The organism is Leucobacter allii, from assembly GCF_022919155.1.
GTDB lineage: Bacteria > Actinomycetota > Actinomycetes > Actinomycetales > Microbacteriaceae > Leucobacter > Leucobacter allii.
Genome location: NZ_CP095045.1, coordinates 2,603,309 through 2,659,944, shown reverse-complemented (window position 1 = coordinate 2,659,944; position 56,636 = coordinate 2,603,309). Strand labels below are relative to the sequence as shown.

The 56,636-nt window shown below is 70.7% G+C and carries 51 protein-coding genes and 1 tRNA gene (2 of these 52 running past the window's edge); 35 read left to right on the top strand and 17 right to left on the bottom strand.

Annotation, left to right across the window (positions count from 1 at the left end):
* The 5 genes from MUN78_RS12325 to MUN78_RS12310 form a co-directional block, all read left to right on the top strand.
* Positions 1-390, top strand: the 3' portion of a protein-coding gene (locus MUN78_RS12325; protein ID WP_244690270.1) for a metallopeptidase family protein. 51 nt of this gene lie to the left of the window's left edge; only the last 390 of its 441 coding nucleotides appear in the window; its start codon lies off the left edge, out of view; its stop codon occupies positions 388-390.
* 102 nt (positions 391-492) lie between these two features.
* On the top strand, positions 493-1,176 hold the full coding sequence (gene mtrA / locus MUN78_RS12320; RefSeq protein WP_244726784.1) for an MtrAB system response regulator MtrA: 684 nt from the start codon (positions 493-495) through the stop codon (positions 1,174-1,176).
* A 9-nt stretch (positions 1,177-1,185) separates the two neighbouring features.
* On the top strand, positions 1,186-2,763 hold the full coding sequence (gene mtrB / locus MUN78_RS12315) for an MtrAB system histidine kinase MtrB (RefSeq protein ID WP_244726782.1): 1,578 nt from the start codon (positions 1,186-1,188) through the stop codon (positions 2,761-2,763).
* Positions 2,760-2,885 (top strand): hypothetical protein, encoded by a 126-nt coding sequence (locus MUN78_RS16705; RefSeq protein ID WP_255821008.1) that lies wholly within the window; start codon positions 2,760-2,762, stop codon positions 2,883-2,885. Before mtrB ends, MUN78_RS16705 begins: the two co-directional genes overlap by 4 nt.
* Positions 2,882-4,585 carry an LpqB family beta-propeller domain-containing protein gene (locus MUN78_RS12310; RefSeq protein WP_244726780.1) on the top strand — a complete coding sequence of 568 codons (1,704 nt, stop codon included), beginning with the start codon at positions 2,882-2,884 and terminating at the stop codon, positions 4,583-4,585. Before MUN78_RS16705 ends, MUN78_RS12310 begins: the two co-directional genes overlap by 4 nt.
* A gap of 4 nt (positions 4,586-4,589) precedes the next feature.
* Here the strand turns inward: MUN78_RS12310 and MUN78_RS12305 are convergent, their stop codons facing one another.
* Both MUN78_RS12305 and MUN78_RS12300 read right to left on the bottom strand, forming a co-directional pair.
* Positions 4,590-5,327, bottom strand: a complete 738-nt coding sequence (locus MUN78_RS12305) for an IclR family transcriptional regulator (protein ID WP_244726778.1) — start codon at positions 5,325-5,327, stop codon at positions 4,590-4,592.
* Between the two features lie 78 nt (positions 5,328-5,405).
* On the bottom strand, positions 5,406-6,245 hold the full coding sequence (locus MUN78_RS12300; protein WP_244726776.1) for an enoyl-CoA hydratase-related protein: 840 nt from the start codon (positions 6,243-6,245) through the stop codon (positions 5,406-5,408).
* A 183-nt stretch (positions 6,246-6,428) separates the two neighbouring features.
* Between MUN78_RS12300 and MUN78_RS12295 the strand changes: the two genes are divergently transcribed.
* The 15 genes from MUN78_RS12295 (at position 6,429) to hpf (ending at position 22,646) form a co-directional block, all read left to right on the top strand.
* Positions 6,429-8,483, top strand: a complete 2,055-nt coding sequence (locus tag MUN78_RS12295; protein ID WP_244726774.1) for a hydantoinase/oxoprolinase family protein — start codon at positions 6,429-6,431, stop codon at positions 8,481-8,483.
* The gene (locus MUN78_RS12290) at positions 8,480-10,249 is read left to right on the top strand and encodes a hydantoinase B/oxoprolinase family protein (protein ID WP_244690257.1); all 1,770 of its coding nucleotides are present in this window, start codon (positions 8,480-8,482) and stop codon (positions 10,247-10,249) included. The genes MUN78_RS12295 and MUN78_RS12290 overlap by 4 nt, the downstream gene beginning before the upstream one ends.
* Positions 10,246-11,550, top strand: a complete 1,305-nt coding sequence (locus MUN78_RS12285) for an aspartate aminotransferase family protein (RefSeq protein WP_244726772.1) — start codon at positions 10,246-10,248, stop codon at positions 11,548-11,550. Before MUN78_RS12290 ends, MUN78_RS12285 begins: the two co-directional genes overlap by 4 nt.
* A 25-nt stretch (positions 11,551-11,575) precedes the next feature.
* A complete protein-coding gene (locus MUN78_RS12280; protein ID WP_244726770.1) occupies positions 11,576-12,508 on the top strand; it encodes a beta-keto acid cleavage family enzyme in 933 nt (310 codons plus the stop codon).
* The gene (fabG, locus tag MUN78_RS12275; RefSeq protein WP_244726768.1) at positions 12,505-13,260 is read left to right on the top strand and encodes a 3-oxoacyl-ACP reductase FabG; all 756 of its coding nucleotides are present in this window, start codon (positions 12,505-12,507) and stop codon (positions 13,258-13,260) included. The genes MUN78_RS12280 and fabG overlap by 4 nt, the downstream gene beginning before the upstream one ends.
* An 11-nt stretch (positions 13,261-13,271) precedes the next feature.
* Positions 13,272-13,715: a MaoC/PaaZ C-terminal domain-containing protein gene (locus tag MUN78_RS12270; RefSeq protein ID WP_244726767.1), complete on the top strand. Its 444-nt coding sequence runs from the start codon at positions 13,272-13,274 to the stop codon at positions 13,713-13,715.
* 50 nt (positions 13,716-13,765) lie between these two features.
* Positions 13,766-14,941: an acyl-CoA dehydrogenase family protein gene (locus MUN78_RS12265; protein WP_244726765.1), complete on the top strand. Its 1,176-nt coding sequence runs from the start codon at positions 13,766-13,768 to the stop codon at positions 14,939-14,941.
* Positions 14,938-15,366 (top strand): acyl-CoA thioesterase, encoded by a 429-nt coding sequence (locus MUN78_RS12260; RefSeq protein WP_244690245.1) that lies wholly within the window; start codon positions 14,938-14,940, stop codon positions 15,364-15,366. The genes MUN78_RS12265 and MUN78_RS12260 overlap by 4 nt, the downstream gene beginning before the upstream one ends.
* A gap of 125 nt (positions 15,367-15,491) precedes the next feature.
* Positions 15,492-17,138, top strand: coding sequence for an AMP-dependent synthetase/ligase (locus tag MUN78_RS12255; RefSeq protein ID WP_244690244.1), 1,647 nt, complete (start codon positions 15,492-15,494; stop codon positions 17,136-17,138).
* Between the two features lie 3 nt (positions 17,139-17,141).
* Positions 17,142-18,434, top strand: a complete 1,293-nt coding sequence (locus tag MUN78_RS12250) for an ABC transporter substrate-binding protein (RefSeq protein WP_244726763.1) — start codon at positions 17,142-17,144, stop codon at positions 18,432-18,434.
* Positions 18,431-19,291, top strand: coding sequence for an ABC transporter permease (locus MUN78_RS12245; RefSeq protein WP_244726761.1), 861 nt, complete (start codon positions 18,431-18,433; stop codon positions 19,289-19,291). The genes MUN78_RS12250 and MUN78_RS12245 overlap by 4 nt, the downstream gene beginning before the upstream one ends.
* Positions 19,292-19,324: 33 nt before the next feature.
* Complete coding sequence (locus MUN78_RS12240; RefSeq protein ID WP_244690238.1) at positions 19,325-20,125, top strand: ABC transporter ATP-binding protein; 801 nt, start codon at positions 19,325-19,327, stop codon at positions 20,123-20,125.
* The gene (locus MUN78_RS12235; RefSeq protein WP_244690236.1) at positions 20,122-21,018 is read left to right on the top strand and encodes an ABC transporter permease; all 897 of its coding nucleotides are present in this window, start codon (positions 20,122-20,124) and stop codon (positions 21,016-21,018) included. Before MUN78_RS12240 ends, MUN78_RS12235 begins: the two co-directional genes overlap by 4 nt.
* A 107-nt stretch (positions 21,019-21,125) precedes the next feature.
* Complete coding sequence (locus tag MUN78_RS12230) at positions 21,126-21,893, top strand: ComF family protein (protein ID WP_244726760.1); 768 nt, start codon at positions 21,126-21,128, stop codon at positions 21,891-21,893.
* A 120-nt stretch (positions 21,894-22,013) separates the two neighbouring features.
* A complete protein-coding gene (gene hpf, locus MUN78_RS12225; protein WP_244690232.1) occupies positions 22,014-22,646 on the top strand; it encodes a ribosome hibernation-promoting factor, HPF/YfiA family in 633 nt (210 codons plus the stop codon).
* On the opposite strand, the gene MUN78_RS12220 is transcribed toward hpf, so the two are convergent.
* Positions 22,616-23,389: a polyprenol monophosphomannose synthase gene (locus tag MUN78_RS12220; RefSeq protein ID WP_244726758.1), complete on the bottom strand. Its 774-nt coding sequence runs from the start codon at positions 23,387-23,389 to the stop codon at positions 22,616-22,618. The two genes, hpf and MUN78_RS12220, sit on opposite strands and share 31 nt — an antisense overlap.
* A gap of 170 nt (positions 23,390-23,559) precedes the next feature.
* Here MUN78_RS12220 and secA point away from each other — a divergent pair, with 170 nt between their 5' ends.
* The 4 genes from secA (at position 23,560) to MUN78_RS12200 (ending at position 28,472) form a co-directional block, all read left to right on the top strand.
* The gene (secA, locus tag MUN78_RS12215) at positions 23,560-26,337 is read left to right on the top strand and encodes a preprotein translocase subunit SecA (protein ID WP_244690228.1); all 2,778 of its coding nucleotides are present in this window, start codon (positions 23,560-23,562) and stop codon (positions 26,335-26,337) included.
* Between the two features lie 66 nt (positions 26,338-26,403).
* Positions 26,404-27,396: a DsbA family protein gene (locus MUN78_RS12210; protein WP_244690226.1), complete on the top strand. Its 993-nt coding sequence runs from the start codon at positions 26,404-26,406 to the stop codon at positions 27,394-27,396.
* Between the two features lie 45 nt (positions 27,397-27,441).
* A tRNA-Thr gene (locus MUN78_RS12205) sits at positions 27,442-27,517 on the top strand.
* A gap of 22 nt (positions 27,518-27,539) precedes the next feature.
* The gene (locus tag MUN78_RS12200; RefSeq protein WP_244726756.1) at positions 27,540-28,472 is read left to right on the top strand and encodes a DMT family transporter; all 933 of its coding nucleotides are present in this window, start codon (positions 27,540-27,542) and stop codon (positions 28,470-28,472) included.
* Positions 28,473-28,492: 20 nt separating this feature from the next.
* Here MUN78_RS12200 and MUN78_RS12195 read toward each other — a convergent pair whose 3' ends face one another.
* A complete protein-coding gene (locus tag MUN78_RS12195) occupies positions 28,493-29,062 on the bottom strand; it encodes a nitroreductase family protein (protein WP_244726754.1) in 570 nt (189 codons plus the stop codon).
* A gap of 238 nt (positions 29,063-29,300) precedes the next feature.
* Between MUN78_RS12195 and MUN78_RS12190 the strand changes: the two genes are divergently transcribed.
* The 3 genes from MUN78_RS12190 to MUN78_RS12180 all read left to right on the top strand — a co-directional run bounded on the left by MUN78_RS12190 (position 29,301) and on the right by MUN78_RS12180 (position 36,110).
* On the top strand, positions 29,301-31,514 hold the full coding sequence (locus MUN78_RS12190) for an HtaA domain-containing protein (protein ID WP_244726752.1): 2,214 nt from the start codon (positions 29,301-29,303) through the stop codon (positions 31,512-31,514).
* Between the two features lie 267 nt (positions 31,515-31,781).
* A complete protein-coding gene (locus MUN78_RS12185; RefSeq protein WP_244726751.1) occupies positions 31,782-35,099 on the top strand; it encodes an HtaA domain-containing protein in 3,318 nt (1,105 codons plus the stop codon).
* A gap of 87 nt (positions 35,100-35,186) precedes the next feature.
* Positions 35,187-36,110, top strand: a complete 924-nt coding sequence (locus MUN78_RS12180) for an HtaA domain-containing protein (RefSeq protein ID WP_244726749.1) — start codon at positions 35,187-35,189, stop codon at positions 36,108-36,110.
* 100 nt (positions 36,111-36,210) lie between these two features.
* On the opposite strand, the gene MUN78_RS12175 is transcribed toward MUN78_RS12180, so the two are convergent.
* Together MUN78_RS12175 and MUN78_RS12170 are read right to left on the bottom strand one after the other, a co-directional pair.
* Positions 36,211-37,026, bottom strand: a complete 816-nt coding sequence (locus MUN78_RS12175; RefSeq protein WP_346730443.1) for a heme ABC transporter ATP-binding protein — start codon at positions 37,024-37,026, stop codon at positions 36,211-36,213.
* Positions 37,026-38,144, bottom strand: coding sequence for a FecCD family ABC transporter permease (locus MUN78_RS12170; protein WP_244726747.1), 1,119 nt, complete (start codon positions 38,142-38,144; stop codon positions 37,026-37,028). Before MUN78_RS12170 ends, MUN78_RS12175 begins: the two co-directional genes overlap by 1 nt.
* A 149-nt stretch (positions 38,145-38,293) precedes the next feature.
* Between MUN78_RS12170 and MUN78_RS12165 the strand changes: the two genes are divergently transcribed.
* The 4 genes from MUN78_RS12165 to groL all read left to right on the top strand — a co-directional run bounded on the left by MUN78_RS12165 (position 38,294) and on the right by groL (position 42,167).
* On the top strand, positions 38,294-39,172 hold the full coding sequence (locus MUN78_RS12165; RefSeq protein WP_244726745.1) for an ABC transporter substrate-binding protein: 879 nt from the start codon (positions 38,294-38,296) through the stop codon (positions 39,170-39,172).
* A complete protein-coding gene (locus tag MUN78_RS12160; RefSeq protein ID WP_244730086.1) occupies positions 39,067-39,414 on the top strand; it encodes an ABC transporter substrate-binding protein in 348 nt (115 codons plus the stop codon). The genes MUN78_RS12165 and MUN78_RS12160 overlap by 106 nt, the downstream gene beginning before the upstream one ends.
* 103 nt (positions 39,415-39,517) lie before the next feature.
* The gene (locus tag MUN78_RS12155) at positions 39,518-40,333 is read left to right on the top strand and encodes a LytR C-terminal domain-containing protein (RefSeq protein WP_244726743.1); all 816 of its coding nucleotides are present in this window, start codon (positions 39,518-39,520) and stop codon (positions 40,331-40,333) included.
* Between the two features lie 211 nt (positions 40,334-40,544).
* Positions 40,545-42,167: a chaperonin GroEL gene (gene groL / locus MUN78_RS12150; protein ID WP_244690208.1), complete on the top strand. Its 1,623-nt coding sequence runs from the start codon at positions 40,545-40,547 to the stop codon at positions 42,165-42,167.
* 94 nt (positions 42,168-42,261) lie between these two features.
* Here the strand turns inward: groL and MUN78_RS12145 are convergent, their stop codons facing one another.
* The 5 genes from MUN78_RS12145 to MUN78_RS12125 all read right to left on the bottom strand — a co-directional run bounded on the left by MUN78_RS12145 (position 42,262) and on the right by MUN78_RS12125 (position 45,177).
* On the bottom strand, positions 42,262-43,044 hold the full coding sequence (locus tag MUN78_RS12145) for an ABC transporter permease (RefSeq protein WP_244726742.1): 783 nt from the start codon (positions 43,042-43,044) through the stop codon (positions 42,262-42,264).
* Positions 43,041-43,847 (bottom strand): ABC transporter ATP-binding protein, encoded by an 807-nt coding sequence (locus MUN78_RS12140; protein WP_244726740.1) that lies wholly within the window; start codon positions 43,845-43,847, stop codon positions 43,041-43,043. The genes MUN78_RS12145 and MUN78_RS12140 overlap by 4 nt, the downstream gene beginning before the upstream one ends.
* On the bottom strand, positions 43,844-44,221 hold the full coding sequence (locus MUN78_RS12135) for a DUF1048 domain-containing protein (RefSeq protein ID WP_244726738.1): 378 nt from the start codon (positions 44,219-44,221) through the stop codon (positions 43,844-43,846). Before MUN78_RS12135 ends, MUN78_RS12140 begins: the two co-directional genes overlap by 4 nt.
* 1 nt (position 44,222) lies before the next feature.
* The gene (locus MUN78_RS12130) at positions 44,223-44,579 is read right to left on the bottom strand and encodes a PadR family transcriptional regulator (protein WP_244726736.1); all 357 of its coding nucleotides are present in this window, start codon (positions 44,577-44,579) and stop codon (positions 44,223-44,225) included.
* A gap of 109 nt (positions 44,580-44,688) precedes the next feature.
* Entirely contained in the window at positions 44,689-45,177 is a 489-nt protein-coding gene (locus tag MUN78_RS12125; protein ID WP_244726734.1) for an Lrp/AsnC family transcriptional regulator, read from the bottom strand.
* 153 nt (positions 45,178-45,330) lie between these two features.
* On the opposite strand from MUN78_RS12125, the gene MUN78_RS12120 reads away from it, so the two are divergent.
* Together MUN78_RS12120 and MUN78_RS12115 are read left to right on the top strand one after the other, a co-directional pair.
* Complete coding sequence (locus MUN78_RS12120; protein WP_244726732.1) at positions 45,331-46,641, top strand: metal-dependent hydrolase family protein; 1,311 nt, start codon at positions 45,331-45,333, stop codon at positions 46,639-46,641.
* The gene (locus MUN78_RS12115; RefSeq protein WP_244726730.1) at positions 46,638-48,119 is read left to right on the top strand and encodes an APC family permease; all 1,482 of its coding nucleotides are present in this window, start codon (positions 46,638-46,640) and stop codon (positions 48,117-48,119) included. The genes MUN78_RS12120 and MUN78_RS12115 overlap by 4 nt, the downstream gene beginning before the upstream one ends.
* A 52-nt stretch (positions 48,120-48,171) precedes the next feature.
* Here MUN78_RS12115 and MUN78_RS12110 read toward each other — a convergent pair whose 3' ends face one another.
* The 5 genes from MUN78_RS12110 to MUN78_RS12090 all read right to left on the bottom strand — a co-directional run bounded on the left by MUN78_RS12110 (position 48,172) and on the right by MUN78_RS12090 (position 54,448).
* A complete protein-coding gene (locus MUN78_RS12110) occupies positions 48,172-49,668 on the bottom strand; it encodes a sensor histidine kinase (protein ID WP_244690198.1) in 1,497 nt (498 codons plus the stop codon).
* 1 nt (position 49,669) lies between these two features.
* Positions 49,670-50,371, bottom strand: coding sequence for a response regulator transcription factor (locus MUN78_RS12105; protein ID WP_244690197.1), 702 nt, complete (start codon positions 50,369-50,371; stop codon positions 49,670-49,672).
* 63 nt (positions 50,372-50,434) lie between these two features.
* On the bottom strand, positions 50,435-52,111 hold the full coding sequence (locus MUN78_RS12100; RefSeq protein ID WP_244726728.1) for a DNA repair helicase XPB: 1,677 nt from the start codon (positions 52,109-52,111) through the stop codon (positions 50,435-50,437).
* An 84-nt stretch (positions 52,112-52,195) separates the two neighbouring features.
* Positions 52,196-53,008, bottom strand: coding sequence for a helicase-associated domain-containing protein (locus MUN78_RS12095; RefSeq protein WP_244726726.1), 813 nt, complete (start codon positions 53,006-53,008; stop codon positions 52,196-52,198).
* Positions 53,009-54,181: 1,173 nt separating this feature from the next.
* Positions 54,182-54,448 carry a hypothetical protein gene (locus MUN78_RS12090; RefSeq protein WP_244690191.1) on the bottom strand — a complete coding sequence of 89 codons (267 nt, stop codon included), beginning with the start codon at positions 54,446-54,448 and terminating at the stop codon, positions 54,182-54,184.
* A 148-nt stretch (positions 54,449-54,596) separates the two neighbouring features.
* On the opposite strand from MUN78_RS12090, the gene MUN78_RS12085 reads away from it, so the two are divergent.
* Together MUN78_RS12085 and MUN78_RS12080 are read left to right on the top strand one after the other, a co-directional pair.
* Positions 54,597-54,974, top strand: coding sequence for a cold-shock protein (locus MUN78_RS12085; RefSeq protein WP_244690189.1), 378 nt, complete (start codon positions 54,597-54,599; stop codon positions 54,972-54,974).
* 19 nt (positions 54,975-54,993) lie between these two features.
* Entirely contained in the window at positions 54,994-55,644 is a 651-nt protein-coding gene (locus MUN78_RS12080; RefSeq protein WP_244726725.1) for a DUF3027 domain-containing protein, read from the top strand.
* 283 nt (positions 55,645-55,927) lie between these two features.
* On the opposite strand, the gene serC is transcribed toward MUN78_RS12080, so the two are convergent.
* On the bottom strand, positions 55,928-56,636 hold the 3' portion of the coding sequence (gene serC, locus MUN78_RS12075; protein ID WP_244726723.1) for a phosphoserine transaminase. The gene runs 407 nt beyond the window's last position; the window shows 709 of its 1,116 coding nt (coding positions 408-1,116); its start codon lies off the right edge, out of view — the gene reads right to left on this strand; it ends in the stop codon at positions 55,928-55,930.

Genomic DNA, 56,636 nt, shown 5'->3' with positions numbered 1-56,636 from the left:
CGGCACGGGCGGCGGCCGATCCGCTCCTCGGTCACGGGCGCGAGTCTGCCCGACCCCGCCGGCCGCTTCCCCCGCTTCGAAGCGGATGCGCGCGGCGCCGTCGAGGTGCTGCAGTCGCACTTCCCCGACGAGCTCCGCGGCGTGCGGATCGGCTTCCAGACCGCGCCGAGCGGTGCGGGGGACAGCCGCTTCCCGCTCCTCTACGCCGTCGACCGGCGCGCGCGCAGCATTGTGCTGTTCCGCATGCCGATCCAGCGAGCCCGCGGTCTGCACGTCAACGACGAGGAGCACCGGCGCTACTTCGTGGAGCACTGCGTCTACCTCGCCGTCTGCGAGTACCTCGGGCGGGAGCCCTGGGACCTGCTGCCCGGCCGCTTCGACCACTACTGAGCGCGCGAGCGGGAACGCATCCCTCGGCGGATCCTGGGAGAGTGCGGAGGACACCGTGGCGCCTCGCTGGGGATCTCCTGAATTGCGTCCATAATGGGTCACATGAGCGCTCGCATCTTGGTGGTTGACGATGACAGGGCCCTGGCCGAGATGCTCGCCATGGTGATCCAGGCCGAGGGGTTCTCCACGGAGTACTCGGCGGACGGAGCCGAAGCCGTCGAGAGGTTCCGCGAGATGCGTCCCGACCTCGTGCTGCTCGACGTCATGCTGCCGGGTCTCGACGGCATCGAGGTGTGCGAGCGCATCCGCGCCGAGTCCGGCGTGCCGATCATCATGCTCACCGCGCGCACGGACACCCGCGACGTGGTGCGCGGGCTCGAAGCCGGCGCCGACGACTACATCGTGAAGCCCTTCAACCCGGCCGAGCTCATCGCCCGCATCCGCGCGCGCCTGCGCGAGCCCCAGCAGGACGCGAGCGAGACGCTGCGCATCGGCGACCTCACGATCGACGTCGCGGCGCACGAGGTGCGCCGCGGCACCCAGACGATCCCGCTGACGCCGCTCGAGTTCGACCTCCTCGTGATCCTGGCGCGCAAGCCCCAGCAGGTCTTCACCCGGGAGATCCTGCTCGAGAAGGTCTGGGGGTACCAGTACAAGGCCGACACGCGTCTCGTGAACGTGCACGTGCAGCGCCTGCGGGCGAAGATCGAGCAGGATCCGGATCACCCGACGATCGTCACGACGGTGCGCGGCGTCGGGTACCGCGCGGGCGTCCCCGTCGAGTAGGACGCGCGCATGAAGCCCTCCGGCGGCCGCTCGCGCGCCTCCGCGGCGCTGCGCCGTCTCCGCCTGCGCTGGGCGCGCGCGACGGCGCCGGTGCTCGGACCGTTCCGGGCGCGCTGGCGGCGCTCGCTGATGCTCCGCACGATGACGATCACGGGCCTCGTGACGGGCTGCATCATCCTCGTCGCCGGACTGTTCCTGCTCACGAGCGTGACGGACGACCTGTACTCCTCCCGTCGCGACCAGGCGCTCGAGGACTCCGCGCGGGCCACGCTGGCGGCGCAGCGGTGGATCGACGCCTCGGACGCGAGCGACCGCGGCGCGCTGTCGACCCTCGCGGCCACGGTGCGCCGCACGGTGCAGGACACCTCGGCGAGCCAGATGGTGTACCTCAGGCGTCAGCCGGGGCAGACCGCATTCCCTGAGGCACCGCCCTCCTCGACGACGGACGACATGCTGCCCGAGGCCGTGAGCCCCGAACTGGCCCGCACCCTCGCGGCGTCTCCCGATCCCCAGCACTGGCAGTCGGTCACCTTCACGGCCGCCGACGGCACGCTCTCCCCGGGCATCGTGGTCGCCTCCACCCTCGAGTTCCCCGGCGGCGCGGGCACCTACGACCTCTACATCGGCTACGACCTCGCCGACACCCAGGACACGCTGAGCTTCATCCAGCGCACCCTGCTCATCACCGCGGCGGCGATGATGGCGTTCATCGGCATCCTCGTATGGATCATGACGCGCATCGTCTTCCGTCCCATCCGGGCCGCGGCCGACGCGAGCCGGCTGCTCGCGTCCGGTGTGGCTGACGCGCGCATGCCGCGGCAGAACGACGAGCACTTCGACGTGCTCTCCGACGGCTTCAACGACATGGCGGACACCCTTCAGGCGCGCATCCGCGAGCTCGACGAGCTCTCCGAGATGCAGCAGCGCTTCGTCTCGGACGTCTCCCACGAGCTGCGCACGCCCCTCACGACGATCCGCCTGGTGGGGGAGGTGCTGCAGGGCGGCGCGGACGGCCTCGAACCCGGGCAGCAGCGGGCGGTCGAGGTGCTGGGCGATCAGATCGAGCGCTTCGAGTCGCTGCTCGCCGACCTCCTCGAGATCTCCCGCTACGACGCGGGCAGGGTCACGCTCGAGACGGATGCCACCAATCTCGTCGCGCTCGCCCACGACGTCGTGGAGGGGCTGCAGCCGCTCTCCGCCGGGCTCATCGAGGTCCGCGCACTCGGAGGCTACGCCCCCGTCGAGGTCGATGCGCGGCGGATCCGGCGCATCGTCTCGAATCTCGTGGGCAACGCGATCGAGCACGGCGAGGGGAAGCCCATCGTCGTCGCGATCGACTCGAACGCGCAGGCCGTCGCGGTCTCGGTGCGCGACTGGGGGATCGGCATGTCCGCCGCCGACCTCGAGCACGTCTTCGACCGCTTCTGGCGGGCGGACCCCTCGCGCACGCGCACGCTCGGCGGCACCGGCCTCGGGCTCGCGATCGCGCAGGAGGACGCCGCGGTGCACGGCGGGATCCTCGAGGCGTGGTCGGCGCTCGGGAGGGCTCCAACTTCCGTCTCACGCTGCCGCGCGGGGACGGCGTGACGAGCTACCTCTCGCCGCTGCCGCTCGTGCCGGACGACGTGGAAGCCGCGAGCGAGGTCGAGAAGACGGGCGGCTGGCTGCGGCGACCGGGGCGGCGCATCCGGAAGGAGAAGCGGCGATGAGCGCGAAGGTGCAGGGCGGGCGCGGTGCCCGAACGGGCAGGCGGCTGGCTGCGGCGACCGGGGCGGTGCTCGCCCTGCTGCTGGCCGGCTGCACCTCGATCCCCGGCGCGGGATCGGTGCAGACGGGGCTGAAGGATCTGGAGCGCGTCGAGCAGGCCTCGATCCGCTACAACGCCGATGGTCCCGTCGCCGGGGCGAGCCAGGAGGACATCGCGCGCGCCTTCGTGGTCGCGGCGATCTCGCCCACCGACGACTACGCGGTCGCACGCGAGTTCCTCGTGCCCGAGTACGCCGCGCAGTGGGATCCGTCCTACGGCGTGCTCGTCGACGACGGCAGCCGGAGCTACACGGCCGACGGCGCCGCGGCCGGCGTGATGTCGCTGTCCGCGACCGCGAAGGTCGACGCCGACGGGGTGCTGCTTCCCGTGGGGCCCGGTCCGGAGACCGAGCTCCGGTTCGAGTTTGAGCGCGTCGGGGGCGAGTGGCGCATCTCCTCGGCCCCCGCGGGGATCATCCTGGACAGCACGAAGTTCCAGGAGATCTGGACGCCGCAGCAGCTCTACTTCGTCGGCGCGGGCAATGTGCTCGTGCCCGAGACCCGCTGGTACCTCGCCCGGTCCTCGCTCGCGACCGAGATCGTGGGAGCACTGCTGGACGGCCCCGGCGAGCGCATGCGGGAGGCGGTGCACAGCGGCTTCCCCGCGGGCACCGCGCTCGTGTCGAGCTCGGTGCCGATCGTGGACGGCCGCGCGCGGATCGATCTCACGGCGGAGCTCCTCGAGGCCGGAGCGCCCGCGATGGCGGAGGTGCGCCAGCAGCTGGCGACGAGTCTGCAGTCGGTGGCGGGGGTCACGGGCTTCGAGCTGCTCGTGGAGGGCACCGAGGTCCGCGACACGCCAGGCGGCGCGAGCTCTGCCCCCGCGACCGTGAGCGAGGTGTCGAACCCGGCGGTGCTCACCGACGGGCGCTTCGGCACGCTCGTCTCGGGAGAGTTCACCGAACTCTCCGGCTACGCCGAGACGATCGCGGAGTACGAGCCGAGCGCGATCACGCTCGCCCTCGACGAGAGCGCGGCTGCCGTGCTCGGGCCCGAGGGCGCGACCCTGCTCGACGACGAGAACAGCGTGCTCATCGATCCGCGCCGCGAGCTGCTCGCCCCCGCCTTCGACCGCCTGGGCTTCGTCTGGACCGTGCAGGCGACGGCGCCGCAGACGCTGCAGCTCACCGCCAGGGACGGCACGGTCACGAGTGTGCCGGCCCCCTGGCTCGCGGGGCGCACGCCCGTCGCCGTGCGCGTGTCGCCCGACGGCGCGCGGATCGCGGCGCTCGTGACGAGCGACGCGGACAGCCAGGTGCTCGTCGCGGCGGTCGTCCGCGACGACGAGGGGCGCCCGACGGGGACGAGCGCCGAGGCCGACACGGTGCTCTGGGCCGAGGGAACCCCGGTCGACCTCGACTGGACCGGTCAGCGCGGAGTGGTCGTGCTCACGGCCGAGGGCAGCACCGTGCGGGTGAGCTCCTGCGCGCTCGGCCAGTTCCCGAGCGAGCTCGGCGCCGTGCAGGGCGGCGCGCGGGTGACCGGCGGCGGCGCGCGCTCGCAGATCCGTGTGCTCGGTGCGGACGGGGCGCTCTTCGCCGCGCAGAACAGCGGCTGGCAGCGGGTCGACGGCGGGATCGAGGTGCTCGCGAAGCGCGGCTAGGGGCTCAGGGGGCCAGCTGCACGCCGATCCGATGGGCCGTCTCTCGGAGCTCGGGCAGCCAGCCTTCCAGGGTGCCGACATCGAGACGATACTTCGGTCCGGCGATGCACAGTGCCGCGGCCACGCGGTCATCGGAATTCCTGACCGGCACGGCGATGGCGCGCACGTCGCGATCGTACTCCTCGTCGGTCAGCGCCCAGTCCTGCTCGGCGACCTGAGCGATCGTTTCGAGCAACCGCTCGCGCGAGGTGATGGTGTGCTCCGTGTATGCCCTGAGTTCGAGGCCCGCGAGCGTCGTCGCCAGTTCCTCCGGTTCCAGTGCCGCGAGCAGCACTTTGCCCGTGGACGTCGCCCAGAGCGGCTCGCGTTGGCCGACGGTCCCTCGAATGGTGATCGAGCGGTCGGCCCCGACCTTTTCCAGAAACATGGCGCTCCCGTCCGCGAGCACTGCGAGCTGGATGGTCTCTCCCGTCAGATCGGCGAGTTCGCGCATGAGCGGGCGGGCGATCTGCGAGATCGTCTGCACGGAGCGCACCCGGCTGGCGAGCTCGAAGATCCTCACGCCCAAGGTGTAGCGCTTGGTCGCCGAGTCGAAGGCGGCGAAACCCGTGGTCACGACGATGTTCAAGAGCCGGTGTGTGGTGCTGACGGGGAGACCGGTGGCCTTCACGATGTCTGTGAGTACCATGCCGTCTGGATGCTCGCCGAGCGCACCGAGAATGACGAGTCCGCGTTCGAGCATCCCTCGGGAATCCTCACGTGCCATGCTTCTCCTCGGGGTGACGTGGTGTTCGAAGACTACCGTGTTCGGAGGCGGTGCTCAGTCGAAGGCGTGCACGCCCGTGAAATCCGGGGCGCGGCGCTCGAGGAAGGCCGCAGCACCCTCCGCGGCCTCGCTCGTGCCGTAGTAGAGCTGACAGCTGTCGTCCGCGAGCTGCGCGACGCCGGCGAGTCCGTCCTCCTCGGCATTGACGCTCGATTTGAGCAGACGCAGCGCGGCGGGGGACATCTGCAGGAGTTCGCGGGCCCAGGCGACGCCGGTATCCAGGAGCTCCTCCGCGGGAACGACCGCGTTGACCAGGCCCCACTCCAGGGCGTTCCGGGCGGTATAGCGACGGCAGAGGAACCAGATCTCCTTGGCGCGCTTGTGCCCGATCTGCTTCGCGAGCAGATTGATCCCATAGCCGCCGTCGAAGCTGCCGACGCGCGGCCCGACCTGTCCGAACTGGGCGTGCTCGGCGGCGATCGAGAGATCGCAGACCTGATGGAGTACCTGGCCGCCGCCGATGGCGAATCCCGAGACCAGTGCGATGACGGGCTTCTCGATTCTCCGAATCGCCAGCTGGACGTCGGAGACGCTCGCGGGGCTGAGATGTTCAGGCCAATCCGTTCCAGCACGGTCCCCGGCGCGGACCGAGAGATCGGCTCCGGCGCAGAAGGCCGCGTCTCCGCGGCCGGTCAGCAGCACGACGCGCACGTTCCGATCGTGCCTCGCCCGCGCGAACGCGTGGGCGAGCTCGGCGCTCGTCAGCGGCCTGAAGGCATTGCGCTTCTCCGGGCGCTCGATCGTGATGAGCGCGATCCCGTCGGAGGTGGTCCGGTAGCTGATGTCGGTGAAGTCGCCCTGCGCGGTCCAGGCGGTGTCTGACTGAGCGTTCATGGTTCTCCCGGTGCGTGCATCATTCGCTCCATTGATTCTATTCAATGGAAAGTCGTTTTATTGAGCAGAACTGAACCTTGCCTTCGCTGCGGTTCTCGTGAATACTAACTGCTAGTTCCACAAAACAGGAAATGTTTCTGTCAGATGGAATCGAGTGACGTGCAGCAACCAGGAGAGGAACGCATGAAGCGAATCGGTGTGGACGCGGGAGGCACCTTCACGGACGCCGTGTTCTGGGACGAGGAGACCGGACTGATCAGCAGCGCCAAGGTCTCCTCCCGGAAGGACGACCCGGCCGGCGCGGTCGTGGCCGCCGCGAGCCGAGTGGTCGCCCATGCGGATGACGCGTCCCTGTCGGACCTCAGGGACCTCGTGCACGGGACGACGATCGGCACGAACGTCTCCCTCGAACGCAACGGGCCGCGCACGGCGATCCTCGCCACCCGGGGGTTCCGCGATGTCCTCGAGATCGCACGGCTGACGCGCTCCTCCGAGGCGCTCTACGATCTGCTGTCGCCCGGGCCCGCGCCTCTCGTGGCCCGCAAGGACCGCTTCGAGGTCGCTGAGCGCATCGATCGCGACGGTTCCGTCGTGACGGAACTCGATGAGGAAGGGGTGCGCGAAGCCGCGCGTTCGATGTCCTCGCGGGGCATCTCGAGCGTCGCGGTCAGCTTCCTCTACTCCTATCTCAACGCCGACCACGAGCGCCGTGCCGCCGAGTTGATCCGAGAGGAGGCGCCGGAGATCAGCGTCTCGCTTTCGAGCGAGATCCTGCCCCAGACGCGCGAGTACGAGCGGACCTCCACGACGGCTCTGAACGCCTACCTGGCCCCCGTCTGCGCGCCCTACCTCGCCCACCTCACCGACCAGGTGCAGGCGTGGCGGGAGGGATTGCAGACCTGGATCATGCAGTCCAACGGCGGCGTGACGACGCCGCAGCGCGCCGCAGAGCACCCCGTGAACCTCCTGCTGTCCGGGCCGAGCGGCGGCGTCGTGGCCGGGCGCTGGATCTCCCGGCAGACGGGGATCGCGAACACGATCACGGTCGACATGGGCGGCACGAGCTTCGACGTCGCCCTGCTCGCGGACGGCAGAATACCGCTCACCACCGCACGCGAGGTGATGGAGATGCCCGTGCGGGTGCCCACCGTCGATATCGAGACGATCGGTACCGGGGGCGGCAGCATCGCCTACGTCGACAGCGGCGGGCAGTTCCTCGTCGGCCCGCGGAGCGCCGGAGCCGTCCCCGGCCCCGTCTGCTACGGCCGCGGAGGCACCGAGCCCACGGTCACCGACGCGAACGCGGTCCTCGGGATCCTCGCCGATGGTGCCGAGCTCGGCGACGACGTCGTCGTCGATCGCGGGCTCGCCGAGGACGCGTGCGCCAGGCTCGGAGCGAAGCTCGGACTCGACCCGATCGAGACCGCTCTGGGCATCCGGCGGATCAGCAATGCCGCGATGGCGGGAGCGGTGCGCGCGATCTCGGTCGGCCGCGGGCACGACCCGCGGGACTTCGCGCTCAACGCCTTCGGCGGTGCGGGCCCCATGCACGCCGCGGACATCGCGCTGGAGATGTCCATCCCGACCGTGATCGTCCCGCCCGTCGCCGGATGCCTCTCGGCGGTGGGGCTCGTCGTCTCGGACGTGCTCCACAACCACGCGGCGAGTTTCCAGATGCGGCTCGACGGACGGGCCATCCCCGCGCTGGCCGCGACCCTGAGCGGGCTCAGGCGCCGAGCCGTCGAGGAACTCGCCGACGACGGTATCCCGTCCGAGCGGCAGACGGTGCAACTCGCGCTCGACCTGAGCTACGTGGGCCAGAACACCGCCATCACCGTCGAGGTCGACGAGGGCTTCGACGCGGGGTGGATCGCCCGGACGGTCGAGAGGTTCCACGCCATGCACGAGCGCGTCAACGGCTTCCGGGTCGACGGCGAGCCCATCGACATCACGACGGCGCGGGTCGGCGGCGCCGGCTCGATCACCCGCACGGATCTCCGGCCGGCGCCGCCATCGACCGAGGCGCCGCGATCGCACGGGTCCAGATCGCTCGTCGTGTCGCCCACGCAGATCCTCGACGTGCCGCTCTTCCGCCGGGAGCTGCTGCTCCCGGGGCAGCGGATCGAGGGTGCCGCCGTGATCGAATCGAACGACACCACCTTCGTCGTGCCCGGCGGATCGCTGACGCGGGTCGACGGCTACGGCAATCTCTTGCTCACCCTGGGAGGACACCGATGACCATCGCCCCACTCGCCGAGATCGGATCCGGGCCGCTTCCCGGCACCGGGCTCGACCCGATCACCCTCTCCGTCATGGACTCCGGCCTGCGCACCGCGGTCGCCGAGATGAAGTCCGTCGTGCTGCGCACGGCCTACTCGAACCTCTGGCGCGAGGCGGGCGATCTGTCCTGCGGGTTGCTCGACGCGCACGGGGACATCGTCGCCCAAGGGGTCGGGGACATCCCCATCCATCTCGCGAGCATGCCGACGTCGATGCGCGGCCTGCTCGCGAGGATCCCTGCGGAGACCCTCGAGCCGGGCGATGTGCTCCTGCAGAACGACCCGTACCAGGGCAACAACCACATGCCGGACTTCATCATGGCGAAGCCGATCTTCTCCGAGGACAGGCTCATCGCCTTCGCGGCGGTCCGCGGCCACTACGTGGACATCGGAGGTCCGACTCCGGGCAGCTACAATCTGCGGGCGACGGATCTCTACGGGGAAGGGCTCCGCATGCCCCCGGTGAAGCTCTACCGCCGCGGGGAGCTCAACGAGGAGATCGTCTCGATCATCTCCCTGAACGTGCGCAACTCGGCGGAGCGCCTGGGGGACATGCGTTCCCAGTACGCCGGCTGCCTGGCCGCCGAGCGGCGCCTGCTCGACTACTGCGAGCGCTACGGGACGGAGGTCGTGGAGCAGGCCATGCGCGAGGTCCTGGACGTGAGCGAACGGCGGGCCAGGACGGCCTTCCGCGAGATGCCGGACGGGCGCTACGAGTTCGCCGACACCGTGGACGGCGACGGGTTCAGCGATGAGCCGGTCGAGATCCGCGTCGCGCTCACGATCGACGGCGACGAGGTCGAGGTCGACTTCACCGGGACCTCTCCGCAGGCGAGAGGCGGAATCAACAGCCCGCTGGCGGTGACGCTCTCCGCGACGTACTTCGCGCTCAAGGCCGTCGCGGAGCCCCACACCTCGTCGAACTCCGGCTCATACCGGCCGGTCACCATCGTCACGCCCGAGGGCACCGTGATCAACCCCCACGCACCGGCACCGGTGGTCGCGGGCAACCACGAGACCTCCGCCCGGATCGCCGACGTCGTGCTCGGAGCCCTGTCGCAGGCGGTGCCCGGACGCGTATGCGCGGCCGGCACCGGCAGCTCGACCGTCCTCATCATCGGGCGCGACGGCGTGGTGGACGACAGCATCATGTACGAGGTGCACGGTGCCGGGCAAGGTGCGAACATCGGCGTCGACGGATCGCACGCGCGCCGGACGAGCATCGGGAATACCGGAAACACCCCGGTCGAAGTGCTCGAGGGCAATCATCCGATCCGTGTGATCGGCTATGAGATCCGTCAGGACGGCGGGGGTGCGGGGCGCTATCGGGGCGGGAACGGAATCACGCGGATCGTCGAGTTCACCGAGGAGTCGACGGTCACGATCGTCGCGGATCGGGACCGCAGTCATCCCTACGGCCTCGCCGGAGGGCACCAGGGGGAGACGGCGTCCTTCGTGCTCACCCTGCCGGACGGCACCGAGGAGCGTCTCGGCGGGAAGACGGTGCGCTCCGGAGTGCCGGCCGGTGCCGTGCTGCGGCTCACCTGCGCCGGTGCCGGAGGGTACGGAGACCCGTCGCTGCGCCCCCCGGCCGAGGTGCAGGCCGATCTCGACGACGGCTACCTCTCGCCCGAGCGGGCACGCGCGAGCTACGGCGTCGACGTGGTGGAGGACGAGAGCCGGGTCGAGGGCCGGTACCTGATCGCGACGGGAGCGGAACGATGAACGGCGCGGACGCTTCACCGGTCGACCGCGCGGATCGGGTCATCCCGGGCGCCTGCTTCGGGTACACGCGGATCCCCGACGAGGACGCGTTCGTCGCGAGTCATGGCCGGGGCTCGCGGATCTTCACGACCGCGGAGACGGAGCTCGTCGACTACACGCTCGGCTCCGGTCCACTGCTCGTCGGGCACGCGCATCCGCGGGTGACACGGGCGATCGCGGAGCAGGCCGCGAAGGGCACGCACTTCTACGCGATGAACGAGCCGGCGATCTCGCTCGCGGAGCTCATCGTGGAGTCGGTGCCGCGAGTCGAGGCGGTCAAGTTCTGCGCCGACGGGTCGCAGGCGACGTTCTTCGCGATGCGGCTGGCCCGCGCGGCGACGGGTCGCGAGACGGTGATGAAGTTCGCCGGCGCCTACCACGGCCACCACGACTACGCGCTGCCGAGCTTCCCCGGCGTCCCAGAGGATCGCGGCGCGGTCGGCGCCGACTCGCTCGGGATCCCGGCTGGGGCCACCGAGAAGATCGTGGTCGCGGGGTTCAACGACCTCGTCAGTGCGCAGGACATGGCGCGCGCGCACCGGGGCGATCTCGCGGCGATCATCGTCGAGCCGGTGCAGCGTTCGCTGCCGCCCGCCCCAGGGTTCCTGCAAGGGCTGCGGGAGCTCGCGGACGAAACCGGGGCGCTGCTCATCTTCGACGAGGTCGTGACGGGGTTCCGTCTGAGCCGGGGCGGCGCCCAGGAGCGATACGGCGTCCACGCCGATCTCGTCGCCCTCGGCAAAGCGGTCGGCGGGGGCACGGCGGTCGGCGCCGTGGCGGCGAGTCGCGAGCTCATCGAGTACCTGGTCCCCGGCTCGCCCGGGGCGAGCCAGCGTTCGTTCATGAGCGGCACGCTCAACGGCAATCCGCTCGGAGCCGCGGCCGGGCTCGCGCTGCTGCGGGAGCTCGACGAGGCGCGCGGACGCGAGGCGATCGCCGCCCACGTCGCCGAGGTGTCCGCGGGGCTGCGGGACCTCGCGCAGAGCAAGTCGATCGCCCTCGACCTCGTCGGACCGGACGTCTTCTTCGACGTCGTATTCGCACCGCGGGAGCCGGTTGTCGATCTCGCGAGCTACCTCTCGAGCGACCGGGCCGCATCGACGAGGTTCGGTGCCGAGATGCTGCATCGCGGTATCTACGTCGTGCCGGGGGCGAAGTTCTACGTCTCCTCGGCGCACACCTCGGCGGACGCCGAGCGCTTCCTCGCGGCGGCCGATGCCGCCCTCGATGTCGTCGCCTCCGTGCACGACGTCGCCCAGTGAACGAACGAACGAACGGGAGTCAAGCATGACCAGGGGCAAGTACGATCCGGTCGCGATCACCGCGGCAGTCACCGGCGGAGACGTCCTGCCGAGCCAGAGCTCGGCGATTCCGTGCCGAGTGGAAGACGTCGTGACGCAGTCCGTCGCGGCCGTCGAGGCGGGGGCATCGGTGATCCACCTGCACGCGCGGGACGATGACGGTCGGCCGAGCGCCGACCAGCGGCGCTTCATCGAGATCGTCGAGGGGATCCGCGAGCGCGTGGACGCCGTCATCAGCATCTCGACCGGCGGGTCACCGCACATGACGGCCGAGGAGCGCCTCGCCGGCGCTCTGGTGACCCGGCCCGAGCTCGCGACCTTCAATCTCGGGACGATGAACTACGAGGGGTACCCCGACCCGGCCAGATGGCCGAGCGTGCAGCACGCCTGGGAGCGGGAGGTGCTCGAGCGCAGCGGGACGGTCGTGTTCACGAACACTCTCGCCATGCTGCGCGACTTCGCCGCCAGGTTCAAGGAGCAGCGCATCACCCCCGAACTCGAGATCTACGATCTCAGCCACATCGGCATGGCGCGCTACCTCATCGATGCCGGAGTGCTCGAGGCGCCGGTGCGCGTGCAGTTCGTCCTCGGCGTGCTCGGCGGTGCGGGGAACGACCTGGAGGATCTCTTCCACCTGCACGCGACGGCGAGGCGCGTGCTCGGCGACGACCTCGGCGTCGTCGGGGTCGCGGCGACGGGGTACCCCATGCAGTTCCGCCACGCCTCGCTCGCCGCGGGGATGGGGCTCGACGTGCGCGTCGGACTCGAGGACAGTCTGCGGATGACGCGCGCCGAGCAGGCCGGGCAGAACGCCGACCTGGTCGAGGTCGCCGCCCGTCTCGTCACCCTGCAGGGCCGCGCGCTGCAGACCCCCGACGAGGTGCGCGCCGGGCTGGGTCCGTGGTGGAGCGCGTCGTGACACCCGGCGCGCTCGACGGGCGCGTGGCCGTGGTCTCCGGAGGGGCGGGAGGCATCGGGCAGGCGACCGCCAGGCGGCTCTCCGCCCTCGGCGCGCGCGTCGCGGTCGTGGACATCGACCCGGATCGCGCTGCTGCGGCGGCGGCGCAGATCGAGGGAGCTGCGGGATTCTCGGCCGACGTGACGGACGCTCGTTCGGTCTCCGACACCGTCGAGGACGTCGTCGCCGCTTTCGGCACCGTCGACGTCCTCGTGAACAACGCGGGGATCACGCGGGACAACCTCCTGTTCCGGATGACCGACGAGGACTGGGACGCCGTCATCGCGGTGCACCTCCGCGGTGCGTTCCTGCTGAGCCGCGCGGTGCAGCAGCACATGGTCGCGCAGCGATCGGGTCGCATCGTCAATCTGTCGAGCATCGCCGCCGGCGGGAATCGGGGCCAGGCGAACTATTCGGCGGCGAAGGCCGGGCTCGAGGGCTTCACCCGCACCCTCGCGATCGAACTCGGGCCGTTCGGCATCACGGCGAACACGATCGGCCCGGGCTACATCAGCACGGCGATGACGGACGCCACCGCGGTACGCCTCGGCGCGGATCCCGAGGCGTACCGCGCGCAGACGGCGGAGATCACGCCCCTGCGCCGCGTGGGGACGCCCGAGGATGTCGCCGCCGCCGTCGCCTTCCTCGCGGGGGACGACGCGGCGTTCATCACCGGGCAGGTCCTGTATGTTGACGGCGGGCTGTCGCTGTGATGCGTCGGACGATGGCCGAGCTGCTCGAGATGACCGGGGCGGCGCTCGAACCATCGGAGCCCTTCGCCGTGGTACAAGAGGACGTCGACCGCTTCGCGGCGATCTCGGGGGATGCGCAATGGATCCATGTGGATCCGGCGCGGGCGGTCACGGGGCCGTTCGGCGGCACCATCGTGCACGGGTACCTGCTGCTGTCGCTGCTCGGCGGATACTGGACGCGCACGCTCCGGGTCGCGGATGCGGCTGAGGGCCTCAACTACGGCCTCGACCGGGTGCGCTTCATCGCCCCGGTCCGCGTCGGCGCCGTACTCGAGATCCGCGGCGTCATCGTCCGTGCGAAGGAACTGGAGGCCCCGCGCCGCGGAATCCGTCTCCACGCCGATCTCGAGATCCGCGACTGCGCCGCCGATCATCCCTGCGTCGTCGCGAGGACGATCGTCCAGTACGCGCGCTGACGCGCATTCCCTCCCCACGACCCCGACAACACCTCAGAAGGAGCACCCCGATGGGCCTGTACCCCCAGTGCGACGTGTACGACTACGCCTCCGAGCTCACCCCGGCGGAACGCTCCGCGATCCTGCGATTGCGGGCCTTCCTGGATGCTGAGGTCGCGCCGATCGTGGACGACCATTGGGAGCGGGGACTGTTCCCCGAGCACCTCATCGAGCGCATCGCCGGGCTGCGGCTCCTCGACCCCGAGGAACTGCGACGCGCCGGGGAGGCCGTGCGGCCGCTGTTCGAGGGCTTCAGGCTCTTCGAGATCGCGCGGGTCGACGCGTCGATGGCGACGTACTTCAGCGGTCAGGCGACGATGATCACGAGTGCGATCCTCCACGGCGCCTCGGACGAGCAGCGGGCGGGACTCATGCGGCAGGTGGTCGAGTACCGGCTCCGCGGGGTCTTCGCGATCACTGAGCCGGAGCACGGCAGCGATGTCGCCCGCGGACTCGAATCGACGGCAGTCCGCGATGGCGACGAGTGGGTGCTGAACGGGGCGAAGCGCTGGATCGGGAGCGCCGCATATGCGACTCACGTGTGCGTGGTGGCGAAGGAGGAATCGAGCGGCGCGATGCGCGCGTTCCTCGTCCCCCGGGACTCGGCGGGCTTTGAGATCTCGAGGATTCCGCAGAAGGCCTCGCTCAGGATCGTGAACAACGCCGACATCGTCATGCGCGACGTACGGGTCCCCGATTCGCTGCGCCTGCACGGGGTCGACACGTTCGCGGACGTCGCCAGGATGCTCCGGCACATGCGGGCGAGCGTCGTGTGGCTCGCGGCCGGCCTGCAGGCCGGGGCCTACGAGGCCGCCCTGCGCTACATCGCCACACGCGAGCAGTTCGGTCGCCCGCTGGCCCGGTTCCAACTCGTGCAGGGCAAGGTCGCGCGCATGTTGGACAACGTCACGGCGGGTCTCGGATACGCTTCCCGCGTCGCCCGGATGCACGAGGAGGGCAAGTACGCGGACGAGCATTCGGCGCTGGCCAAGTACGCCGTCTCGCGCATGATGCGCGAGACCGTGGCCATCGCCCGCGAGCTCTGCGGAGGCAACGGCATCGTCCTCGGCACGGGCGTCATGCGGCACTTCTGCGACGCCGAGGCCGTCTACACCTACGAGGGGACCGACGAGATCTCCGGGCTGGTCGCGACGCGGGCCGCGACGGGGACGGGGGCGTTCGTATGACGCCGATCGTGAGCTTCCACGGCATCGCGCACCCGTGGCTGTGCGATGCGAACGGGCACCTCAACACCCGGCACTACGTCGGCGCCTTCGACGACGCCGCCCAGCATTTCCTCGCGGAGATCGGCGGAAAGCCGGGGGAGGGGTTCGGCTGGGCCGACGTCTCCCAGCGCATCACGTATCTGCGCGAGGTCTCGCTCGGGGCGTTGTTCACCGTGGACTGCGACGTGCAACGGGTCGGGCGGAGCTCGATCGACTATCTCCAGCGGCTGACGACGCTCGGGGATGAGGAGCCGGCGGCGATCGTCGAAGCGGTGACGGTGCGCTTCGATCTCCGGCGGCGTCGCGCCTCACCGCTGCCCGAGGCCTTCGCCGACCGGGCGCGCGAGCTCCTCGTCGATGGGCCGGTCGCGGAGACCACCGCATGAGACACGAGGGATTCGCGCACGTGAAGTTCGTGTTTCAGCTCCGGCTCGGGTCTTGATTCTCGTCCCCGCAGTGGTTAGTTTTTCTTTAGAGCAAATTAGTTTTTCGTAGAATGGAAAAATCGCACATGCCTCAGACGGTTGCCGCGCTCCTCCGGCCGATGCTGCACGCGCATCCGTCGGCGCCGGCCCAGCGCTTCCTCCGGGACGGCGAGTGGCATGCGCGCGACTACGGCGAACTGCACGCGCTCGTGGCGGGAGTGGCGGAGGGACTTGCGGATGCCGGAATCGGCCGAGGAGATCGTATCGGACTCATGGTGCGCACGCGCCCGGACTGGACCGTGATCGAGCTCGCCGCCGCGGTCCTCGGGGCCGTGCTCGTGCCCGTCTATCCCACGGCGACTCCCGAGCAACTCGAGTGGCTTCTCGCCAGCGCGGAACCTCGGATGCTCATCGTCGAAGCGGGGACGCCGCTCCCGCCCGCCGCCCGCGGGCTTCCCGCCGGCGTGGTCGAGATCGGCCGCGCGGAGGGCGAACTGGGGAGCCTGCTCCGGAGCTCGGGCGGGCTCCGCGGAACGGACAAGTGGGCGGCCGGCCTGCCGGACGACGTCTTCACGATCGCGTTCTCCTCGGGATCGACGGGGCGGCCGAAGGGGTGCGTGATCCTGCAGCGCAACTACGCTGCCGTCCTCCGGATGGTTCTGGAGGCCGAACGCCACCCGGTGCACGCTCACGCCCATCGCGCGTCCGCCTTCATCTACCTCCCGCTCGCCCACGCCTCCGCCAGGCTGCAGCAGCTGACGAGCCTGTGTCTCGGCGGCGAGATCGTCTACGGCGACGGGTCCCGGGGCACCGCAGGCATCCTCGAACAGATCGCGGAGAGCGCTCCGAGCTACGTCGCGGGGGTGCCGCGGCTCTTCGAACAGGCCGCGGCGAGGCACGCCGAGGATCCCGGCGGCCTGCGCGCCGCATTCGGAGAACGCCTCGTCTACGCCCTGAGCGGTGGCGCGCCGCTCGCGCACGACGTGCTCGACGTCTACGCCGGGGCCGGGGTCGCGATCGTCGACGGCTACGGGCTCACCGAGTCGTCCACCGCCGTCGCGATCGGAACGCCGCACGACTTCCGTCGCGGGACGGTCGGGCGTCCGCTTCCCGGACTCGAGGTCCGCATCGCCGCGGACGGGGAGGTCCTCGTCCGCGGCCCCAATGTCTTCGCCGGATACCTCGGCGACCCCGAGGCGACGGCCCGGGCGATCACGGACGGCTGGTTGCGCACCGGGGACCTCGGCCGGGTGGACGAGGCGGGATTCCTCACGATCACCGGTCGCGCGAAGAACGTCATCGTCACCTCGACCGGAAAGAATATCTCGCCCGAGGACTACGAGAATGCGTTCCGGGCAGAAACCGGCGTCGAGGACTTCGTCCTCGTGGGCGACCGACGGCCCTACGTGATCGGGATCGCGGCGGCGGGCAGGGGCCGCGCGCTCGAGACCGAGGTGCTGCGATCCGCGGCGCTCCGTCTCAACGGCGAGCGCGCCCCGCAGGAGCGCGTGCAGAAGATCCTCGTGCTCGACGAGCCGTTCCGACAGGAGCTGGGCGAGTCCACCGCGAGCGGCAAGGTCGTGAGGACGGCGGTGGAACGCCGTCATCGGGATCGCCTCGACCGGATCTACGCGGGCGATGCGGCGACACCGGTGCTGCACGTCGAAGACCAGCCCGGCGGCATCGTCGCCGCCGGGCGTCCCATAACCGGACCGGCAACTGAAGGAGTATGAACCATGACCAGACACTCGAAGCGCCTGCTGCTGACGGCAGGGATCGCCGGCTTCGCGCTGCTGCTGTCGGCGTGCGCGCCGCAGAGCGAGGCGGAGACCGCGGCGGCGGCCCCCGCTGAGATGGCGGAGCCGGGCGACTCGATCCCCGAGGTCGACCTCCACGCAGGATTCTCCCCCTATGCGGACGAACTGCTCGCCGTCGCCGGGATCGAGAACGGGTATTTCGACGAGGTCGGCATCACGATCTCGCCCGAACCCAACGGTGAGCAGGTCGATCTCATCGCGGCCCTCACGCCGCTGCTGAACAAGCAGATCGAGGTCGGATCGGGCTACCCGCCGGCGATCGTCTCGCAGCTCGACAGCGTCGACAACGTCGTCACCTTCGCGATCAGCGACGTCTTCTACGGCTACCGGATCCTCGCTCCCGCAGGCGAGTACACGACGCTCGCGGAGGCGATGGAGGGCGGAGAGAGCTACGGCGAGGCCGTGGCGACGGTCGTCGAGCAGCTTCGAGGCCAGCCGGTCATTCTGCGCGAGGGCGTGGTGCCGACCTTCTACGAGCTCATCCTCGAGAAGGCGGGCATGACGCTCGACGATCTCGAGGTGACCTACCTCGCGAATCCCGACATCGTCCGCGCCGGATTCTCCGGGCAGGCCGATTTCACCTCGCCCACGGGTGCGGCGCAGATCACGAGCATGGAGCTCGACGGCTGGGAGCCGATCATCGAGCTCCGTGACGTCATCGACAACGAGCCCTCCGAGGCGACGGTCAGCCTGCGCTCAACGTTCTCGGGATACCTGACGACGACCGAGTACGCTGCGGACAACTACGAGACGCTGCTGCGGTTCACCTCGGTCGTCTACCGCCTCATCGACGATCTCGAGGCCGATCCCGAGGGAACCGTCGAGCGGTTCCGCGATTATCTCAACAGCTACACGGGCTCGGAGGTGTCGACCGAGGAGCTGGCGAGCATGTTCGACGGTCTGTACTCGATGCGCAACTTCGAGGACGCCTCCGAGCTGTACCTCGACGAGGGCGAGCCGTTCTACTTCGACGAGGTCATGGGCGCGCAGATCGATGATCTCGCAGAGACCGGCGTCATCGGAACGGGGCACACCCCCGATTCGCTGAGCATCGCCGGGCAGGTGTACCGCGATCTGGTGCAGTATCGCGAAGCCGCCGACGAGGCACTGGTCGATGCGCCGGACGGCGACCTGAAATCCCGCGCGCAGGAGCAGTACGATCACCGCAACTACCTCGATGCGTACCGACTGGCGGCAGCGGCGGCGTCATGACCGCGACGCTCACTCGCAGTATCCGCCTCGCGGCGGCAAGCGGCGGAGCCGAGACCTCCCGCCGCCGGGCGGCGCGCCGCGCGGCCTGGTCGGCGATCGCGTGGCAGGTCGTCGGCGTCGCCGTGTTCCTCGGCGCGTGGGAGCTCATCGCACGGCAGATCGACTACGTCGCGATACTTCCCTCGCCGTCCGCAGTCGTCGCGAACTTCCACGCGAGCATGTTCGACGACCCCGGGCTGAAGTACCTCGGCGTGAAGCAGCCGGGGTATCTCCTCAACATCGGGTACACGGTGGGCGTCGCCGTCGGCGCCTGGGCGCTGGGGAGTCTCCTCGGCGTGCTCGTCGGCCTGCTGGGGGCGCGCCTGCAGCTAGTGCGGAACCTCTCGGAGCCGCTGCTCTTCGTGTTCGGCGCCGTTCCTGTCCTCGTGCTCGCCCCGTTCTTCCTCGTGTGGTTCGGGAACGGCGTCGGCAACAAGTTCGTGCTCGTCACCTTCTACGCGTTCATCACCGTCGCGATGGTCGCCCAGTCCGCCGCGCTCGCGCTGCCGAAGGCCACCGAGGAGTACGCGGCGGGTCTCGGGATCGGTCGCTTCGGCCGATTCTGGGCGGTCGTCCTCCCCGGCACGCTTCCGGCGGTCCTCTCCGGGCTGCGCCTCGCGCTCTCGACGGCCATCGCGGTCACGGCGACCGTGGAGCTGCTGGGATCCGAGAGCGGGGCGGGCCGGCTCATCGCGCTGCGTGCGACGCAGGCGAACGTGGCCGCAGTCCTCGCGCTCGCGATCGCCGTCGGTCTCGTGGCGATCCTGCTCGATCTGATCCTCCGAGCGGTCATCCGCAGCCTGCTCAGGTGGCAATGACCACCGCTCGAACTTCGAAGGAAGGTTCCAATCATGACTGACACCGCTGCCGCCGTGCGGCGCGCTCCCGAGGGGCTCGCGTTCCGCATCCGGGATCTGGTCGTCTCCTTCGGCACGGGAGACGGCGTCGTCACCCCGCTGCAGGGCCTCGACCTCGAAGTCCCGAGGGGCCAGTTCCTGTGCATCCTCGGCCCATCCGGACAGGGCAAGAGCACGCTCTTGCGCTGCATGACCGGACTGCAGGCGCCGACCTCCGGCACGGTGGAGGCGCTCGGCGCCGAGGTGGAGGGCCCGAACGCGTCGCTCGGGATGGTCTTCCAGCAGGACGCGATCCCGATGTGGCTGCGCGTCAAGGACAATGTGTCCTTCGGTCCGCGCATGCGCGGGGTGCCCCAGCAGGAGTGGGCTCCGCGCGTCGAGCACTTCATCGATGCGGTCGGGCTGCGCGGGCGGGAGCGCGCGTGGCCGAGACAGCTGTCGGGAGGCATGCGCAAGCGCGCCGCGATCGCCGCCGTGTTCGCGAATGATCCGGATGTCCTGCTGATGGACGAACCCTTCGGATCGCTCGACTACTTCACCCGGGCGACGCTGCACAACACCCTGCTGGCGCTGTGGGAGGAGACGGGGAAGACGATCGTGTTCGTCACCCACGACGTCGACGAGGCGCTCAAACTCGCGGATCGGATCGTGGTCGTGAGCAACGGGGTCGTCGGCGCCGATCTGCCGGTCGCGTTCGAGCGCCCCCGCACCGACGGACTGCGCACGGATCCCGAGGCCGACGCGATGCGGCGCTACCTGCTCGAAGAGCTCGAGGCGAAGGCGATGCCGCAATGACCGCGCAGGCGTCGAGTCGAGCATCGGGGCGCCGACGCCGGTCCTCCTTCGATGATCGGCTGCGGACGACCCCGAAAGGGTGGGCACTGCTCGCGGGCGCCCTCGTCGGGCTCGCGGCGTGGGAGACGGCGGCCCAGGTCATCGGACGCAACGGCCCGCAGGCGGCCCAGGTGATGCCGTCCCTCCTCACCGTCGCCACCGACGGCTTCGTCGGCCTGAGCAATTTCTTCAAAGGCGGTTTCGGTATCGAGGCCACCGCGAACGGCGCGGAGACCTCGGCCCTGGGAGCCGTGCTCAGCCTGGTGACCAACGGGGCTATCACCGTACTCCGCGTCGTCGTGGGCCTCGTCGCCGGATCCGCGCTCGGCGCGCTCCTCGGATTCCTGGTCGCGGGCCTGCGACCGCTGCGCTACGGGGTCACGGGCGTCGCGGAGCTGATGCGCATGCTGCCGACACTGGCGATGGCGCCGCTCTTCACGCTCTGGTTCGGCGCGACGACGGCGGCGAGCATCGTCTTCATCATCTTCGGCGTCATGTTCATCGTCTTCGTCGCCGTGACGAATGCCGTGCGGAACATCCCTCCCGAGACCATCGAGTACCCCCGCACGCTCGGCGTACGGGGCGTCAGGATGTACACGCGCGTCATCTTCCCCGCCGTGCTCCCCGAAGTCCGGGGTCCGCTGATGTTCGCGGGTCTCGTCGCCTGGACGAGCGCGCTCGCCTCGGAGCTCTACGGGATCCAGTCCGGGCTCGGGTGGATGCTGGGGGAGACGCTGAAGTTCTCGCTCGTCGGCCAGATGGTCGTCATCGCCATCGTGTACTCGGCGCTGGCGCTCGGGACGATGCGGGCGATGAGCTGGGGGGTGGGCCGGGCCACGGCCTGGAACGACTGAGCGGCACGCCGCCCACAGCCGCGGGGACCGCCGGGTCATGCGGCGTGTCGTCCACAGACGCCTGCTGCGGCCTTCCGCGTCGCTGCCGGGCGACGCAGGCTGGGCGCATGACCGAGCTCACCGGACCCGCCCGTATCGCCTCCGCCCCCTCCGATTCCGCCGGCATCGCTCCCATCGGCGTCGACCCCGCCGGCGGCGGGCTGGTGCGGCGCCTGGATGAGCTCCGGCTCGACCTCGCCGCGCTCCTATGGCCGACCGCCTGCGTCCACTGCGGGGCCGCCGACCGCGACGTGTGCCTGCCCTGCCTGGTGGAGCTGCGGGAACAGGAGATGCCCGCACCGTTCTCCGCCGGGGCGCCCGTCTTCGTCCGCGCCGCCTACGCGGGGCCGCTCCGTGCGGCGCTCGTGGCCTTCAAGCACGAGGGCCGCACGGGATTCGCGCGCGAGCTCGGGAGGCAGCTGCGACCGCCGCTCGCCGCGGCGCTCGCGTGCTGCACGGGCCCCGCCGCGCCCGTCATCGTCGCCGCGCCCTCGCGGCCGAGCCGGACGCGGCAGCGCGGCTACCGGCCCGTCGAACTGCTCGTGAGCCGGGCGCTCCGCGGGCAGCGCGTGCCGTGCCTGCGGCTGCGGGCGCTGCGGACGACGCGCGGCCGGGCGGGCCAGGTCGGCCTGGGGCCCGCCGAGCGGATCGAGAACGCCCGCCGGATCGCCGTCAGGGGCGACACGAGACGCGTCCTCAGCGGACGCGAGGTGATCCTCGTGGACGACGTGATCACGACGGGCGCGACCGTGGCGGCGGCCCGCGACGCGCTCGCATCGGCCGGCGCGCAGGTGGTTGCGATCGTCGCGCTGTGCCGTTCGGAGCGGCGATCCTGACAACTCGGGCAACGCCCCGGCGGCGAGGTGGAATCCGCTCCGCCCGGTGGAGTAGAGTGCCGGAAAGGCGTAACGGTGCGCCACTCTGGCCCACCCGCCCGAGTCCCCTGGGAGGTCACCATGGACGTGAACATCCGCGGCAAGAACGTCGGCATCACCGATCGATTCGAGAACTACGTCGAGTCGAAGACGGAGAAGGTCGCGGGCCTGCTTCCCCGGGCCCAGTCGTTCGAGGTGAAGGTGTCCAGACAGAGCGACCGCAGTCCCCAGCACGGGGATCTCGTGGAGATCACGCTCATCGGACCGGGCCCCGTGATCCGGGCGGAATCCGCGGGTGGAGACAAGTACTCGGCGTTCGACATCGCCTACGGGCGGGTGCTCGAGCGGATCCGCCGGGTGAAGGACAAGCGGAAGGACCGCCGCGGTCGCGGGCGCGTCTCGCTCGGCGACGCCGCGGCCAACGACTTCGGCTCGGTCGACATCACTCCCGCGCCCCTCGAGGTGCTCGAGTCCGTCGCGACCGGCTCGGTGCCCGTGCAGGGGCAGGAGGGCGGGGACGAGCAGTACTCGCCCGTCGTGATCCGCTCGAAGGAGTTCCCGGCCGAGCACCTCTGCGTCGAGGACGCGGTCGACCGCATGGAGCTCGTCGGCCACGACTTCTTCCTCTTCGTCGAGAGCGGCACCGGCCGCCCGAGCGTCGTCTACCGACGCAAGGGCTGGAACTACGGCGTGATCTCCCTCTCGGAGGAGTGAGGACGGGGGCGGCGCAGGCGCCACCCCCAGCGCAGCACGTTCGCGAGCGCCTCGGCGACGATCCCGAGCGACATCTTCGAGCGGCCACCGGCCCGCTCCACGAAGGTGATCGGCACCTCGACGATCGGACAGCCGAGGCGCTCGAACGTCCAGGCGGTCTCCACCTGGAAGGCGTAGCCGTGCGAGTCGAGCGCATCGAGCTCGAGGCGCGCGAGCCAGCCCGCGTCGATCACCCGGAATCCACTCGTGAGGTCGCGCAGCTCGGAGCGGAGCGCGATCCGCGCGACGCGGGTGCCCGTGCGGGAGACCCAGCGCCGATACCACGGCCAGTTGACGATCCGCCCGCCCGGCACCCAGCGGGCGCCGATGACGAGGCCGGCGCCCCGGTTGCGCGCGTCCCCGCGCGCCGCGGCCAGCAGCACGGGCAGCTCCGCCGGGAGGTGCGATCCGTCGGAGTCCATCTCGACGACGTAGCGGTAGCCGCCGGCCAGGGCGCGCGCGAAGCCGAGGGCGTAGGCCGTGCCGAGCCCCTGCTTGCCCGGGCGGTGCAGCACGCTCACCGCTGGGTCGGCGGCCGCGATCTCCTCGGCGAGGCGACCGGTGCCGTCGGGGCTGCCGTCGTCGATCACGAGGATGTCCGCGCCGGGGGCGTGGGAGCGCACGCCCGCGATCGTCGCCGGGAGCGTCGCGCGCTCCTCGAAGGTGGGCAGCAAGACGAGCACGTCGCGTGCGCGGTCCCTCACGGCGGCTCCTCCCGGGCTCCGCCCGGCGGCGCAGCACCCCCATCTTGGCATCTCCCCAGCCGTGCCGCCGGTGCGCCTTGCTAAGCTGGGGCGTTGTCACAATTCGGCAACGACGGTGGCGCCCGTGCGGCGGGGCCGTTCACCGTGCAGAACCTTACAGGAGAGACAACGTGGCGACAGTTCTCGAAAAGCTCCTTCGCGTCGGCGAGGGACGCACGCTGAAGAAACTCGAGCGGCAGGCCAAGCTCGTGGCCGAGCTCGAGGATTCGTTCTCCGAACTCAGCGACGAGGAGCTGCGCAGCGAGACCGAGGAGTTCCGGGCCAGGCTCGAGAAGGGCGAGACGCTCGACGACCTGCTCCCCGAGGCCTTCGCCGCCGTGCGGGAGGCAGCCAAGCGGACCATCGGACTGAACCCCTTCCGCGTCCAGGTGATGGGCGGGGCGAACCTGCACCACGGCAACATCTCCGAGATGAAGACCGGCGAGGGCAAGACGCTCGTCGCCACGATGCCCGCGTACCTCAACGCGCTCGCCGGCAAGGGCGTGCACATCATCACGGTGAACGACTATCTCGCCAGCTACCAGAGCGAGCTCATGGGCCGCGTCTTCCGCGCCCTCGGCATGACCACGGGCTGCATCGTCTCCGGCCAGGATCCGGCGACCCGCCGCGAGCAGTACAACGCCGACATCACCTACGGCACGAACAACGAGTTCGGCTTCGACTACCTCCGCGACAACATGGCCTCCTCCGCCGCGGAGCGGGTGCAGCGCGGCCACTTCTTCGCCATCATCGACGAGGTCGACTCGATCCTCATCGATGAGGCCCGCACGCCGCTCATCATCTCCGGCCCCTCCTCGGGCGAGGCGAACCGGTGGTTCGCCGAGTTCGCCCGTATCGCCCGCCGGCTCGAGCCGGGGGTCGACTTCGAGGTCGACGAGAAGAAGCGCACGGTCGGCGTGCTCGAGCCCGGCATCGAGAAGGTCGAGGACCACCTCGGCATCACGAACCTCTACGAGTCGGTGAACACGCCGCTCATCTCCTTCCTCAACAACTCGATCAAGGCCAATGCGCTCTTCACGCGAGACAAGGACTACGTCGTGCTCAACGGCGAGGTGCTCATCGTCGACGAGCACACCGGCCGCATCCTCGCCGGACGCCGCTACAACGAGGGCATGCACCAGGCGATCGAGGCGAAGGAGGGCGTACAGGTCAAGGCCGAGAACCAGATGCTCGCCACCGTCACGCTGCAGAACTACTTCCGCCTGTACGAGAAGCTCTCGGGCATGACCGGCACGGCCGAGACCGAGGCCAGCGAGTTCATGTCGACCTACAAGCTGGGCGTCGTGCCGATCCCGACGAACCGCACGATGCAGCGCAAAGACCAGCCCGACCTCGTCTACAAGAACGAGGAGGCGAAGTTCGCCCAGGTCACGAAGGACATCGCCGAGCGCTACGAGCAGGGTCAGCCCGTGCTCGTCGGCACCACGAGCGTCGAGAAGAGCGAGTACCTCTCACGGCTGCTCGCGAAGGCCGGCGTGCGGCACGAGGTCCTGAACGCGAAGAACCACGCGCGCGAGGCCGCGATCATCGCCCAGGCGGGTCGCCTCGGCGCGGTGACGGTCGCGACGAACATGGCCGGTCGCGGCACCGACATCATGCTCGGCGGCAACGCCGAGTTCCTCGCCGTCCAGGAGATGGCCGCGCGCGGCCTGTCGACGGAGGACGATCCGGAGGCCTACGAGGCCGCGTGGGACGAGGTCTTCGCCGCGGTGAAGGAGACCGTCGCCGAGGAGGCCGCGAAGGTCATCGAGGTCGGCGGCCTCTACGTGCTCGGCACGGAGCGACACGAGTCGCGCCGCATCGACAACCAGCTGCGCGGCCGCTCGGGCCGCCAGGGCGATCCGGGCGAGAGCCGCTTCTACCTCTCGCTCGCCGACGACCTCATGCGCCTGTTCAACTCGGGTGCGGCCGCCGCGCTCATGAACCGCGACGGGTTCCCCGACGATCTCGCCATCGAGTCGAAGGTGGTCACCCGCGCCATCCAGAGCGCGCAGAGCCAGGTCGAGCAGCGCAACGCGGAGATCCGCAAGAACGTGCTGAAGTACGACGATGTGCTCGACCGCCAGCGCAAGGCCATCTACGGCGACCGCCAGCAGATCCTCGACGGCGAGGAGATCGAGTCCCGCATCGAGGCGTTCCGCGAGCAGACGATCGACGCGATCATCGACTCGCACGGCAGCGCCGTCGACTGGGACTTCGACGCGCTGTGGAACGATCTCAAGCAGGTGTACCCCGTCGGGATCACCGTCGACGAGCTGCTCGCGGAGACCGGCGGCGGCCGCGTCGACAAGGACTTCCTGCGCCGCGAGATCCTCTCCGATGCGATCGTCGCGTACGAGAAGCGCGAGGAGACCCTCGGCTCCGAGGCGATGCGCGAGCTCGAGCGCCGCGTGGTGCTCGCCACGATCGACCGCCGCTGGCGCGACCACCTCTACGAGATGGAGTATCTCAAGGAGGGCATCGGCCTGCGGGCGATGGCGCAGCGCGACCCGCTGGTGGAGTACCAGCGCGAGGGCTTCAACATGTTCGAGGGCATGATGGGGCAGATCAAGGAGGAGTCGATGGGGCTGCTCTACAACCTCGAGGTGAAGGTGCGCCCCGCGGAGGGGCCGCAGGATCACGTGCACCTCGAGGGCGGCGGGCTCGAGACGGAGCAGGCGACGGATCAGTCCAAGCTCAGCTACAGCGCCCCCGACGAGGACGGCGCCCCGGCCGTGAGCGGCGCTGAGGACGGCGAAGCTGGGAATGCGCGCAAGAGCCGCGCAGGCGGGAAGGCCGCCGGCGGCGGCCGTGTTGCACCGCAGGCGACGCAGCGCGGGTCCTTCGGCCAGCAGGTGCCCGCCGAGGGCGGCAACCGCGCCGATCGTCGCGCGAACAAGAAGAAGTAGGGCGCGCAGGCGCCCCGCGATACCGATTCCGTGATCCGCGCCGAGCGGACCGACTGGGAGATGTCAATGACACACGAGACGAACGCTCGTCCCTCGAAGAACGAACGGCGGGCGCAGGCCCGCGAGCAGGCCCGCGCGGCCCGCGAGCAGGAGAAGAAGCGGGAGAAGCGCAGCCGGCTGTTCCTGCAGGGCGGCATCGTGCTCGGCGTCATCGCCATTCTCGGCGTCGTCGCGCTGATCCTCACGCAGACGATGAAGCCGGCCGGCCCGGGGCCCGAGAACATGGCCTCCGGCGCCGTGACCTTCACGAAGGACCTCAAGGTGGTGGAGACGCCCGCGCTGCAGTCCGGCGAGGAGCGCCAGGCCCGCGATTCCGACTGGGAGGCGCTGCCGCTCGACGTCGAGGTCTACGTGGACTACATGTGCCCCGCCTGCGGTGCGTTCGACCAGCAGTACGGCACCATGCTCGAGAACTACGTCGGGGCCGGCGACGTCGACCTCAGCATCTACCCCCTGAACTTCCTCGACGGGCAGTCGCTCGGCTCGAAGTACTCCACCCGGGCGGGCAATCTCTTCGCCTGCGTGGTCGAGCAGCAGCCCGACGTCGCCTTCGACCTCCACAACCGGCTGCTGAGCGCCGACGTGCAGCCGGCGGAGGGCACGACGGGCCTGACCGACGACCAGCTGCTGGAGCAGGCGGAGGCCTCGGGCGCCGAGCTCACGACCGAGCTCAAGCAGTGCGTCAAGGAGACCCGCTTCGGCGGCTTCGTCGCCGCGAACTACAAGGCCGCGAGCGAGACCGGGATCCTCGGCCTCGCGAAGGGCTCCCAGCTGCTCTCCTCCGACGGCGTCACCCCCCAGGACGCCGACGCCCCGCAGCGCCTCGTCAGCACCCCGACCGTCATCGTGAACGGCGTGCAGTGGAACCAGGCCCGCGACGGCGACCTCGAGTCCTACCTGCTGAAGGTCAAGGGCGAGATCGAGCAGAACGCCGACGACGCCGGAGACGCTTCGGACTCCGCGGATGCGGACGCCGCCGACGAGCCCGCGGCGGAGTAGGACCCGCTACACTCGACGGGGCGGCCGAGCCGCCGCCCCGTCCTCGCCTCCTTAGCTCATCTGGTAGAGCAGCGGCCTTGTAAACCGCAGGTGGCCGGTTCGAGTCCGGCAGGAGGCTCCACGCGGGCGCGGAAGGAGCTGAGGTGCACGAACGGCTCAGGGTCCCTGCGGCGCTGATCGCCTCCGGTCTCGCCGGCGTGCTCGTCGCCCTGCAGTCCCGCGTCAACGGCGGGCTCAGCCAGGAGCTCGGCAACGGCTACGTGACGGCGGCCGCATCCTTCGGCTCGGGCCTCGTGATCCTGCTCCTCGCGCTGTGCGTCTCACGCCGCGGTCGTCGGGGCCTCGCGCGGTTGCGCACCGAGGTCCGCGCGGGCCGCCTGCCCTGGTGGACGCTCCTCGGCGGTCTCGGCGGCGCGAGCTTCGTGCTCGCGCAGGGGCTCGTCGCGCCCGTCACGGGACTCGCGCTCTTCACCGTGGGGATCGTCGCCGGGCAGGTGCTCGGCGGCCTCGTGCTCGACCGCGCCGGGCTCGGGCCGGGGGGCCGGATCGATCCGACGGTCATGCGCATCGTCGGGACCGTCCTCGCGGTGGTCGCCATCGGCATCTCGGTGGGGCTCGACCCGGCGGCGCGGAGCGTCATGTGGCTCGTCGTCTTCCCCGTGGCCATCGGCTTCGGCGTCGCCGCGCAGTCGATGGTGAACGGGCTGACGCGCGCGGCGGCGCGCAGCGCCATGACCTCGACGCTCGTGAACTTCATCGTCGGCACGGCCGCGCTCGTCGCCATCGCGATCGTGTCCGTCGCGGTCTCCGGCTGGCCGACGGCCTGGCCGAGCGCCCCCGGGTACTACATCGGCGGGCTCATCGGCACGATCTTCATCGCCGTCGCGGCGATGCTCGTGCGCACGGCGGGGGTGCTGCTGCTCAGCATGTCGAACGTGGCCGGGCAGCTCGTCGCCGCGGTCGCGTTCGAGGCGTGGGCGCCGCTCGCGGCCGGGGTCACCCCCGGCATGATCGCGGGGGCGGCCGTCGCACTGCTCGCGGTGGCCGTCGCGGCGGTGCCGCAGCGCCGCGGCTGAGCGGATCCCGCGGTCCGCGACTACAGTGCGGTGAGGTGCTGCGAGACGTCGAGCGGGGCGCGCGGCTTCTGCTTGCGGTCGCGCTCGCGGATCCCTCCGACGTAGAGCCAGCCGAGGAGGTACTCGGGATCCTCGACGCCGAGTGCGGCCGCGACCCGCGGATCCCGCGTGTGCGGCCCGGTCCGCCACATCGCTCCCCACCCGTCCTCGTGGAGCAGCAGTTCGAGCACGTGGGCGACGCCGCTGCCGACGGCCTCCTGCTCCCAGAGGGGCACCTTGCGACTCGGGCGCGGACTGATCACGATCGCCAGCACGAGCGGGGCCCGCGTCGCCTTGGCGAGAAACTTGGCCTCGTCTCCGCCCGCGGCCGCCGCGAGCCCCGCGCCCAGCCGCTGCCTGGCGTCGCCGCGCAGCTCGATGATGCGCCACGGCCGGAGACCGGAGTGATCGGAGATGCTCGACATCGCGGCGAGGTAGCGCTCGAGCTCGGCGCGACTCGGCGCCTCATCGCTCACCTTGGAGTGGGAGCGGCGGCCGCGGAGCGCCTGGAACGCCGCTCCGCCGCCCCCGTCGTCGATCGGAGGGTTCATGCTCGCCTTCGGGGATCGGAGGGTGCTGTCGGCATCGAGTCTACGCGCTGGGCCTGCGGACCAGCCGGGGTGTCGCGCACTGCCGTCGCCCAGTGAACGCACAGCGGACTTGCATCATCTGATCATTTCCGGGAGACTGGACCGCGGCACTGGGGTTAGGTATGCCTCAGTTCGGTCCGATGAGGTGGGGTCACGCCCGGAGCGTGTCCTCCGACACAGAAGAAGGAGTGCGTTCGGTATGTCTGCACAGAAGGGCTGGCGGAAGCTTCTCGCGACCGCGACGGCCGGATTGGTCGTGGCGAGCGGTATCGCGCTCGCGCCGGCGGCCGCGAACGCCGCCCCCGGCACCGTCGCCGATGCGACGTTGTCGTGGGGAGTGAAGTCGTCGTTCCGGAATTACATCTACAACTTCGCGATGTTCGATGGCGATTCGTCGCTGCTGGGGAACACGACGCAGACCGCGAAGACGAACGGCCCGGACGGCGTGTTCAACTGGTCGGGCGGCACGGGCGTCGGCGATACCGAGGGTGCGAACGCCGATGTCTCCTTCGGCGAGGGCAATGGTGTGCATTTCCAGTCGCATCCGATGACGGTCGATGGTCAGCAGGTGTACGCGCTGGATATGACGTTCACGAACCCGCATGTGGTGGTGACGTCGCCGACGACGGGCGAGCTGCGGCTCGATGTGGAGGGCTACGAGTTCGAGAGCATGACCTCGGTCGGCGATCCGTATGCGTTCGATGATGTGGTGTTGGCGGATCTGGCGCTTGCGGCGCCGACGAACGCGGGTGGCACGGTCACCTGGACGGATGCGGCGGCGACGCTGACCGCGGAGGGGTCCACGGCGTTCGGGGGCTTCTATCCGGCGGGCGAGACCCTCGACCCCGTCACCTTCTCCCTCCCGACGACCGAGGTCGTCCCCGAGGCGACCACGACGACGCTCGAGGTGGCTCCCGCCGCATCGGTGGTCAAGGGCGGCGACGTCACCCTCACCGCCACGCTCGCGCCGGTCGAGGCGCAGGGCGAGGTGCAGTTCTTCGCGACCGACGCCGAGGGCGCCGAGCAGCCGATCGGGGCTCCCGTCGCCGTCGTCGACGGCGTCGCGACGCTGACGACCGCCGAGGTCCCCGCCGGCGAGACCAGCTACCGCGCCGAGTTCGCACCGAACGCCTTCTACGTCGCGAGCGAGAGCGCCCCGAGCGCCGCCCTGCGCGTGATCGACACGGCGCAGCCCGAGCTCTGCAGCGTCGGTGCCGGCGCCAAGACCTACGCCGGCGTCGACGCGACGTGGGCGTGGAGCGCCTACTCGAACGAGCCGAACCACACGGGCGGCGGCGGGTACGCCTGGACCAAGGTCGGCGGCGGGAACATCGCGGTCGACGACACCGACTTCGTGCTCTCCGACGGCACCGCGTCCGTCACCGCCGACTGCACGAGCATCGCCTTCACCGGCACCGCCCGCGTCGAGGCCTACGCGAACTTCTTCCCGACGAACGGCCAGTGGGTCGAGCTCGTCGATCCCGCCCTCGTGATCGACGCCGCCGGCAACGGCGCGTGGACCGCTGAGGTGCGCACGGGCGCGGGTGCGCTCAACGAGAACTCGTCCGAGCGCGTCGCGGTCGCCACCGTGAGCGGCGCCGAGCTGCCCGACTTCGTCGATGCCGGGACCGCGTCGATCGTGCCGGACTACGCGGGCACCACTGCGAAGGGAACCTGGAAGAGCGGCTACAGCGACGCCTGGTCGAACGCCTTCGTGAACATGATCCCGTCCTCCATCCAGGCCTTCTACTACGCGAGCGGCGCGGGCAGCGACGCGAAGAAGCCGGCCGCGCCGATCGAGCTCAGCTGGGCGGACGCTCCGGTCGAGATCCCGTTCGTCGATGTGCAGCCCGGTGACAAGTTCTACACCGAGATCGCCTGGATGTACACCGAGGGGCTCTCCACCGGCACGAAGGTGGGCTCCGAGGTCTACTACCGTCCCGCGAACTCCGTGACGCGCGAGGCGATGGCGGCCTTCCTCTACCGACTGGCGGGGGAGCCGGCGTTCACCGCGCCGACGAAGAGCCCGTTCGCCGATCTGAAGACCGGCGATCGCTTCTACAAGGAGATCACCTGGCTCGCGAGCGAGGGCATCACCACCGGAACGAAGATCCCCGGCACGAACAAGGCGAACTTCCTCCCGCGCGAGCAGATCAGCCGGGCCGCGATGGCCGCGTTCATGTACCGCTTCGCCGGCGAGCCGAGCTACTCCGCGCCCGCGACCTCCGCGTTCTCGGACGTGAAGCCCGGCAGCGGCTTCTACAAGGAGATCTCCTGGATGCACAGCACGGGCATCTCCACCGGCTCGAAGGTCGGCGGCAAGGTCGTGTACCAGCCGAAGGACGCGGTGAAGCGCAACGCCATGGCCGCGTTCGTCTTCCGCTTCGACACCTGGCAGAACGCCGCGGCGTAACGCCGCGCAGCACCCGGACGCAGGGGCGGCCGCTCGATCGAGCGGCCGCCCCTGCGGCGTTCTCCCGGCCCACCCGCGCGCGGCGCTCGCGCCCGCGGCTCGCCGAGCGCGACCGCGAGGGGCGCCGTGCGACTTGCATCATCAGACGATACGCGGGAGACTGGTATGAGGAAAGTAAGGCGACCCTCACTTCCCCGTGCCGCCCCGCGCGACGGGGCGGCGGATGCGGTCGCCGGCTCCGCCCCGACACCCCGCAAAGGATCCTCCGTGTCTGCTCGTATCCCGCTCCTCCGCGCCGCCTCGACCGCGCTCGCCGCACTGCTCGTGATCGGCGGCACCCTCGTCGGGGGCGCCGCGGCGCACGCGGTCGTCGAGGATCCCGCGGCGCAGGGCTCCGAGAGCGCGCCGGCGGCGGATCCCGCGGCTCCCGCGGCGGAGACCGCGCCCGCCGACGAGTCGGCGACCGCCGAGGAGCCGGCGACCGACGAGACCGGCTCCGGTGACGGGTCGGGATCGGGTTCCGGATCCGAGCCGGGCACGGGATCCGAGCCGGGCGCCGACGCCGATGGCGGCGATCCGGCGGTCGGGGCGGCGGGGGAGGCTCGAGGGGGCGCCGGGAGCGCGGCGGACGGCACCGAGGATCCGGCCGGAGCGGTCGCGGACGAGGCCGGGGCGACGACGGAGCTCGCGGTGAGCGATGCGACGTTGTCGTGGGGGGTGAAGTCGTCGTTCCGGAATTACATCTACAACTTCGCGATGTTCGAGGGAAAGTCGACGCTGCTGGGCAGTGCCACCCAGGTCGCTCAGACGAAGAACGAAGATGGAGTCTTCAACTGGACCGGCGGCACCGGCTCCGCTGATATCGATGGCTCTGCCGCTGATGTCGCGTTCGGCGAGGGGAATGGCGTGCATTTCCAGTCGCACCCGATGGACACTGACGGCGACGGCGAGAACGACGCGTACTCGCTGGACATGACGTTCACGAACCCGCACGTCGTGGTGACGTCGGCAACGACCGCCGAGCTTCGCCTTGATGTTGAGGGGCACGAGTTCGTCGATATGACGTCGGTGGGTGACCCGTACTCCTTCGATGACGTGGTGGTGGCGGATCTCGTCCTGAATGCACCGACGAACGCACACGGTGTACTGACCTGGACGAACGCTGCGGCAACGCTCTCGACGGATGGTGCTTCCGCCTTCGGCGGGTTCTACGAGGCCGGCGAAGCGCTCGACCCCGTCACCTTCTCGACGGGGCCGATGGCGACCGCTCCCGGGCCCGGCGAGCCCGAGCCGGCCGAGCCCGTCGAGACGAGCATCACGGTCTCCGCCGCATCCGCCGCGGTCGAGCTCGGGGCCGCCGCGTCGCTCACCGCGACGGTCGCGCCGAGCGACGCTGCCGGCACCGTCCAGTTCGCCGCCGATGGCGCGGCGCTCGGGAAGCCCCGGAAGGTCTCCGCCGGGGTCGCGACGCTCTCGACCGCGGCGCTGACCGTCGGCGCCCGTGCGATCACCGCGACGTTCGCGCCGGCCGATCCGGCGGCCTTCGCGCCGTCGACCTCGGAGGCCATCACCGTCACCGTGACCGACCCCTCCGCCCCGGTGACGAGCGACGTCGACCGGGCCACCGCGAGCTGGGGCGTCAAGTCGTCGTTCCGCAACTACATCTACAACTTCACGATGTTCGAGGGCGACTCGAAGCTGCTCGGCAAGACCACGCAGAAGGCGCAGTCGAAGGGTGCCGACGGCGTCTTCGGTTGGTCGGGCGGCAGCGGCGAGGTGACCACGCAGACGCGCAACGGGCAGACCGCGGTCACGAGCGCCGATATTGGGTTCCGCGCGGGCGACGGCGTGCACTTCCAGTCGCATCCCATGACCGTGGGCGACGAGCGGGTCTACGCCCTCGACATGACGTTCACGAAGGTGCGTATCAAGATCACCTCGGAGACCACCGCCCAGCTGATCCTCGATGCGAACGGCACCGAGTTCAAGAGTATGACCGAGGTCGGCGCCCCGTATGCGTACCCGGGGGTCGTCATGGCGGATCTCGCGCTCCCCGCGGTGACCCAGTCTGGGAGCACGTACACCTGGACGAACGCGGCCGCGACGCTCACCGCGGCGGGCGCGAAGGCCTTCGGCGGTTTCTACCCGGCGGGCGAGGCGCTCGATCCGATCACCTTCTCCTTCAACTCCGATGTGAAGATCGACACGAAGAAGCCCACGAAGACGACGCTCGCCGCCTCGGCCGAGAAGCTCGAGGCGGGCCAGCCGGTGACCCTCACCGCGTCGACCGCACCGAAGGCGATCGGGGGCACGGTCGCCTTCTCCGCCGGGGGGAAGTCGCTCGGCACGGCCGCGATGGTGCGCGGCGGAGCGGCGACGAAGACCGTGACGCTCCCCGTCGGCATCCACTCCGTCATGGCGACGTTCACACCGAAGGACGCGGCCTACAGTCATTCGATCTCCGCGGCAGTCACGGTCACGGTGGCCGGCGAGGGGCCCGCGGGCACCCCGAATCCCGGCGCAACCGGCTCCTCCGGCCAGGCCGCGGGCTCCCTCCAGTGGGGCGTCTCCCAGGCCTTCGTCGCCTACACGACCTGCGCGAACAAGGAGGCCTACGGCTACTCCCACTGCGCCAAGGGCGAGATCAGCACATCGGGGGTCGGCTCCGGGTACCTCTTCCCCCAGTCCGACGACGCGGGGTGGAACCGCGAGACCCAGACCGGCACCGTGGGCTTCAGCGGCACGGTCGCCTTCACCGGCTACGGGATGACGATGTTCAACGTCACGAATCCCACCATCACCGTCACCGGCCCCACGAGCGCGACCCTGAACACGGGCAACAGCACGTCTTTCGGCTCCGGCTCCTACGAGCTCGACCTCGGCAGCGCCGCGAAGTCCGTCGGACCGAACGGGGAGGTCACCTGGAGCGGGGTGCCCGTGCGCGGCTCCCTCTCGAGCGGCGGTGCCGGCGGCAGCGGGAGCCAGAGCATCGGGCTCGACCCCCTCACCTTCACCGTCGGAGCCACGAGCGGCGTGAGCTACGGCTCCACCCAGGCGGGAGGCGAGACGAAGAAGTACACCGCGGCGGACACCGCTCCGACGAGGACTGGGCTCACCGTGCTCACCGATCGCGAGAAGATCGCGGCAGGCGGCCGGATCGAACTCGCCGCGACGGGCTTCGAGGCCGACGACGAGGGCATCCTCGTCGTGCTGTACGACGGCGACGGGCGCAACCCCGTGGTGCTCGACGAGGACGCGACGGCCTCGGCCACGGGCGCCGTGAGCTGGCAGGGCACGTTGCCGAAGGACATCTCAGACGAGCACGTCATCACCTTCCAGGGCAGCGAGAACGCCGGATCCGTGATCGATGTCCTCGACGGCGCCAAGAAGTCGGCCGACCAGGCGAAGAACGCCCGGGCGCTGAGCGCCGCCGCCGTGGCCGAGCGCGAGACCGCGCAGGCGGGAATCCTCGCCCCCGTCGCGGGTATGGCAGTCTGGGAGTGGTGGGCGAGCGCCGGCGGCCTCGTCCTCATCGCCGCATGCATGACGGCCCTCGCCGTGCGTCAGCGCCGCGCCCTGAGCTGATCCGGCACGACCGCCGCATCGGACCGCTGCACCGGAACGCCCCGCCCCGCATCCCTTTCCCCACCACCCCGAGCAGGAGGCCCATCAGTGAACGCCCGACCCATCCGCCGCACCGGATCCGCCCTCATGGGAGCCGCGCTCGCCGGCACGATCATCGCGGGCGGCCTGCTCGCCGGGCCCGGAGCGGCGCAGGCGACGAGCGACGGCGCCGCCGAGGCCTGCGAGATCACGGGAGGCACCCTGAGCTGGGGCGTCAAGGAGAGCTTCCGCTCCTACATCAGCGGCACCATCGCGAACGGCTCCTGGGAGACGAGCGACGGCGCCACGTACGAGACGCCCGACTTCGGCTGGTCCGGCGCGACCGGCCGCATCGATCCCGCGACCGGCACCGGCACGGTGTCCTTCACCGGCACCGTGCACTTCACGGGGCACGACGGCGTCCTCGACCTCACCATCGCCAACCCGACGATCGAATTCGAGGGCGACGGCAAGGCCGCGCTCATGCTCGACACGCGCAGCACCGACACCGAAGGCGAGGTCGTCGTGGACGCGGCCCAGCAGTGGGTCGGCGACGTCTCGGTCGGCGAGACCGTGGCGCCGAGCGGCGACGCGCTGGCGCTCGCCGACCTGCCCGCGGTGCTCACGAGCGAGGGCGTCAAGGCCTTCGCCGGTTTCTACGAGGCCGGGCAGGAGCTGGATCCGCTGAACCTCGACCTCGAGTTCACCGGGTGCGATGCGTCCGGCGCCCCCGCGGCAGCCGCGTCCGACGGCGGCGCCGGGGCCGAGGAGCCGCAGATCGCGACCCCCGCGGTCGCCGACACGGCGGGACCGCAGATCCCGTGGCTGCCGATCGGCATCGGCGGCGCCGCGCTCTTCGTCATCGGGCTGACCCTCGGCCTGCTCATCGGCGGTCGCAAGCGCCAGGTTCCGGCGTCGCAGCCGGTGGCGCCGCAGTCGGCCGCGGTCGACGCCGCGACGCCGGCCGAGCCGACGGGGCCCGCGGCGCCCTGAGTCCGGAGGGCGCCGGCGCGCTCCGGCGCCCGCCCGCCGCGACGCCGGTCGGGCCCTGCGGCTCCGGCCGGGCCCGCCGCGCTTCCGGCCGCGCCGCGCCTCAGTGGCGCAGCGGCACCACGATCCCGTGTCCGGTGACCGGGTGCGGGATCACCTCGACCGGCGTGCGGTAGACGGAGCTCACGGTCTCCGCCGTGAGCACCCGCTCGGGCGCGTCGCACGCGGCGACCCGGCCCTCCTGCAGCAGCGCGATGCGGTCGGCGTAGGCCGAGGCGAGATTCAGGTCGTGGAGCACGACGAGCACGGCGTCGCCCGCGCGGGCGCGCTCGCGGGCGATCGACAGCACCGCCTCCTGGTGGCCGAGATCGAGCGCCGCGGTCGGCTCGTCGAGCATGAGCACCCCCGTGCGGCCGGCCATGACGCGCGCGAAGGCCGCCCGTGCGCGCTCCCCGCCGGAGAGCGAGGGGACCCGGCGGCTCCCGAGGTGCGCGATGTCGGCGGCGTCGATCGCCTCGGAGATCGCGAAGTTGTCGTCGTCCTCGAGCGGGGTGCGGCGCCACGGCGCCCGACCCATCTCGACGACCTGGTGCACGGTGAACGGGAAGAGCAGCTGGTTGTCCTGCAGCAGCACGCTGCGCCGGCGCGACAGCTCGGTCAGCGACCAGTCGGCGAGCGGTCGATCGCCGAAGCGCACGCTGCCGCGATCCGGCGTCGCATCCCCGGAGAGCATGCTCAGCAGCGTCGACTTCCCCGCCCCGTTCGGGCCGAGGAGCGCGAGGACCTCGCCCGCGCGCAGCTCGAGCGAGACCGAGTCGAGGAGCACACGGCCGCCGCGCTCGAGATGGACCTCCTCGGCCGCGCAGACGACGGCACCGGGCTCCGGGCGCTCGGGCAGGACGAAGTGGCGCGCGGCCATCAGCCCCACCCCCCGGAGCGCTTGCGGGTGCGTCGCAGCAGCCAGAAGAAGAAGGGGCCGCCGACCAGAGCCGTGAGCATGCCGATCGGCATGTCGGCGTTCGGCACGATGGTGCGCGCCCCGAGATCGGCCAGCGTGAGCAGCAGCGCCCCGCCGAGCGCCGATGCGGTGACGAGCGGCAGATGCGCGGGGCCGAGCACCATGCGCATGAGGTGCGGGATCACGAGTCCGACGAAGGAGATGATGCCGGCGAAGGCGACCGCCGCGCCCGTGAGGAGCGCCACGACGAAGATCATGACGATGCGCAGCACCTCGACGTTGACGCCGAGATGGCGGGCGTTGCGCTCGCCGAGGGAGAGCAGATCCAGCTTCCGGGCCGCGAAGTACGCGGCGAGCAGCCCGACCGCGACGATGGGGGCGACGATGGCGATCTGCGTCCACCGGCTGCCCGCGAGGCTGCCGAGCTGCCAGAAGACGATCTGCTCGCGCGACTGGGTGTCACCGAGGAAGGTGAGGAGGGCGATCGCCGCCCCCGCGATGGCGTTGACGGCGATGCCGGTGAGGACGAGGGTCACGACCTCCGTGCGCCCCTGGGCGCGGCTCATGCCGTAGACGACGAGGGTCGCGGTGAGGCCCGCGGCGAAGGCGAACACGGCCGTCGTCCACTCCCCGAACACGGTGAGCCCGAACACGATGGCGAGCCCCGCGCCGACGGCCGCGCCCGAGGAGATGCCGATGACGCCGGGCTCCGCGAGCGGGTTGCCGAAGATGGCCTGCATGAGCAGGCCCGACACGGCGAGTCCGGCGCCGACGAGCGCGGCCATCGCGACGCGCGGGAAGCGGATCGCCCAGAGCGTGGCGTCCCCCGTCGGGTGGGCGGGCATCGGCAGCCAGTCGATGCCGACGCGGTGCAGCAGCGATCCGAGCACCTCCTGCGGCGGGATGCCGAGCTGCCCGGTGCCGGCGGAGAGGACGATCGACGCGGCGAGCGCGAACGCGAGCGCCGCGAAGAGGATCGTCTTCGTCGCGAGATGCCGGGAGGCGGAGCGGCCGCGGTGGAGCGTGGCGGCAGCGGCCGGCTCGGGGCGCGGAGCGGTGCGTGGGGGAGGTGAGGTCATTCGGGACGGCCGCTTTCATGGACACGCGCCGCCGGAAGCGGGCCCGGACGGCGCGATGCTGCGCAGGATCTGCGATGTTCGCTCTTCATCTTACCTTTGTTGGGTTAGGCTGGCCTGCGGAAACATCAGACGAGAGGGGTGCCGTGGGCATGAGGCTGGGATCGAGGCGCCGGGTACTGGCCGCGGCCGTGGTGGCGCTGCTGGGGCTCGGTCTGACCGCCTGCCAGACAGGCGGCGCGCATGGCGGAGGCGACGAAGCCGCCGAGGCGGTCGAGCTGCCGGCGCTCAGCGAGCTCACCCCGCTCGAGGATCCGAGGGCCTACGAGGGGCCGACCACCGCGGTCGTCGGCGGGCCGAGCATCCCGCCGCTCGCGGAGGCCCCGGCCGCCGAGCTCCCGGTCACGGTCGTCTCGAAGGACGGCGCGGGCGACACCGAGATCACCGTCGAGGACGCCTCGCGCATCGTGCCGCTCTCCCTGAGCGGCTCCGTGGGCGAACTCGTCTACGCCTTCGGTCTCGCCGACCACATCGTCGGGCGCGACATCTCGACGAGCTTCCCGGGCTCGGACGAGATCCCCGTGATCACGAAGGACGGCCACTCGGTCGACGCCGAGGCGGTCCTCGCGCTCAACCCCTCCGTCATCATCACGGACGGCAGCATCGGTCCCGTCGACGTCGTGCTGCAGCTGCGCGACGCGGGGATCCCGGTCGTCACGGTCGATCGCGCCATCGATCCCGAGTCGAGCTTCGCGACCGCCCAGCAGGTGGCCGACGCCCTCGGCATCGGCGACGCGGCCCCCGGGCTCGTCGACACCCTGCGGCAGGCCATCGCGGACAAGGAGGCCGAGGTCGCGGAGCTGCGGCCCGAGGACCCCGCGAAGCTGCCCGCGTGGCCTTCCTCTACGTGCGCGGCACGGCGGGCATCTTCTACCTCTTCGGCGAGGGCAGCGGAGTGGACAGCCTCGTCCGCTCCGTCGGCGCGGTCGACGTGGCCGAGGAGATCGGCTGGGTCGGCGAGAAGCCGATGACGGAGGAGGCGCTCATCGCGATGGAGCCCGACGTCATCCTCGTGATGACCAAGGGACTCGAGAGCGCCGGCGGCGTCGACGGACTGCTCGCGGCCCAGCCGAGCATCGCGCTCACCCCGGCGGGCGAGCGGCGGCGCATCATCGATGTGGACGACTCGGTGCTCTTCGCCGGCGGCACCCGCATCCCCGACGTGATCGACGGGCTGGCCCGTGCGATCTACGCGCCCGACTCCCTCGCGTGAGCGGCGCGGGCCGCACACCGTCCTGGCAGCGAGCCCGATGTACGCTAGGGTCTGATCGTCGACCGGGCGGTCGCGCAAGCCAGCCGTGAACAGGGGGACCGACGTGCCGCAGACCATCGACCGCACGGACGGGAACCGCGCGATCCGGAGCGACTACCCCGAGGATCGCTTCGACCGCGTCGCGCGCAGCGGCCGGGTCGGCGCGCACCGGATCGCGGCACGGCCGCGTTACGTCTGGCAGTACCTCATCGCGGCCCTGCTCGGATTCGCGCTGCTCACGACGCTCGGGATCGTGGCCGTCCAGGCGATCGGCGATGCGGGCAAGCTGCCCAGCTCCATCTCGAACGGGCCGCAGGCCTCGGCCGCGCCGCAGGTGACCGCGGAGCTCGATCCCACGGCGACCGTGGCGGTGCTCAACGGCACGGGGACCGAGAATCTCGCCGCGGCCGTCGACCAGATCATCACGCAGGAGGGGTGGGGATCGATCCTCTTCTCCGGCGCCGCCGCCTCGGCCGACGTGCAGATCTCGGCCGTCTTCTACACGGATCCCGCCGACGCCCCGGCCGCGGAGGGCCTCGCGGCCCAGCTCGGCGGGCTCTCGACCTACACGACCTCCGACTACCAGGAGTACGGCGCGCGGCTCGTGGTGCTCCTCGGCAGCGACTACGCCGGGCCGGGCATCGACGAGGCGCGGGCGATGACGGAGGAGGAGGCGGCGAACTCCGGCGCCGATGCGAGCTCCGCGGGCGGCGCCGGGTCCGGCAACGAGATCAATCCCGACACGGGCAACGAGGTCAACCCCGAGACGGGCAACGACATCGACGAGGCGACCGGCTGGGACATCGACCCCGCCACGGGCTGGCCGATCGACCCGACGACGGGCCTCCCCACCGATCCGACGACGATCCCCGTCCCGTAGTCCTCCGAGCGCCCTCGGTCTCCGCCCCCGGCGTTCACCGGCGTCCCCGAGTGTTCGCTTTGCGCGAGCGCCGCCGCTTGCACTCGCCGTGCGTGAGTGCCAAGATTGGTCTTAGCAGTCGGATCGACTGAGTGCTAACCATCCGCGCGACGACGCCCCGTGCGTCGGTGCGGTGCTCACCACAACGAAACGTCCGGGAGGGGCGAAATACATGGCAAAGATCATTGCGTTTGATGAGGAAGCGCGTCGTGGACTCGAGCGGGGTCTGAACACCCTCGCCGATGCCGTGAAGGTGACGCTCGGGCCGCGCGGCCGCAACGTCGTGCTGGAGAAGAAGTGGGGCGCCCCCACGATCACCAACGACGGCGTGTCCATCGCCAAGGAGATCGAGCTCGACGACCCCTACGAGAAGATCGGCGCCGAGCTCGTCAAGGAGGTCGCGAAGAAGACCGACGACGTCGCGGGCGACGGCACCACCACCGCGACCGTGCTCGCCCAGGCGCTCGTGCGCGAGGGCCTGCGCAACGTCGCCGCGGGCAGCGATCCCATCGCGATCAAGAAGGGCATCGAGAAGGCGGTCTCCGCCGTCTCGGCGAAGCTCCTCGAGAACGCGAAGGAGATCGAGACCACCGACGAGATCGCCGCGACCGCGTCCATCTCGGCGGCCGACGAGCAGATCGGCAAGCTCATCGCCGAGGCGATCGACAAGGTCGGCAAGGAGGGCGTCGTCACCGTCGAGGAGTCGAACACCTTCGGCACCGAGCTCGAGCTGACCGAGGGCATGCGCTTCGACAAGGGCTACCTCTCGGCCTACTTCGTCACCGACGCCGATCGCCAGGAGGCGGTCTTCGAGGATCCCTACATCCTCATCGTCAACAGCAAGGTCTCGAACATCAAGGACCTGCTCCCCGTCGTCGATCCGGTGATCCAGTCGGGCAAGCAGCTCCTCATCATCGCCGAGGACGTCGAGGGCGAGGCGCTCGCGACGCTCGTGCTCAACAAGATCCGCGGCATCTTCAAGTCGGCCGCCGTCAAGGCCCCCGGCTTCGGCGATCGCCGCAAGGCCATGCTGCAGGACATCGCGATCCTCACCGGCGGCCAGGTCATCTCCGAGGAGGTCGGCCTCAAGCTCGAGAACGCGACGCTCGACATGCTCGGCACCGCGCGCAAGGTCATCATCACCAAGGACGAGACCACCATCGTCCAGGGCGGTGGCGAGGAGGAGGCGATCGCGGGCCGCGTGACCCAGATCCGCCGCGAGATCGAGAACACCGACTCGGACTACGACCGCGAGAAGCTCCAGGAGCGCCTCGCGAAGCTCGCCGGCGGCGTGGCCGTCATCAAGGCGGGCGCGGCCACCGAGGTCGAGCTCAAGGAGCGCAAGCACCGCATCGAGGACGCCGTCCGCAACGCGAAGGCCGCGGTCGACGAGGGCGTGCTCCCCGGCGGCGGCGTCGCGCTCATCCAGGCGGGCAAGGACGTCTTCGACGGCCTGAACCTCGCCGGTGACGAGGCCGTCGGCGCGAAGATCGTGCAGACCGCCATCGAGGCGCCGCTGCGCCAGATCGCGCTCAACGCCGGCCTCGAGCCGGGCGTCGTCGCGAACAACGTCGCGAACCTGCCCACCGGCCACGGCCTGAACGCCGCGACCGGCGAGTACGGCGATCTCGTCGCGCAGGGCATCCTCGACCCGGCCAAGGTCACCCGCTCGGCGCTGCAGAACGCCGCGTCGATCGCCGGGCTGTTCCTCACCACCGAGGCCGTCGTCGCCGACAAGCCGGAGCCGGCTGCCGCCGCTCCCGCGGGCGATCCGACGGGCGGCATGGACTTCTAAGTCCGAGCCTCCCGGGCGCCCGCGCCCGACGGAACGACGAACAGGGGCCGCACCCGGAAGGGTGCGGCCCCTGTTCGCGTCCGCGGGACGGGACTCAGCGGGTCCTGCGGCGGTAGGCCAGCCGGGCGCCGAGGTAGGCGAGCGCGAGGATCCCGAGGAGCCACGCGAGCGCGATCCAGCCCGTGGCGCCCTGAGGCGCGTCGCCGTCGAGGAGCGCGCGGAGCGTGTCGACGATGGCGGTGACGGGCTGGTGCTCGGCGAACCAGGCGACGGGCGCCGGCATCGAATCCGTCGGCACGAAGGCCGAGCTGATGAAGGGCAGGAAGATCAGCGGGTAGCTGAACGCGCTCGCGCCGTCCACGGACTGCGCGGAGAGCCCCGCGATCACGGCGAGCCAGGTCAGCGCGAGCGTGAAGAGCGCCAGGATCCCGGCGACCGCGACCCAGGTGGCGGGCGAGGCGCTCGAGCGGAAGCCGAGCAGCAGCGCGACGCCGATGACGAGCGCGACGGAGACGAGGTTCGCGCACACCGAGGTGAGCACGTGCGCCCACAGCACACCGGATCGGGTGATCGGCATGGAGCGGAAGCGCTCGAAGATCCCGCTGCGCAGGTCGAGGAAGAGCCGGTACGAGGTGTAGGCGACGCCCGAGGCGATCGTGATGAGCAGGATCCCGGGGAGCAGGTAGTCCACGTAGGACCCCTCGACTTCGGTCTCGATGGCGCCGCCGAGCACGAACACGAAGAGCAGCATGAGCGCGATCGGGGTGATCGCGGTCGTGATGATGGTGTCGGGGCTGCGCAGGATGTGGCGCAGCGAGCGTCCGGTGAGGATCGCGGCGTCGCGGACGCCGCCCGTGACGAGGGTGTGCGCGCTCATCGTTCTCCCTCCTGGCCCTCGGGGTGCTCCCCGCGAGCCGTGCCGTCCCCGACGAGCGCGAGGAAGACGTCTTCGAGCGAGGGCTCCTTCGGCACGTACGCGACCTCTTGCGGCAGCAGGGCGCGGAGTTCGGCCAGGGTGCCGTCGCTGATGATCGTGCCCTCGTGCAGGATCGCGATGCGGTCGGCCAGATGCTCGGCCTCGTCGAGCGTCTGCGTGGTGAGCAGCACGGTGGCGCCGCCGGCGGCGAGCTCGCGCACCGTGCGCCAGACCTCGAGCCGGGACTGGGGGTCGAGGCCCGTGGTCGGCTCATCGAGGAAGAGCACCTGCGGCTCCCCGACGAGGCTCATCGCGATGTCGAGCCGGCGGCGCATCCCGCCGGAGTAGCTGCCCGCCCGGCGATCCGCGGCGTCGCGCAGCTGGAAGCGATCGAGCAGTTCCTCGGCGAGCCGTGCCGGTCGCGGCGTCCGTCGCAACCGGGCGACGAGCACGAGGTTCTCGCGACCGGTGAGCATCTCGTCGACGGCGGCGAACTGCCCGGTGAGGCTGATCGCGCGCCTGGCGGCGTCGGGGGCGGCGGACACGTCGTTGCCGTGGACGGCCGCCCGGCCGGCGTCCGCGCGCAGCAGCGTCGCGAGGATGCGCACCAGGGTCGTCTTGCCCGCCCCGTTCGAGCCGAGCAGCGCGAAGATGCTCCCCGCGGCGACCTCGAAGGAGACGCCGCGGAGCACCTCCACGTCGCCGAAGGACTTCACGAGGCCCTCGACCGCGATCGCCGGCGGAGCGAGCGTCGCGGCGGTCATGATTCCCGCCCCCGTTCCTGCTCGATCGCCGATCCGATCGCCGTGACGAGGCGCTGCCGCTCCTTGTCGATCCATTCGCGGTGCCGGTAGGAGCTCACGAAGGTCTCGGCGAACCCGACGGGGTCGTCGCCGACGATGGCGCTCACGGGCGTGCCGTCGACGGCGGCGCGCTCCCACAGCTCGACGTGGTCGCCGAGCATCGTGACGAGCGTCTCGCCGTCGGCGATCGCCCCGTAGTACATGAAATACCGGTTCAGCGCCCGGGCCGCCTCCGCGTAGGGGGCGGGGAGCGCCTCGAGGCGCGCCATCTGCTGCTTGTACTCGCGCTTCTGCTCGAGCGATCCGGTGAGTGCTTCGATCCATTTCGCGGCCATGTCAGGCTCCTTCGTGTGCGGTGCTGCCGGGGGTGCGGTGTGCGCGGAGCTCCTCGATCCGGCCGGCGAGGAAGCGCCACGCGGTCCAGAACTCCTCGAGTTGGGCGAGGCCCGCCTCGTTGAGCGTGAAGACCTTGCGCGGAGGGCCCTTCTCGGAGGGGACCTTCGCCACGTCGACGAAGCCCCGCTGCTCGATGCGGATGAGGAGGGCGTAGATGGTGCCCTCCGCGAGATCCGCGAAGCCCTCCTCGCGCAGTCTCGCCGTGATCTCGTAGCCGTATGCCGGCTGCGCGGCGAGGATCGCGAGGACGATGCCCTCGAGGGTGCCCTTGAGCATCTCGGTCATCTGATTCGCCATGCGGCCACCTCCTATTCAGTGATGTTGACTACCGGTACAAGGTAACACTGAGTAGCGGTACTTGGCAATACTGAATAGTGAGTCTGTGCGAGACTGCCGAGGGAGCGGGTCAGTCGAGGGCGGTGAAATCCGGGCCGTACTCCCACTTCACGGTTTCCGTGATCGAGATCGTCTCGCTGGAGACGACCCCGGGCGTGGCCCTGATTCGCAGGGAGATCTCGCTGAGGTGAAGCTTGTCTCTGGCCATGGCCTCGAGGGCGATGTCGAAACGACCCTGGGTGGTGACGAGGTAGTAGACCTCGGGGAACTCGGCGAGCTGCGCCGCGACTTGGTGCATCCGCTCGTCCGTTCTCACGACGATGAGCGCGGACTCGGTGAGGCCGTGGGTGCCCGGATGGGTTGTCGCGGTGATGTTCGCGATCTTGGACTCGAACAGGCGCTGGAGTCGCTGGCGCACTGCGGGGTGGGAGAGGCCCACGGCGCGCGACATCTCGGCGACGGACATCCGGCCGTCCTGCTGGAGGAGCAGGATGAGCTTCCGATCGAGCTCGTCGAGCTCCGCCGGTTTCAGGCCGTGGAACATGCCGCCAACGTTCATTCCTCCATTATGGCGTCTGCGGTGGGGGGAATGTGCGCGTGAGGTTCGCGAGAGCCTTCAAAATGAAATCAAAAATTGCTTGCCACATTCATTTTGGAGGCTATATTGGACTCTGGCAATTATTTACGCCCAGGAGTGTGTCGAGGAGGACATATGACGAATTCGACAACCGTCGTGCATGCGGGACGCATCATCGTCGGTGACGGCAGAATGATCGAGAACGGGACGATGACGGTGGTCGACGGCCGGATCGTCGGCATCCGCGCGGACGACGCCGGCACCCCGGCCGGCGCCCGGAGCATCGACGCCTCAGGGCTCACGCTCATGCCGGGCCTCGTCGATTGCCACACGCATCTCGGCGGAGCGTCGAGTCCCGACTACCGGACCTGGGTGATCGAGGACGACCTGCGTCAGGCGGTCATCTCGACGAAGCAGATGCGCGAACTCATGGACTGGGGAGTCACGACGATCCGCGACATCTCGCGAAACGGGATCCGGCTCAAGTGGGCCGTGGACCACGGACACCTCGACGGCCCTCGGATCGTCGCCTGCGGGCCCGGTATCTCGCGCACCGGCGGACACGGCGATGCGCACAACCTCCCGCTGGAGACCGTGCAGCACAGCCACCCGTGGGGGTACATCGCCGATGGCCCCGAGGACCTGCGCAAGGCCGTGCGGACGCTGAGCCGGATGGGCTCCGATGCGATCAAGATCTGGGCGACCGGCGGCGGGATGTGGGACAAGGAGCTCGAGACGGATCAGCACTTCGACTTCGAGGAGATCACCGCGATCATCCGCGAGGCGGACCATCTGAGGATCCCCGTGCTCGCCCACGCGGAATCGCTGGCGGCCGCGAAGGACTGCATTCGGGCGGGGGTCGCCACGGTCGAGCACGGCGAGGAGCTGGACGACGAATGCCGGACGATGATGGTGGAGCGGGGGATCGTCCACGTGCCCACGCTCCAGCTGTTCCTGGGCCCCTGGTTCGACGAGTATCCGCCGCCGCCGCGCGGCGGCCTGGACGCGTACCCCGGAGCGACTCCGGTGGAGCGGGAGAAGTTCCGCGTGACCCAGAACTTCCTCAGCTCGATTGCAGCGGGAGTGCAGATCGCGGTGGGGAGCGACAGCTTCTCGAGCATCGACGTTCCCTTCGGATACTCGACGGTCGAGGAGATCAAGACGATGGTGGGGGCGGGCATGCCCCGCCACGACGTCTTCACCTCGGCGACGTCGATCGGCGCGCGCGCGTTGCGCGTCGATGACGTCACCGGAACCCTCGAGGAGGGGAAGGCCGCGGACTTCCTGATCGTCGACGGCGATCCCTGGGAGGACATCGAGAGCCTGCACCGCGACAACCTCGTCTGGATCCAGCGGGGCGAGCAGGTCTGGAAGGACCTGCTCACGCCGCGGAGCGAGTACGTGCCGCGTGCGGCGCTCGCCGCGAGCATCGGGGCGGGGCGATGAGCTCGCGCGCCCCGGGAGCGGTCGCCGCGGGCGACGTCGCCGGCAGACGCCTCCGCCGGACCGGGCTCGGGACGGCCGATCTGGTGTTCTTCGTCGTGGCCGCGGCCGCGCCGCTGACCGTTGTCGCCGGGGTCGTTCCGCTGGCGATCCGGACTGGAGGGCTGTCCACCGCCTACGGCTACCTCGTGCCCGCGGTGATACTGCTCATGTTCGCGGTCGGGTTCACGGCGATGAGTCCCCATATCAAGAACGCGGGCGCGTTCTACGCGTACATCTCCCGGGGGATCGGCAAGCCCATCGGCGTCGGAGGGAGCTTCGTCGCCGCGCTCGCGTACAACGCGATGACCGTCTGCCTGCTCGCCGGGTTCGCGGTCTACGGGCAGGGGCTCCTCGAATCATTCTTCGGCGTGACGGTGCCCTGGTGGATGATCGCTGCCGTCGGGGTCGTCGGGGTCGGGCTGCTCGGGTACTTCAAGGTGACGATGGGTGCGAAGGTGCTCGGGATCGCGTTGATCCTCGAGGTGCTCGTGCTGATCGTCTACCAGGTCGCCACGCTGGGGTCGGGGGACGTCGACGTGCGCTCCTTCGAGATGTTCAATCCGTCGGTGATGCTCGATCCCGGTTTCGGGGCGATGCTGGTGCTGACCGCCGGGGGATTCATCGGCTTCGAAGCGACGGCCCTCTACGCGGAAGAAGTGAAGGACCCGGAGCGGACCGTTCAGAGAGCGACCTACATCGCCATCGGCTTCTTGGGCCTGTTCTACACCTTCTCCGTCTGGTGCCTCTTCGTCGCATACACTCCCGAGGGCGCGCTCGCGTTCGCCGCTGGTGACGACGTCGACAGCCTCACCTTCGTCTCGATGTCCCGCTACGTCGGGGTATGGCTGGCGGACGTCGGGCAGCTCTTGCTGTGCACGAGCGCGTTCGCCGCCGCACTCGCCTTCCACAACGCTGCGTCGCGCTATCACTTCACGATGGCGAGGGAGGGACTCCTGCCCAGGCGCGTCGGCAGGATCAGTGCGCGCCACGGCTCGCCGATCGGCGGAGTCGTGCTGCAGATCGGGATCACAGTGGTCGTGCTCGGCGCCGCAGCTCTCGCGCAGGCCGACCCCTATCTGGTCGTGTTCCTGTGGTCGTCTGCCCCCGGCGTCCTGGGCGTGCTGCTGCTCGAGATGATCGCCGCTGTCGCGATCGTCGCCTTCTTCTGGAAGGACCGGAGGGGGCACTCGAGCCTGCGAGTGATCGTCGCGCCGGCGTTGTCGGCCGTCGGGCTCGCCGTGCTCATCGGTCTGGCCGTCAGTCAGATGGAGCTCCTGACGGCGGCCTCCAACGAGATCAACGTCGCGCTGCTCGCGCCGATACCGATCCTCTTCGCGGTCGGCATCGGGATCGCATGGCGCATGCGATCCCGGGATCCGCGGCGCTACGCGGCCCTCAACTCGATCGACGTCGAAGCCGAGTCGCCCGCGCTGCCCTGACCCGGCCCGCCGGAGTGCCGGAGCGACCGCTGCTCCGGCGCTCCGGCGCCCCTCAGACCCGGGGCACCGGTACCGTGTCGTCGCCGGGGGGCGCGCTCGGCAGATCGACGCGGAAGGTCGCGCCGCCGCCCGGGGTCTCGTGCACGCTCACGGAGCCGCCGTGGGCGTCGACGATGGACTTCACGATCGCGAGGCCGAGCCCCGATCCGCCCGTCTCGCGGTTCCGGGAGGTATCCGCCCGCCAGAAGCGTCCGAAGATCTTCTCCCTGATCTGCTCGGGGATCCCCTCGCCGTGGTCGACGATCTCGAAGCGCGCCATCGGTGCGACACCGTCGCCGGCGGGCACGGAGGAGACGACGATCTCGATGGGGCTGCCCGCCGGCGTGTGCCGCATCGCATTGCCGAGCAGGTTCGTCATGAGCTGGCGCACCTTGTGCTCGTCGCCGACCACGACGGGCGCCGCCGGATCCTCGATCGCGGTGATGGCGCGATCCGGATCCTGCACTCCGGCGTCGAGGGCGGCGTCGTGCGCGAGGCCGTTGAGGGGGAGCTGCGCGAGCTCGAGGGGGCGGCGCTCGTCGAGCCGGGCGAGGGCCAGCAGATCCTCGACGAGGGAGGTCATGCGGATGGCCTCCTTCTCGATCCGCTCCATGGCCTGCGCGGTCTGCTCGCCCTCCTGCAGCGCGCCCATCCGGTAGAGCTCGGCGTAGCCGCGGACGGAGACGAGCGGGGTGCGCAGCTCATGGCTCGCGTCGCCGATGAAGCGCCGCATGCGTTCGATCGTGCGCGCGCGCTCCTCCAGCGAACCGTCGAGCCGGTCGAGCATGATGTTCAGCGATTCGCCGAGGTGCCCGACCTCCGTGTGCGGACTCGCCACCATGATGCGCTTGGAGTAGTCGCCCCTCGAGATCTCGAGGGCCGTCCGTTCCACCTCGGCGAGCGGCAGGAACGTCGCCGTGACGAGGATCCGCGTCAGCGCGGCGCCGAGCAGCAGCACCGCGATCCCGAACGCGGTGAAGATGACGACGTACTGGGCGACGGTCTGATTGATGCCGGCCGTGGTCGACGCGATGAGCAGCGTGCCGCCCGGCTGGCCGGAGACGCCGATCGTGAGCGCCACGGCCCGCCACTCCGTGCCGTCGCCGCTGCGGATCGAGATCGGCTGCTCGCGGCCGGTGCTCACCGACTCGACGGAGATGGGCGCCGACATGCCGTCCACGTCGGGCCAGGCCGAGCTCGACTTGCCGTGCGTGTTGTCGTACTGCAGATCGCCGTCCGCGTCGAGCACGGCGACGTAGAACTGCGGCCCGGCGAAGAGCACGTCCTCGCGGGTGAGGTTGTCGACGTCCGCCTCCGCGGCGAGCGCCGGCGTCGGATCCTCGTGGAGCTGCCTGAGCGTGCTCTCCTGATTGTTCAGCAGCATCGGGCGCAGCACCGAGAGCGTGCCGACGCCGGCGACGATGAGGCCGAGGAACAGGATGAAGACCGTGACGCCGGTGATCTTCGCCCGCAGCGACACATCGGCGAAGCGGTCGGCGAACCGCCCCACGCTACTTGGTTTCGGTCTTGAGCATGTACCCGAAACCGCGCTTGGTCTGGATCAGCGACTCCTCGGTGAGGGGGTCGAGCTTGCGGCGCAGGTAGGAGATGTAGGACTCCACGATGCCGGCGTCGCCGTTGAAGTCGTACTCCCAGACGTGGTCGAGGATCTGCGCCTTCGAGAGCACGCGGTTCGCGTTCTGCATGAGGTAGCGCAGCAGCTTGAACTCTGTGGGGGAGAGCTCGACGCCGGTGCCGTCGACGGTGACCTCGTGGGTGTCCTGATCCATCGTGATCGGGCCGACCGTGAGCACGGAGTCCTCGTCCTCCTGGATCGTGCGGCGCAGCACGGCCTTGATGCGGGCGATGATCTCGTCGAGGCTGAAGGGCTTCGTGACGTAGTCGTCGCCGCCGACCGTCAAGCCCTCGACCTTGTCCTCGGTGTCGTCCTTCGCGGTGAGGAAGATGATGGGCGCCGTGTATCCGGCGGAGCGCAGGCGCTTCGTCACGCTGAAGCCGTTCATGTCGGGCAGCATGACGTCGAGGACGATGAGGTCGGGCTCCTCCTCGAGCACGGCGGAGATGGTCTGCGCGCCGTTGCCGACCGCGCGCACGCCGAAGCCGGCGAAGCGCAGGCTCGTACTGAGCAGCTCGCGGATGCTGGGCTCGTCGTCGACGATGAGGATCCGGGGTCCCTTGTGCTGAGTGTTCATGGAACCCAGTCTCTGATGGTTCGCTATGAAGCTCCTGACAATACGGCGGCGGTGCCGCCCCGCTCATCCCAGCTCGTCGGCGTCCATGATCGTGTACGCGTAGCCCTGCTCCGCGAGGAAGCGCTGCCGGTTCTGCGCGAAGTCCTGATCGACCGTGTCGCGCGCGATGAGCGTGTAGAAGGACGCGGTGGCGCCGTTCGCCTTCGGGCGGAGCAGGCGTCCGAGGCGCTGCGCCTCCTCCTGGCGCGAGCCGAAGGAGCCAGAGATCTGGATGGCGACGGAGGCGTCGGGGAGGTCGACCGAGAAGTTCGCGACCTTCGACACCACGAGGATCTTCGTCTCGCCCGCGCGGAAGGCGCCGAACAGCTCCTCCCGCTCGTCGACGGGCGTCTGCCCCGTGATGAGCGGCGCACCGAGCGCCTCGGCCATGGCCTCCAGCTGATCGATGTACTGCCCGATCACGAGCACGCTCTCGCCGGGGTGCCGCTCGATGATGCGCCGCGCGATCGTCTGCTTGGCGAAGGTGGACGAGGCGATGCGGTAGCGATCCTGATCCTCGGCGATGGCGTAGTCCATCCGCTCCGACTCGCTCAGCTCGATCCGCACCTCGAAGCAGGCCGCCGGGGCGATGAAGCCCTGCGCCTCGATGTCCTTCCATGCGGCGTCGTAGCGCTTCGGCCCGATGAGGCTGAAGACGTCGCCCTCGCGGCCGTCCTCGCGCACGAGCGTCGCGGTGAGTCCGAGGCGGCGGCGGGCCTGGAGCTCCGCCGTGAGCTTGAACACCGGGGCGGGGAGGAGATGCACCTCGTCGTAGACGATGACGCCCCAGTCCTCCGCGTTGAGCAGCGAGAGATGCGCGTACTCGCCCTTCCTGCGGCTCGTGAGGATCTGGTAGGTCGCGATCGTGACGGGCTTCACCTCCTTCACCTGACCGGAGTACTCCCCGATCTCCTCCTCGGTGAGGGTGGTGCGCCGCAGCAGCTCGTCGCGCCACTGCCTGGCGGACACCGCGTTGGTGACGAGGATCAGCGTCTTCGCTCCGACGGCGGCCATGGAGGCCGCGCCGACGATCGTCTTCCCCGCGCCGCACGGCAGCACGACGACGCCGGAACCGCCCCGCTGGAAGGCCTCGACCGCTTTCGCCTGGTAGTCGCGGAGCTCCCAGTCCTCCCGCCCCTCCCGACTGAAGTCGAGTTCGATGTCGTACGGGTCGCCCGGGGTGTAACCGGCGAGATCCTCCGCCGGCCAGCCGCGGGCCACGAGCTGCTGCTTCAGCTCGCCCCGCGCCCACGCCTCGACGGGATAGGTGCGCTCGTCGAGACGGTTTCCGAGCAGCGGCGCGATCTTCTTCGCGCTCGAGACCTCGCGCAGGATCGCGGGCTCGTCGGAGCGCAGGATCAGCTCGCCGGCGTGCTCCCCGCCGTACTCCTCATCGCCGGCGCGCTCGATCGTGAGGCGGCCGTAGCGCCGCATCGTATCGGCGATCTCGCCGGCGACGCCCGAGGGCACGGGGAACTTCGCGTGCCGGTTCAGCGTCTCGAGGATCTCCTCCGCGGTGTGGCCCGCGGCGCGCGCGTTCCAGAGGCCGAGGCGCGTGACGCGGTAGGTGTGGATGTGCTCGGGTGCGCGTTCGAGTTCGGCGAACACCGCGAGCTCGTGCCTGGCGTCCTCCGCGTCGGGATGGGCGACCTCGAGGAGGACGGTGTGGTCGCTCTGCACGATGAGGGGGCCGAGAGTCATAGCGGACCATTCTACTCCCGGCTCCGGGATCCGCGCTGGGGGCGGCCGGTCCGGTGGAGCCGGAGGGAGGCTGCGTCCGGCGCCTCAGACCGATTCGACCGCGGTGATGACGCTCACCGGCAGCGTGCGCTCCACGCCGGCGGACTGGTCGGTCGCGCGCAGGCGGCCGCCGTTCACCGAGACGGGCAGGAGCGTGAAGGTGTGCCGCTGCCCGCGCGCCTCGGCCGTGACCAGCACGGGGCTGCGGTCCCGGATGGCGAGCTCGAGCCTCCGGGTGAAGTCCGCGGAGCCCGGCTCCGAGCGGGCGGCGAGATAGACGCGCTCGACGAGGGCGCCGAGCGGGGCGGGCAGCGCGTCGGGGTCGCTCGGGCCGGGGGCGCCCGGGGCGGCGTCCGACGGGGAGGCCGGCGGTGCCGGCGCCCGATCGGCCGAAGCGCCGCTCGCGTGATAGCGCGCGTCGGCCAGCGCCGCCGCGACGTGCTCGGATCGCAGCCGGGAGAAGAGCCGAGTGCCGGTGGGGGAGCGGCGATGCAGCTGCAGATGCTGCAGCGCCCGATCGACGAGCAGCGTGTCGGCGAGATCGAGGCGCGACACCGTGATGCTCGTGCGGCCCTCGTCGCCCGTGTGCTCGGCGACGACGATGCTTCCGACGCGCTCGGCCAGCGCGTCGAGGAGGTAGTCGAGCGGCTGCGGGATCCCGGTGAGGGAGAGTCGTGTGAAGATCCCGCGCACCTCCGCGGCCGAGCGACCGCGGTCGAGCGCTTCGGCGACCGAGGCGTCCGCGATCCGCCGCGTCGAGGCGACCCCGATGTGCTCCGGCCGCGTGACCGCCGCGAGGTCCGCCTCGTCCTCGGGAGCCAGCGGTCCCGGGACGACGACGCTGAGGTCCGGTTGCACGTAGACGCCGGGGCGGCGGGGGGCATCTGCGCCGCGACGATGGCGGCGGCGGCCTCCCGGTCGCCGGCGAGCAGCCGCTCGAAGGCCGGGCACAGCACCCCGCCGACGGTCGCGCCGGCGTACTCCGCGGCCGCGACGAACGCCGCGACGGCGCTCCGATCCGCGTCGGGGAGCAGCGGGTACTCCACGGGGAGCCGCGCGGCGGCCGCCGCGAGATCCGAGCCGGGATCCGGATCGACCCCGAGGAGGGCGCGCAGCTGGGGCGCGAGCCCGGCCGCGAGGGAGTCCGCGAGGGCGAGCCAGCGCGCCCCGTGGGGCAGGGCGAGCCAGCCCTCCGAGCGGGCCGAGACCACGAGCGTCGCCTCCTCCGCGACGGGTGCAGCGAGGCCCGCGCGCTGGAGCAGCCCGAAGGCGAGCGCGACATCCTCGGGGGCGACGCCCGTGTGCTCCGCGGCGGCGCGGACGGTGGCGACGGCGACCGTGCGGTTCCGGTTGAGTCGCCCCGGGCGCTCCCGCAGCAGGCGGAGGCACTCGGCCGCCTGCCCGACCGCCGTGAGCCCCGCGGCGAACCAGGCGTCCGTGTCCGCGGGTTCCGCTGCGGCCGGGGAGCCGCCGCCCGCGGCCGCGCCCTCGGCGCCCGCCCCGCCGACAGCCTGCGCCGGGGCGGGTGCGGCCCGCTCGGCGAGGGCCTCCCGCACCGCGGCGACGACCTCCGGGAGTCGCGCGGGCCGCGTGCGGGACGATGCGGTGCCGGAGGCTCTCGGCGCGCCCTCGGGTCCCGGTGCGCCCTCGGGTCCCGGTGCGCCCTCGGGCCCCGGTGCGCCCTCGGCGCCCAGCAGCCCGAGCGCCGTCAGCGCGGCGACCCGGGCGGCCGCGTCGCCCGCACCGCCTGCATCGCCCGCACCGCCTGCATCGCCCGTACCGTCTGCGTCGCCCGCACCGTCCGGCAGCGGCGCCGCGTCGCCGAGGAGGGCGAGCGCGGAGCGATCGAGCGGGGCGATGGCTCGGGCGATCGAGTCGGGGCGGAGGAGCTCCGCGGCCAGGCCGATGGGGTCGAGCACGCTGTTCGGCGCCTGGGGGCGTCGCCGCGCCACGAGGCGTTCGAGGGCCTCCCGGTCCATCGCGGCGATGGACGTGGCGAGGGCGAGGGTGCCGCTCATGGCCGGGCCGGGCTCAGCGGCCCGAGTTCCGCCGGAACTCGGCGCGCCGCCGGCGCTGGCTGATGATGAGGAGGGCGACGAGCAGCACGAAGCCGATCGGCAGGCCGATGAGCGAGACGCCGTAGACCACCGGCCACAGCCCCTCCGCCGCGGCGTAGCGATCGTTCATCCCCACGATGAGCGTGGCGAAGAAGGACAGCAGCGCGATCGCGATGATGGCGAGCGACGCGTAGGCGAGGATGCGCTCGAGGAGCGACGGGGGAGCGGGTTCAGTGGACATCCGCACCATTTTATCGAGGAAGCGGCTGCGCTCGCAGCAAGGGCGCTGGAGTAGACTCGGATGGATATGCGGGCGCACGCCCGCGGGCGCGGTGCGCGGGCGTTGCGACGGCCGCCGCCGCAGGGTTCGAGACGGAGAGGGACGAGGCATGCCGAACGGCAAGGTCAGGTTCTACGACGAGGCGAAGGGCTTCGGGTTCATCCAGGGGGATGACGGCGCGCAGGTCTACCTGCACGCCTCGGTGGTCCCCGACGACGCCGAGGTGCAGCCCGGAACGCGCCTCGAGTACAGCGTGGGCGAGGGCAAGCGCGGGCCGCAGGCGCTGTCCGTGCGCATCATCGACACGCCGCGCCTGGCCAAGCGCAGCCGCAAGTCCGCCGATGAAATGGCCGTCATCGTGGAGGATCTCGTGAAGCTGCTCGACGCCCTCGGCGGCCGCCTCAAGAACGGGCAGTACCCCGAACGACAGCAGTCGCGGAAGGTGGCGACCATGCTGCGCCGCGTGGCGGACGATTTCGATGTCTGAGTCGGGGGAGGCGCAGGCCATGAGCGCTGACGTGACGGGGACCGCCCCGGCGGCCGCCGATCCGGTGCTGCTCGCGGCGCGCGATCAGGCGCGCGCGGCGCTCGCCGAGATCACCGACGCCGCGACCATCGGCTCGGACGACGGGCACGAGGTGCACGAGGCGCACGTGCTCACCCTGTTCTTCGAGTGCCGGAAGCCGGGGTACCCTGGGTGGCGATGGGCGGCGACCGTCGCCCGCGTCGACGAGGGCTCGCCGGTCAACGTGCTCGAGGTCGAGCTCCTCCCGGGCGTCGGCGCCGTGGTCGCGCCCGACTGGGTGCCGTGGTCCGAGCGACTCGCGCAGTACCGCGAGACCCAGGCGCGTCAGGCCTCGGACGAGGCCGCCGCCGCCGAGGAGGCCGCGGCCGAGCTCAGCGAGGAGGACGAGGTGGATCCCGATGAGGATCTGCTCGACAACGACTTCAGCGACTTCGACGACGAGATCGACGGCGTCGACCTCGACGAGGACGACGACGCGGATGATGACGACGACGCGGACGACGATGCCGATGCCGAGGACCGCGCCGATGCCGCCGACGACACCGAGCTCTTCGCGGACGATGACGTGGACGACGACGCCGAGGCGGACGATGACGACGACGCGGAGGACGACACCGACGACGAGGAGTAGTCGGCGACGCCCGGCGGGCGCCGCACCCTGCTGAGGGCCGTGCCGGATCGGCGCGGCCCTCAGCCGTCCCGTCCGGGGCCGCGCGCGAGCGAACCGCGGAAAATACGTAGGATGCCCGGATCCCGCCGCCGCGATCCTCCCCGTAGTGTTGCTCTCCATACAACGGGGGCTCATATGAGCGGACATCGAGACTCCGGGCGTCGGTCTCGACGCCCGGTCGGACGCGGACGGCCCGAGGTTTTCCCCCTATTGTCCTCGGGTCGTGCCGCTCTTCTGCGGGACGCTATCGACGCTCGAGCACGTAGTCGATCGCGCCAGTGAGCGCGCGCACGTCATCGGGCTCGATCGCCGTGAACGTCGCGATGCGCAGCTGATTGCGGCCGAGCTTGCGGTAGGGCTCGGTGTCGACGATCCCGTTCGCGCGGAGGGCGCGGGAGATCTCCGCGGCGTCCACGGACTCGTCGAAGTCGATCGTCACGACGACCTGCGAGCGGTGATCCGGATCGGAGACGAACGGCGTCGCGGCCGCGGTGCGCTCGGCCCAGTCGTAGAGCACGCCGGACGACTCCGCGGTCCGCGACGCCGCCCAGGCGAGGCCGCCCTGGCCGTTGATCCACCGGATCTGCTCGTCCATGAGTCCGAGCGTCGCGAGCGCGGGCGTGTTGAGGGTCTGATTCTTCCGCGAGTTCTCGAGCGCCCCCGCGAGATTGAGCGTCTCGGGGATGTACCGCCCGGAGGCCGCCACGCGCTCGATGCGCTCGATGGCCGCGGGGGAGACGAGCGCGAACCACAGCCCGCCGTCGGAGGCGAAGTTCTTCTGCGGCGAGAAGTAGTAGACGTCGACCTCGGACGCATCGAAGTCGATGCCGCCGGCGCCGCTCGTCGCGTCGACGACGGTGAGCGCGCCCGGGTCGCCCGTGACGCGGCGGACGGGGGCCATGACGCCCGTCGAGGTCTCGTTGTGCGGGTAGGCGTAGACGTCGACCCCCGCG

Excerpts from the sequence above, each read along its gene's own strand:
- MUN78_RS12115 (WP_244726730.1), top strand. The coding sequence starts at position 46,638 with ATGAGCTCGCGCGCCCCGGGAGCGGTCGCCGCGGGCGACGTCGCCGGC.
- MUN78_RS12255 (WP_244690244.1), top strand. The coding sequence starts at position 15,492 with ATGCCTCAGACGGTTGCCGCGCTCCTCCGGCCGATGCTGCACGCGCAT.
- MUN78_RS12265 (WP_244726765.1), top strand. The coding sequence starts at position 13,766 with ATGGGCCTGTACCCCCAGTGCGACGTGTACGACTACGCCTCCGAGCTC.
- MUN78_RS12080 (WP_244726725.1), top strand. The coding sequence starts at position 54,994 with ATGAGCGCTGACGTGACGGGGACCGCCCCGGCGGCCGCCGATCCGGTG.
- MUN78_RS12210 (WP_244690226.1), top strand. The coding sequence starts at position 26,404 with ATGACACACGAGACGAACGCTCGTCCCTCGAAGAACGAACGGCGGGCG.
- MUN78_RS12290 (WP_244690257.1), top strand. The coding sequence starts at position 8,480 with ATGACCATCGCCCCACTCGCCGAGATCGGATCCGGGCCGCTTCCCGGC.
- MUN78_RS12175 (WP_346730443.1), bottom strand. The coding sequence starts at position 37,026 with ATGGCCGCGCGCCACTTCGTCCTGCCCGAGCGCCCGGAGCCCGGTGCC.
- MUN78_RS12300 (WP_244726776.1), bottom strand. The coding sequence starts at position 6,245 with ATGAACGCTCAGTCAGACACCGCCTGGACCGCGCAGGGCGACTTCACC.
- groL (WP_244690208.1), top strand. The coding sequence starts at position 40,545 with ATGGCAAAGATCATTGCGTTTGATGAGGAAGCGCGTCGTGGACTCGAG.
- MUN78_RS12140 (WP_244726740.1), bottom strand. The coding sequence starts at position 43,847 with ATGACCGCCGCGACGCTCGCTCCGCCGGCGATCGCGGTCGAGGGCCTC.
- MUN78_RS12190 (WP_244726752.1), top strand. The coding sequence starts at position 29,301 with ATGTCTGCACAGAAGGGCTGGCGGAAGCTTCTCGCGACCGCGACGGCC.
- MUN78_RS12245 (WP_244726761.1), top strand. The coding sequence starts at position 18,431 with ATGACCGCGACGCTCACTCGCAGTATCCGCCTCGCGGCGGCAAGCGGC.
- MUN78_RS12165 (WP_244726745.1), top strand. The coding sequence starts at position 38,294 with ATGAGGCTGGGATCGAGGCGCCGGGTACTGGCCGCGGCCGTGGTGGCG.
- MUN78_RS12280 (WP_244726770.1), top strand. The coding sequence starts at position 11,576 with ATGACCAGGGGCAAGTACGATCCGGTCGCGATCACCGCGGCAGTCACC.
- MUN78_RS12230 (WP_244726760.1), top strand. The coding sequence starts at position 21,126 with ATGACCGAGCTCACCGGACCCGCCCGTATCGCCTCCGCCCCCTCCGAT.
- MUN78_RS12250 (WP_244726763.1), top strand. The coding sequence starts at position 17,142 with ATGACCAGACACTCGAAGCGCCTGCTGCTGACGGCAGGGATCGCCGGC.
- MUN78_RS12310 (WP_244726780.1), top strand. The coding sequence starts at position 2,882 with ATGAGCGCGAAGGTGCAGGGCGGGCGCGGTGCCCGAACGGGCAGGCGG.
- MUN78_RS12135 (WP_244726738.1), bottom strand. The coding sequence starts at position 44,221 with ATGGCCGCGAAATGGATCGAAGCACTCACCGGATCGCTCGAGCAGAAG.
- hpf (WP_244690232.1), top strand. The coding sequence starts at position 22,014 with ATGGACGTGAACATCCGCGGCAAGAACGTCGGCATCACCGATCGATTC.
- MUN78_RS12305 (WP_244726778.1), bottom strand. The coding sequence starts at position 5,327 with ATGCTCGAACGCGGACTCGTCATTCTCGGTGCGCTCGGCGAGCATCCA.
- MUN78_RS12240 (WP_244690238.1), top strand. The coding sequence starts at position 19,325 with ATGACTGACACCGCTGCCGCCGTGCGGCGCGCTCCCGAGGGGCTCGCG.
- MUN78_RS12100 (WP_244726728.1), bottom strand. The coding sequence starts at position 52,111 with ATGACTCTCGGCCCCCTCATCGTGCAGAGCGACCACACCGTCCTCCTC.
- MUN78_RS12090 (WP_244690191.1), bottom strand. The coding sequence starts at position 54,448 with ATGTCCACTGAACCCGCTCCCCCGTCGCTCCTCGAGCGCATCCTCGCC.
- MUN78_RS12295 (WP_244726774.1), top strand. The coding sequence starts at position 6,429 with ATGAAGCGAATCGGTGTGGACGCGGGAGGCACCTTCACGGACGCCGTG.
- mtrB (WP_244726782.1), top strand. The coding sequence starts at position 1,186 with ATGAAGCCCTCCGGCGGCCGCTCGCGCGCCTCCGCGGCGCTGCGCCGT.
- MUN78_RS12125 (WP_244726734.1), bottom strand. The coding sequence starts at position 45,177 with ATGAACGTTGGCGGCATGTTCCACGGCCTGAAACCGGCGGAGCTCGAC.
- MUN78_RS12260 (WP_244690245.1), top strand. The coding sequence starts at position 14,938 with ATGACGCCGATCGTGAGCTTCCACGGCATCGCGCACCCGTGGCTGTGC.
- MUN78_RS12285 (WP_244726772.1), top strand. The coding sequence starts at position 10,246 with ATGAACGGCGCGGACGCTTCACCGGTCGACCGCGCGGATCGGGTCATC.
- MUN78_RS12270 (WP_244726767.1), top strand. The coding sequence starts at position 13,272 with ATGGCCGAGCTGCTCGAGATGACCGGGGCGGCGCTCGAACCATCGGAG.
- MUN78_RS12085 (WP_244690189.1), top strand. The coding sequence starts at position 54,597 with ATGCCGAACGGCAAGGTCAGGTTCTACGACGAGGCGAAGGGCTTCGGG.
- MUN78_RS12145 (WP_244726742.1), bottom strand. The coding sequence starts at position 43,044 with ATGAGCGCGCACACCCTCGTCACGGGCGGCGTCCGCGACGCCGCGATC.
- MUN78_RS12130 (WP_244726736.1), bottom strand. The coding sequence starts at position 44,579 with ATGGCGAATCAGATGACCGAGATGCTCAAGGGCACCCTCGAGGGCATC.
- MUN78_RS12235 (WP_244690236.1), top strand. The coding sequence starts at position 20,122 with ATGACCGCGCAGGCGTCGAGTCGAGCATCGGGGCGCCGACGCCGGTCC.
- mtrA (WP_244726784.1), top strand. The coding sequence starts at position 493 with ATGAGCGCTCGCATCTTGGTGGTTGACGATGACAGGGCCCTGGCCGAG.
- MUN78_RS12120 (WP_244726732.1), top strand. The coding sequence starts at position 45,331 with ATGACGAATTCGACAACCGTCGTGCATGCGGGACGCATCATCGTCGGT.
- MUN78_RS12170 (WP_244726747.1), bottom strand. The coding sequence starts at position 38,144 with ATGACCTCACCTCCCCCACGCACCGCTCCGCGCCCCGAGCCGGCCGCT.
- MUN78_RS12195 (WP_244726754.1), bottom strand. The coding sequence starts at position 29,062 with ATGAACCCTCCGATCGACGACGGGGGCGGCGGAGCGGCGTTCCAGGCG.
- MUN78_RS12105 (WP_244690197.1), bottom strand. The coding sequence starts at position 50,371 with ATGAACACTCAGCACAAGGGACCCCGGATCCTCATCGTCGACGACGAG.